Origin of the sequence: Neisseria wadsworthii 9715 (genome assembly GCF_000227765.1) — a bacterium.
GTDB classification, from domain to species: Bacteria; Pseudomonadota; Gammaproteobacteria; order Burkholderiales; family Neisseriaceae; genus Neisseria; species Neisseria wadsworthii.
On sequence record NZ_JH165159.1, the window covers coordinates 1,173,921 to 1,218,927 of the forward strand.

A 45,007-nucleotide genomic window follows, 5' to 3' on the forward strand; every position below is an offset into this window, starting at 1 on the left:
CGGGCTTTTGCTGTATGTGCGGGAAGGCTACAGGATTAAGCAGCGCTCCCGTCAGGTGGAAAGGCAGGCCTGTGAGTGGGGCAGGTAAGCCGTAACGGTGGTTTTGTCTTGGGTATAATAAGCACGCCAGATGGCTTGGCGGCTATGGGGGTTAGGCGGGTATTTTTGTGGATGTTCATACAGCATTGTCTTTCAAATATTGTAAACAACGCTAGGATTTTCTACATATTGTCTGTTGTGTTTAGGCGGGCATGAACACCTTGTTTAATTATTACACCTGAATATATTTACATACGGAAATAGGAATATCCATGTTGGGATTGGCTGTATTGTTTGGTTTGTCAGTCTGGATTGGTCTGACGGTTTTGGCCGCTTATTGGTGCGGAAAGCTTACTTCGAAGCTGGGCATAGGAAGACGGATAGGCCGGTTTGCAGGGTTTATGCTGCTGATGGGCGGCTGGATGGTTAGTTGGGCTACGGAATATTGGACGCTTCGGCAGACTGCGCAGGCGTGGTGTAAAAATGCAGGCCTTACCGTTTATGTTACGCCTGAAGAATGGTGGGCTAAAATCAGTGAACAAGAACGGCAGGATTTGGAAACTGTCCAGGAACGAGTAAAAGATGGGAGGGTATTGGTGTTTGAAGATAAAAAATATAAAGCATCATATAGATATAATAATAGAATTGTTAATTACAGACATAACGAATATAAGCCATATATAGTAGCGAATTACCAAATTTTTTATGATGAAAAAGACAGAGTGGTTTTATTGAAAAATATGGAAGCCAAAGTAAGAATGCCTGCAATCGCTAATACGTTAGAAGGTTTGAAATTTTGGATAGAGACGGTTCAAGATTGTAATTCAATTGATGAATGGAGCTTTCAACAAAAATATTTAAGATAACTTTGAAATAAATGATAACAGTACAAGTAATTTCCAATATATTCTTGAAAGGGGTTTTTAATGAATAAAGGGCTTAGGAAGCAAAATTCATTTTAAAGGGTTCTCCCGCAACATTTTCAACAGCACTTTGTACACATCATCATGCCTATGGTTGAAGCGCAATTCGGTTTCTTTTAGATGTAAGTAAAACGTATGCTTTGGCACACCGTTAAACTGCATCAAACGATGCTTGGCATAGCTCCAAAAGGATTCAATACCGTTGATATGCTGTGTACCGCGGGCAAACTCATTGTCACCATGACACACTCTGAAATGCTTCGCAAAGCCCATGTTAACCAATCCCTGATAACCGTGCCAACCGTCGGTATTGATTACGCTCTTGACACCGATATGCCCTCTGATAACCTTTTGCAGCGTGACTTTAGAGGCATCGGGGACGATTTCGGTATACACTTTGTCACCGCGTTTTAGAATGCCGAAAACGATTATTTTACCACCCGCACCGCGTCCACGTTTGCCGCAGATACGCTTGGCAACGAAATAGGATTCGTCTCATTCTACAATACCGCAGAAAGGCGTTTGTTGCTCGCATTCGTCAGCCAAGCGCCGCCGCAGTTTCAGGTAGAGGCTGTTGATGCTTCTGACACTGATTGCTGTCGGTTTGGCGGTGTCGGAAGCGGTCAGTTCTAAGGCGAAAAGCCGCAGGATTTGGCGGAATTTGGGCTCGGTAATTTTACTGAACTTTTGATACTTGTTTTTTAATTCCATTTCAGAAGCTTATCACTGTATTTGGTGATTTTGCTTTCTAAGCTCCTAAGCTTTTATAGGTCGAAATTATAGAATTCAGCTTTACACGGAATTTTAAACGTTCTCGTTCCGCTGTCATTAATCTCTCAAATACTTCCAAAGTATTATTTCCATTCACTCTTTCAGCTAGCCCTTTCACCTTATTTTGCCGCTGCTTCTTACGCTTTCTGCGCATATTTTTCTTGCGTGCAGTCATTTACACTTTTACCTGTCAAAAATCTTTTTAAAACAGACTTTACCGCTCCCAATCATTAACGGCTGTTTTTCAGACAGGCATCGTGCTTGTTTGAATGCCTGTCTGAAAACCAAACCAAAAGGAACACTACCATGAAAATCAGAGCACAAGTCGGCATGGTTCTGAACTTAGATAAATGTATCGGCTGCCACACCTGCTCCGTTACCTGTAAAAACGTCTGGACTTCCCGAGACGGCGTGGAATATGCGTGGTTTAACAACGTAGAAACCAAGCCAGGCATCGGTTTTCCGAAAAACTGGGAAGACCAAAACAAATGGAACGGCGGCTGGGTACGCAAACCAGACGGCAAGCTGGTACCGAAGCAAGGTGGCAAGCTGAAGATTTTGGCGAATATTTTTGCCAACCCGAATATGCCGAAGATCGACGATTATTACGAGCCGTTTACCTACGATTACGAGCATCTGCAAAACGCGCCGAAAATGAAAACGCCGCCAACCGCGCGTCCGGTTTCCGTGCTCACCGGCAAAAAAATGGACAAAGTGGAATGGGGCCCGAACTGGGAAGACGATTTGGCGGGCGAGTTTGAAAAACGGGCGAAAGACGTGCTGTTTGAAGGCATTCAGAAAGACATGCACGCTGCGTTTGAGCAAACCTTCATGATGTATCTGCCGCGCCTGTGTGAGCATTGTTTGAACCCGACCTGCGTAGCTTCCTGCCCGTCGGGCAGCATTTATAAACGCGAAGACGACGGTATCGTGTTGATCGACCAAGACAAATGCCGCGGCTGGCGCATGTGCGTATCCGGCTGCCCGTATAAAAAAATCTACTACAACTGGACTTCCGGTAAAGCGGAGAAATGCGTGTTCTGCTATCCGCGTATTGAAGCCGGCGAGCCGACCGTGTGTTCCGAAACCTGCGTAGGCCGCATCCGTTATTTGGGCGTGCTGCTGTACGACGCGGATAAAATCGAACAAGCCGCTTCGGTGGAAAACCCGCAGGATTTGTACGAACAGCAACTGGGTGTGTTCCTGAACCCGCATGATCCCGAAGTGCAGCGCGAAGCCTTGAAACAAGGCATCAGCCAAAGCTGGATTGACGCGGCGAAACAATCGCCTGTATACAAAATGACGATGGAATGGAAAGTGGCGTTCCCGCTGCACCCCGAATACCGCACCTTGCCGATGGTTTGGTATATCCCGCCGCTCTCGCCGATTCAGTCTGCCATCGAAAACGGTTTAGTGGGCGAAAACGGCATCATCCCGAGCGTGGACGAAATGCGCATCCCGCTGAAATATCTGGCCAACCTGCTTACCGCAGGTAAAGTCGAGCCGATCAAATTCGCGCTGGAACGCATGATTGCCATGCGCCGCTTCAAACGCGGGCAGGTGGTTCACGGCGAAACGCTGGCACAAACGCTGGAAGGCACCGGTCTCACGCCCGAAATGGTGGAAGACATGTATCAAATCATGGCGATTGCCAATTATGAAGACCGCTTCGTGATTCCGACCTCGCACAAAGAAATGGTGGAAAACAGCTTCGGCGACAAAGCCGGCTGCGGCTTTACCTTCGGCAACGGCTGCTCCGGCGGCAGCAGCGAAGAGAGCTTGTTCGGCAAACGCAAAGGCGCGCCGATTATCTTCCACGGCCTGCGCAAAGATGCCGAGAAAAACCGTGAAGAAGGAGTACGCTGATGAGCGCGAATCCTGTTTACAAATGGTTTTCCGCGCTGCTGTGCTACCCCGAAGCCGAGCTGAACGAAGCCCTGTCTGAATTTCAGACGGCCTTACAAGAATGGCCCGAGCTGCAAACACAAGCAGGCCGTCTGAACAGCTTTTTAGACTATTTAAACAGCCACAGCCTGCGCGAATTGCAGGAAAACTACGTCGCCACTTTCGACCGCAACCGCAATCACGCGCTCTACATTTTCGAGCATGTGTACGGCGAAGACCGCGACCGCGGCAGCGCCATGGTGGACTTGCTGCAAGAATACCGCAACCACGGTTTCGAGTTGGGCAACGACGAGCTGCCCGATTATCTGCCCGTATTGCTGGAATACCTGAGCCAAGTGCCGCCCGAACACGCGCAAAAACTGTTGGGCGATGCCGTGCATGTAATCGCCCACATCGGCGGCAAACTTGAGAAAAACGGTTCGCCCTATGCCGTGCTGCTGCAAGGCATCACCGCTCTCAGCCCGGTAGCGCCGCAGCCTCTCATCGAGCCGCCCGTGCGCGATATGGACGAAGCGATGGAAACGTTCGGCCCCGATATTTCCGGCACCGAGCCGCTCTTGAAACCGAGCGTCGAAACCGTACAGTTTTATCCTAAAGCCGCTTTTCAGACGGCCCAAACAGGAGCATAAACATGAATACCCTGCACCAATTCTTCTTCGGCATCTTCCCCTACATTGCCCTCGCGATTTTCTTCTTCGGCAGCCTCGTGCGCTTCGACCGCGAGCAATATTCGTGGAAAAGCGAATCCAGCCAAATCCTTTACGAAGGCCAATTGCGCTTAGGTAACATTCTGTTTCACGTCGGCATCTTGGCTGTGTTTTTCGGGCATTTGTTCGGCCTGCTCACGCCTTTATGGTTTTGGGACGCGCTGGGCATTTCCCATGGGACCAAGCAAATTTTCGCGATGGTAATGGGCGGCATCTTCGGCGTGATGGCGATGGCGGGCTTGATTATCCTGCTGCAACGCCGTCTGAAATGCGACCGCTTGGCCGCCAACACCACATGGCGCGACAAACTGGTATTGATTTGGCTCATCATCACCTTAGGCTTGGGTTTGCTGACCATCTTCGTGAGTATGGGCCATACCGACGGCCACGAAATGGTGAAACTGATGACTTGGGCGCAGCACATCGTTACCTTCCGCGGCGATGCGGCCAGCCATATCGAAGATGTAAACTTCCTGTTCAAATTGCACATGATGATGGGTATGGGCTTGTTTGTGATTTTCCCGTTCACCCGCTTGGTGCATGTGTGGAGCGGTTTTGCCAGTGTTGCCTATTTAGGCCGCGCGTGGCAGTTGGTACGCCGCCGTTGATATAGTCAATCTACTTAAGAAAAAGTACATACGTCATACTCGGGCTTGACCCGAATATCCCAAAATTTACTGAAACTCAAGATACTCGGGTCAAGCCCGAGTATGACGGAAATGTTACTAAAATTAAGTAGTTTAACTGATAGAATCATTTTGTTGGTTAAAGATATGCCTGTCTGAAAACATTTTCAGACAGGCATTGTTATTTATGCTTTTTCCTTTTTACTGATTGTCAGGCCGCTGAAGCCGAATAAGAGGGTTAACAAGAGGCAGAGGTAGCAGAAGAATGCATAAGGCAGATAGTCGATTACAGGCACGTCGAGGGCGTGGCTGATGAATACGCCGCACACGCTCCAGGGAACCAGCGGGTTAATAACCGTGCCGGCGTCTTCCAGCGTGCGCGAGAGGTTGCGCGGATGCAGTTGCAGCTTGTCGTAAACGGGTTTGAATGTTTCGCCGGCCAGCATCAGGCTGAGATATTGTTCGCCAATCAATACGTTCACACCCAAGGCGGTGGCGGCGACGGATAAAGTGGCGCGGCCGGTGGTGGTAAGCAGATGGCGGATGCCTTCGAGTAGGGCGGGTAGGATGCCGAGCGCATGCAGCAAGCCGCCCAGGCTTAAGGCGAGAATCACAATGGTTTGGGTAAAAAACATACTTTGGATACCGCCGCGAGAGAGCAGGCTGCCGGTTTGCCCCAAATCTGCAGCGGGTTTGTAACCGGCGAAAAACCAGCCGCCGATGTCGCTGATAGAAGGTGAACTGTGGATATAGGTAATGATAAGAGCGGTAGCGACGGTGGCGATAATCGTGTAAATCGCATTGATTTTACGCAGCGCCAGAATCACCAATACGGCAAACGGAATAAGTGTGTAGCCGTGCACCAAGCCGCTGGACAACAGTTGCGTTTTCATGGCAGTGATGCTGTTGAGGTTTGCAGCGGATGGGTCGGCGAACAATACGAATAACAGCGCGGTGAGAATAAATGCGGGCACGGTGGTGTACATCATATTGCGGATGTGTTCAAACAGATCAATGCACACGATGGAAGCTGCAATGCCGGTGGTATCGGAAAGCGGCGACATTTTATCGCCGAAAAATGCACCGGACACAATGGCGCCTGCAGTGATGGCAGGGTTGGCATGGAAAGCTTCGGTCATGCCGATAAAGGCTACGCCGATGGTGGCGCAAGTGGTCAGGCTACTGCCGATGGCAACGCCGGTAACGGCAGTGAGTAGGAATGCGGAAAGGTAGAAATAGTCAGCCGAAATCAATCCGAAGCCGTAATACATCAGCGTGGGAATCGCGCCGGACATCATCAGCGCCGATACCAAAAGACCGATAAAAAAGAACAGGTAAATCGCGCCTATGCCCGACATCACGCCTTCGGCCATCTGTTTTTGCATGGCTTTGAAACACACTCGGCGGGCGAAGCCGAACATCATCAGGCCGCATAAAACAAGAATAATGGCCAAATGCGGCACCCATTTAAAACCGATAATGGTCACGCCCATAGTTGCAACGATAAGGGCGGCAATCAATAAAGCTTCTTTCGGGCTGGTGTGGATTAATGTTTTTTTCATGATGATTTGATTAAATAATGATTAGAGGTATAACCGGCGCAATGCCTGTCTGAAACATTCAGACAGGCATTGCGTTTGTAGCTTCAGGAAAGCAGCCGCTCCAAGTCACGGCTGATTTCGGAAGGCTTCACGCTGGGCGCAAAGCGCTCGACCACTTCGCCGTTACGGTTGACGAGGAACTTGGTGAAATTCCATTTGATGTCGCTGCCTTCGCGCTTTTCGCCGATTGAAGCGAGCTTGAGCAGCAGCTCTTTAAAGCTGCTGCCGCCTTTATCGTTTGGCTGTTGCGCTTTCAGATAGGCATACAGCGGGCTTTCATTCGGGCCGTTTACATCGATTTTGTCAAAAATTTTAAATTGGGTGCCGAATTTGGTTTGGCAGATTTGCGCGATTTCGCTGCCCGATTCCGGCGCCTGAGCGCGAAACTGGTTGCATGGAAAATCAAGAATCTCTAATCCCTGAGTATGATATTGAGCATAAAGCTTTTGTAATTCTGCATATTGCGGCGTGAGGCCGCAGCGGGTGGCGGTGTTGACAATCAACAGCACCTTTCCGGCATATTCAGACAGGCTTACATCATGGCCTGCCGCATCGCGCATGGTGAAATCGTAAATTGTGGCCATCGTATTTCCTTGGTTTGGATGTTAAAGATCGCCGATGGTGGCGGGCTGCACTTCCAACGCGGCCGGATCGGTTTTGCGCACAAAGTCGAGCTGTTCGAATAGGGCGACTGCCTGTGCGGTGTCGCTGCGAGCGTGTCGGGTAAAAAGATCGGGGTAGCGCAGTTTCACGGTAAGCAAAACAATGCCGAGCATCACTTGAGGCCATTCCCGGCTTTGTGCATCGAGTTCGGGCGCTTGGGGCAGAGCGCGCCGAACGGCATCCAAGCAGCGTGTTACTAGAGGATGATCGGCGCTGTTTTCGGCTTTAAAACGCACGAGCTTGAGTGCCTGAATGCTTATTTCAAGCAGGCTGGTAGCATAAGCGGTGACGGCCAAATCTTGCGGCGAAAACGCATCATGGTGCAGGTATTGGCAGATTAGGTGTGTATTATAAATCGTTATGCCTGCGTCGGTTTCCAACACAGGAATTTGACCGAACGGGTTTTTCTCGGCCAAGTCGGCAGGATTGTCCCACGGGTTGGTGAAATGCAGGCGCAAATCGTTTTGCTGCAATAAGAGCGCGCGCACCAGGCAGAGCCGGGCAAACGGGGAAGTGTGGCTGAGATAAAGCTGCATAGCTAACTCCTTTCAGACAGGCATATTTTCAGACAGGCATCGTCAGGTTTTTATTTGCTGCTCCTCAGGCGGCGTGCGCAGAAGCGCAGCGCGGCTTCGTAGCCGTATGTGCCCAAGCCGACGATAACGCCCACGGCTTTATCGGAAAGATAAGAGTGATGGCGGAAGACTTCGCGGCTGTGTACGTTGGAGATATGGACTTCAACAAAGGGGATATCCACGCCGCAGAGTGCGTCGCGGATGGCGATGCTGGTGTGGGTGTAGGCGCCGGCGTTGATAATGATCATATCCGTGTTGCCGCGCGCTTCTTGGATGCGGCTGACGATGCCGCCTTCGCTGTTGCTTTGGAAATGGGCGATGCCGAGGCACAGTTCGGCGGCAACGCAATCGAGGTGTTTGCAGACATCAGCTAAAGTTTCCGCACCGTAAATATGCGGTTCGCGGGTGCCGAGCAGGTTGAGGTTGGGGCCGTTGATAACCAAAATGCGCGCCATGATGCTGCCTTTACGTGTGTAAAAAATACAGCGGCTATTGTAACTGATGGCTTTGGGCTTGGGAAAGGGATGAAGGTGTTTAAGGAGGGCAAGGCTGAAATAAAAATGCCGCTTGTGAAACAGGCGGCATTTTCATGAACAGATTCCGATTATTTACGCAGACCCAAACGGCCGATCAGCTCGCGGTAAGTATCGGGCTTGGTACGGCGCAGGTAAGACAACAGGCGGCGACGGGCGCTCACCATTTTCAGCAAGCCGCGGCGGCTGTGGTGGTCTTTAGGGTTGGCTTTGAAGTGTGGGGTCAGATCGTTGATGCGGAAGGTCAACAATGCAACTTGCACTTCAGAAGAACCGGTATCGCCTTCTTTGCGTTGGAAATCTTTGACGATTTGTGCTTTTTGTTCGATGGACAGTGCCATGATAAAACTCCAAAAAATAAATATGAACCTTGCGGTTCGGACAAGTTTGCCAAGCCGGAACCTGTGCAAACTCCTGAATCTGCCTGCACAAGGCAAGCAGGAAGATAATTATGTCATAAGTGACGGATTTTGCCAATATTTTGCATGAAATGCCTGTCTGAAATTAAAGCGGGGTTTCAGACAGGCATTCAATCAGGCGTTTAAAAACTCGAGTAAATGCCGGCCGCCGAGCTTCAGTGCTTCTAAAAATACGCCGACTTCCTGCTGCTGGCTTTCTGTGTGGCTTACGGTAAACAGCCAGCCGTCGGGGGTGATGGTGTAGTTGATACCCAAGCCGCCTTGTGAGGTGGGCGCAAAGGCAAAATTGACGACAATGCTGTCATCGCCCACGGTTGATGTGGATAGAAAATCGGTGGTGAAGGTTTGATAGCCTTCGTCTTTAAAAAATAAGGGGCTGCGGCCGCATACTTTGGGAACCATCAATTGCAGGCCGAGCAGGTGGCGGTTGGCACCGAGGCCGAGCTTGCTGGCTTTGATGCGTGCTTTATGTTCGATAAGGGCTGCGTTCAGCGCTTCTTGGCTAGGATTATCCTGCATTAAGGTGCTCACGAATGCGAGCGATTCTTCTGAAACGGGGCGCACGCATTCGGTGCGGCCGCTTTGGAAATGGCTCACGTCAACGGCTTCGTAAGTATTACGGATGCAGCCGTAGGTGGTGAGTTGGGCGTATTGCAGGAGAAACTGCATCAGTGCATCTTGGCTGATGCCTTTGGGAATGCTTAGGCCGTTGAACGGTACGACGGTGCTGGCGACGCGCATGTGGTTGGCTTGTTTGGCATAATTCTGCTGCCATTTCGGCCAGTTTTTTTGCAACGCGGCATCCAGTTGCCATTCGTAGCGGTGGACGGCCGGGTGGGTTTTTTTACCGCCGGGACTTGCCAGCTTTCCTGCGGCAAGGGTAACGATGCCTTTGAGCGCGCCTCCGTCTTCCCAAGTGTGTTCGCAGTGTAGAAACAAACGCTTGGTGGCGGTGTTGTAGCAATAGGTGGTGGGTTTGTAACACCAAACGTTTTGTTTGGGTTGAAAAGTGGTGTGGGCGAGGTCGCTGTCGGCATCGAGATCTTCGTTGCTGATGCTGATGTGGAACAGGTCTTCTTCAATGTGCTCGAGCAGGCGGGCGTTGTCTTCTTGCTGACGCAGGATTTGGTATACACGGGCGGTTTCGTTGCCGCCGAGGTAGCAGGGCACGGCAATCGGATAGCTGTTTTGAACGGTATCGGCAAGGATGTGTTCGAATGCCTGTCTGAATGTTTCGGGATGATAGGCTTCGAATTGTTCGTCGAGCGCGGCGATTCGATAATAGAAGCCGTTGTGTATCACACCGATGTGGCGGCTACCTTTGGGAGAAAAATGGTAGCCGTCGACATCTTTTTGCGGAATGCGGGATGCACCTTGCAGGATGGCCCATTGTGCCATACACACGGGTGTGCCTTGCGGGGTTTGCGGCACGGGTATGCGCCGATGATAATAATCGGCGCATACCGCGGCCAGAGCGGACGCCCATTCCGCCAAATCCTTTCCTTGCGTTTTAATGGCAAATCCTACGTTGCTTGCTAAAGGCAGCGGTGTGCGGATGCGCAGATAGCTTTCCAACCAGGCATCAATCAACCAGCTGGTTTCGGCATCGTCGGCAAACTGCTGTAATGCGGCTTGCAATTCTTTGCCTTTGCGTGATTTGAAATAGCGGGTAGTTGCTGCGGTTTTTTCATAGGCTTCGTTGCTCAGCAGCGGGCGTACCAGTTTCAAATAGCGTTCGCAGGTTTCTGCCAGATCAGGTACGGGCAGGCGGGGTGTTTGGGACATCGGGTTCTCCTTTTTATTTGGCGAAGGTGCTAAGGCCTGTCTGAAAAATGTTTAATCGTCTTTTTCAAAGAAAGCAAGTTTTATGACATAACATAAAAAGGCGATAACCAAAACCATCATCACGGTTTCGATGATGTTGTCATGAACGCTTTGGTTCCAATATAGCAATTTCTTTTCCATGGTTTACTCCTTGTCTTTCATCGGGGCAGGCGATACGCGGGGCGCATCGCGGTTGAGCTGGCGCCAAAGCGCGGCAAACCACAAATACATAATGAACACAAACGGAAAGCCGGAAAAAGAGCCTACTGCTTTAATGCCTTCCATTTTGCCGGTGAAAATAACCGCGTAGCTGATAAGCGTCATCAATACGGCCCACACCACAGCGCGGAATTTGTTTTCGCGGCGACCGTCGCTGCTGGTCATGATGCCCAGCGAAATGGCCGCGCTGGTTACGGTGGTTACCACGAAGCCGAGGAACAGCACCACAGTCAGCGGCTTGGTCGCAAAAGACAAAGGCAGCATGTTGAGCAGGTAATAAAACGTACCCTCATAGTCGCCCTTATTGGCAATTTCCGCCAAGCGCCCCGTGCCTTCCACCGTGTCGAGCAGGCTGAAACCGGAAAACACCGAAAACCAGATAACAATGAAGCCGGCCGGCACCATCACCGAGGCAAACACAAATTCGCGCAAAGTGCGGCCTTTGGAAATTTTGGCAAGGAACACGCCTACAAACGGCGCCCAAGTAACCCACCACACCCAATAAGCCATCGGATACCACACCACCCAATCGCGGTTGTGGAACACATAAAGCTCGAAAGAATGGTGGATGGTTTTGGTGAGGATGTTGCCGATGGCAACAATCAGAGTGCTGATAAAATAGTGCGTCGGGCCGGTGAGGAACACAAACAGCAGCAGCAATATCGATAACACAACCGTAATATCGCCCAACCATTTCATGCCCTTATCAATCGGCAGCACCGCGCCTGCGGTGTAGAGCGCGGCAATGGTAACAAGCACCACGGTTTTCCAGCCTATGGTGTCGAATGCCATGCCTGTGATGATTTTCAGGCCGGAAGAAATCTGCACCGAAGCCATGGCAATCGAAGAGGAAACCGACATGGCAATCGACAAAATCGCCAAGCCCGTTACGATAATGCCCAAAGGCTTTGCCCATTTTTTATGTTTGAACGCATATTGCAGCGGCGCAGCAGGAGTGCACTCGGTTTTATGCTGATACATAAAATAAGCCATCACCAGCCCGCCGATGGTATAAAGCGACCACGCCGGAATGCCCCATACATGAAGCGCAAGGCTCATCGCATTTTCCACTTTCTGGTATTCGGGCAAATTTCCTGCCTGCACACCGATGGGCGAATGATAATAGTGCCACAGCGCTTCAATCGGGCCGAAAAACACAATGCCCACGCCAATGCCCGCGGTAAACAGCATATTCATCCACGAAAAAAACGAATATTCCAGCTCGGCATCCTGCCCGCCCAGTCGGATTCTGCCGAAACGGGGTGACAAAGCGACTATCATACCCACGGTAAAAGCCAAGAGCGGCAGCCACATAATCAGCCAGTCGAATTTAAGATAGAAAAACTTGCTGATGTCGGCAATCGTATTGGTAAGCAAGGTTGGGTTGACAACGGCTATCACAGCCAGAACACCCACTAAGAGAGCAGTCCATAAAAAATAATTAGGACGTTTGGGTTGATTTTCTTCGTTCGCAGACATACGCTAACCTTTTTAGTTGATTGATGATTTTTAAATCAAACAAACAAGATAAGACGTTTAGCGTAAAATTAAGTATTTTTTTATTTAGATTCTATAATGCCTGTCTGAAAAAACAAAGGTTTTCAGACAGGCATTATTCGCTAGAATCTACTATATTTGATATATGTTAATCTTCAATCGGTTTTTCCGCAGCTACTTTATCAATTAGATGTGAAATACTCATGCCGCGCTCGATGGATTCATCGTATTCAAAATGCAGTTCGGGAATACGGAAGAGCTTGATGCGCTTGGAAAGCTCGCTGCGCAGAAAACCTTTTGCATACTCCAGCGCTTCGGCGGTGATTTCGCGGGTGGCATCGTCCAGTACGGTGTAATAAATGGTAGCGTGGCTGTAATCGCGGGTTACTTCAACTTCGTTGATGGTAATGAAACCCGCACGCGGATCTTTCAGGCCGGTGCGTACAAGCTCGGCCATCTCGCGCATGATTTGTTCTTTTACGCGGTCAACGCGTGCGTAACCTCTGTTTGATTTTTTCATGGTTGTTATTCCTGTGTTGATGCCTGCCTGAACATTTCAGACAGGCATTGAATTTGCTGCATATTATACTTCATTTTGAAGTGGATTTATCGGGAAACAAGCTATGGCTGTAGTGAATCCATTTCAAAACAGTCCACTCGTCATACTCGGGCTTGCCCCGAGTATCTCCGAACATCACCGGAATACAAGATACTCGGGGCAAGCCCGAGTATGACGGCATTGTCTTTCAAATACTGTAAACAACGCTAGAACTTTCTACATATAAGTGGTTTAACTATATACGAATGCCTGTCTGAAAAATACTTTCAGACAGGCATTGTTTACAGTAAATAAAGCCGTATGTTTTTAAGAATAATCAAACAAATCCGGCTGCTTATGTTCGCTGGTTACGCGCACGTCGGTTTCGCCGTCGGCAAACGTAATGTGCAGCTTCTGGCCTTGTTTCAATAAGTTGGCGCTTCGGATAACTTGTCCGCGGCTGTTTTTGACTACACTGAAGCCGCGTTCCAAAATGTGCTGCGGTGACACGGCTTCGAGTAGGGCGGTTTGTTTTTCTAAGCGTTGTTGCCGGTTGGCAAACAGGTTTTGCCAGTTTTGGCATAAGGCAGCTTGCAGCAGTAACAGATTGCGTTCGGCGCTGGAAACATTAGGGCGCAGGTGTGCGAGGTTTTGCTGCTGGCGGGCGAGTTTCTGTGCGTTAAAACGATGGTTGTTTTGCATGGAAAAGCGTAGCGACTGTTGCAAGGCGGCAAGTTGGTTGCGCTGCTCATTTAGCTTTTGCTGCGGATGGCGGATTTGGCGGGCGAACCAATCGACGCGCTGGCTTGCGTCGTAATATCGTTGCTCCAACACGGTTTTTAGACGGCATTGTGCCTGCGCGAGCTTGTGCAGCGATTCCAAGCGGTTGGGGCTGACCAGTTCCGCCGCGCCCGTGGGCGTGGGGGCGCGCACGTCGGCGACAAAATCCGCCAGCGTGAAATCGGTTTCATGCCCCACGCCGCTGACCACAGGAATTTCGCACGCCTCAATCGCCCGCACAACCGGCTCTTCGTTAAACGCCCACAAGTCTTCAATGCTGCCCCCGCCGCGGCACACGATTAACACGTCTGCTTCGGCACGCGCAGAGGCCGTCTGAATCGCTTGGGCGATCTGAAATTCGCTGCCCGCGCCTTGTACGGCGGTCGGGTAAACAATCACGGGAATTTCCGGCGCACGGCGTTTCAGCGTGCTGACCACGTCGCGCAAAGCTGCCGCGGCAAGGCTGGTTACGATGCCGATGGTGCGCGGATGGGCGGGTAGCGGTTTTTTGCGTTCCGCCGCAAACACACCCTCGGCCTGCAATTGGGCTTTCAGCTTTTCGTAGGCTTCGTAAAGCTGTCCCAAACCTTTCAGGCGCACTTCGTTCACGGTGATTTGAAACTCGCCGCGCGCTTCGTAAATGCTGATTTTGCCGGTCAGTTCGATGTGGTCGCCTTCTTTCAAAGGGGCGGCCAACTTCGCCGCCGTGCCTTTAAACATGGCGCAGCGCACTTGGGCGCGGCTGTCTTTGAGCGAAAAATAATAATGCCCGCTGGCGGCGCGGGTGAGGTTGGACACTTCGCCCGCTACCCACAGCCCGAACAGGTTGTCTTCCAGCAGGCTTCTGGCTAGGGCGTTCAATTCGGAAACGGAAATGGCGGCGGGGGCGAAGAGTTCGGACATGGTAGGAAAACCGGTTAAAAAAGCGGATTATAAAGGGATGTCGGCGAATACAGAACGAAAGTGTATTATGGCTGTGTCGTTTGAATGATTTTGAAACAGCCTTGAATGCCTGTCTGAATCCTTTTCAGACAGGCATTCAAGATTTCAGCATATCAACGGCGGCGCTTGCTGCCGGGCAGGCGCATATCCGCCCATTTCATGATATTGGCCACTTCAGCCGGGTTCAACTCATAAAATTGGCCGCGTTTCAAGCGGTTGGGCAAACCGATGGGGCCGAAGCCGACGCGCACCAACCGGCTCACGGTTAAGCCCTGGCTCTCGAAAATACGGCGCACTTCGCGGTTGCGGCCTTCTTTGATCACCACGTTATACCATTTGTTGGCACCCTCGCCGCCCTGCTCGTAGATGCGTTCCACTTTAGCCAAACCGTCTTCCAGCATCACGCCTTCTTCCGTGAGCATTTTCATCTGTTCGGTGGAAAGCTCGCCCAACACGCGCACGGCGTATTCGCGCTCGACTTCAAAGCTGGGGTGGGCGAAGCGGTTGACCAGTTCGCCCGATGTGGTGAGGATCAGCAGACCGCTGGTGTTGATGTCCAAACGGCCGATGGCCACCCAACGGCTGCTGGCGGCTTGCGGCAGGCGGTCGAAAATGCTCACGCGGCCTTGCGGGTCGTCGCGCGACACGATTTCGCCTTCTTGCTTGTAATAGAGGATGATGCGCGGCAGGCGGTCGGGCCATTTGAGCTTAATCACGTTGCCTTTAACGGTAACTTGGTCTTCCGGCGAAACTTTGTCGCCAAGTTGGGCGGTTTTGCCGTTGACGGTTACTAAGCCCTGCGTAATCCAGTCTTCCATTTCACGGCGCGAACCCACGCCCGATGCGGCAAGGGCTTTTTGCAGGCGCACCGGCTCGAAGCTGTCTAAATCGACACGTTTTTCTTTCAAATCGCGGGCGCGTTCCATGATTTTTTGATTGGGGTTGCGCACCACCAGCTTTTTGGCGCGGGAAGCCTGCGTTTTCGGCGCGGCGGGTTTGCCTGTGGCTTCTTTTACGCCCGTTTTATTCTTGAGGTCGTCTGAAAACTTGCCTGTGTTTTTGCGGGCAGCCGTTTTCTTGGCCGGTGCGCCGTCGCGCAATTCACGTTTGCTTGAGATTTTTTTTGTGTTCACTAGGGTCTCCTAACGCATTTTCCTGAAAGGAAAACGGTTCTTCTGCGGCTTTGGCGGCAGGAAGGGTTGTTAAAAATAGATAAGATGGGTTTTCAGACGGCCTTTGTATCTTTATCGATGAGGCCGTCTGAAAACAATTCAGCCGTAGGTCGGATACTTGTATCCGATAAACAATGGTATGCGGCGATTTTGTCGGATTCGAGAATCCGACCTACTGCTTACAGAGATGCGGGATACTCGGATCAAGCCCGAGTATGACAGGTTTCAAGTAAGGCCGTCTGAAATTAATTTAAACCTAATTCGGATACAAGAATCCGACCAGCCTGTTAATTCAGTCTGAAAACAATTCAACCGTAGGTCGGATACTTGTATCCGACAAACAATGGTATGCCGGAGATTATGTCGGATTCAAGAATCCGACCTACTGACGGAAATCAATTCAGTACAGGCGGTTCGGAAATCGTTTCGGCTGGCTCGGTTTGTTCTGTTTCTTCTTCACCGCTTTCGGCAGGCTCGATTAAATCGGGCAATACCAGCTCGCCCAATTCGGTGAGCGGCGGCAGTTCTTCCAAGCTTTCCAACTGCAAATCGCTTAAAAACACATTGGTTGTCGCCCATAAAGCGGGGCGGCCGATGGAGTCGCGGTGGCCGATCACCTCAATCCAGCCGCGGTCTTGCAGCGTTTGCATCACATTTTGCGACACCGCTACGCCGCGTATGCCTTCGATATCGCCGCGCGTAACCGGCTGCTGGTAGGCGATAATCGCCAGCGTTTCCATCACCGCACGCGAATAGCGCGGCGCACGCTGTTCCTGCAAACTGCCCAACCGCTCGAATGCGGCTTGGGCAATCTGAAAACGCCAGCCTTCATGCGTATGCACCAACTGCAAAGCGCGGTTTTGCCAACGGGTTTTCAAGTTCGCCAGCACATCAATCAGCTTGTCGGGCGACAACGGCGGCACACACAACTCGCGCATGGTTTTTTCGCTGAGCGGTTCGGTTTGGGTAAGCAGCGCGGCTTCAATCAGCGCGTCGGGGGGGAGTTTGTCGGTCATGGTTTTTAGCTACGCAGAAACTTTGTTACTTTTGTTTTCAAACGACCTTATTTTCAGACAGGCCGTCTTTACAGTATGCTCAATAATGATTACTCCTCGCGCAAATTTAATGAGCTGTTATCCACTTTTACTACTAACTGTTTACCGCCTTTAAATGTTTCTTCTTCCATAAATTGCCAATTCGGATATGCTTCCTTAACAATTTTAATCCATGCAATCTTTTTATCTGTAAATAAAGTTTCTTTTCTTAAATCCGTTAAAACATTCGGATGTTTTTTCTGCATTTCTTGAATGATATTTTGCCATAAAGCCCAACCGTCGGAACGCTTATGTTTTTGATAAATTTCATCAAAAAACTTACAAGCTTCTAGTCTGCCACAATTAAGAGCATATATCTGAAGATGTTTATTAAATTTATCTAACCCGATATTAATATTTTTAATTACTTCATTTAAACATGGAATCAAATGGTTTTGTTTAAATCGCTCTGCCCGTTCATATTCTTTTTTTAAACGATTTAAAGTTATATTGTAGTCATTTTCCATTGAGGGAGAATGAATAAAACGGTTTCTATCCTCTACGACCTCTTTAAAATCTAACTCAAACTTTTCTTTGTCAACAAATATAATGGCCGGAATGTGATATGAGAAAGATATTTGGATTAATTCTGGTTTATCTAAATGCTCTTGGTGTTTGGGTTCGTTTGATGTTCTTTCAAATTGTATTAACAAGTTTCCTAAAGTAGCTTTATTCAGGTCTGATCGATTAGACCATATATCAACTTGTGGTTTTACTTCTTGATTTGTCGGCTGTTGTAAATAAAGAGTTTTACTGGAAATATAAATAATATGTTTAAATATTTGTTCAATCTCTTGATATTTTTGTAGATTTAATCCCATTTGATAGATGATTTTATTTTGAAAAATGTCAGATTGATGATTTCCCATTTTATAAATTCCCCTGATATATCATTTTTTATCATCGGCAAATAGTTTTTATAAATTAAAACAGTAGATTCTATTTTTGAGACGGTCTTTGTCCTTTCCGCTCCGCTTTTCTGGCTTCGCGGGCGGCTTTCAATTCGGCTTCTTTCTGTTTGCCTTTTTTGAGCCATGTTTCCCATTGGTTCGGCGTTTCAAGCGTGATTCTGCCGATGTGGCCGTCGCGGAAATCGGTGAGGGTGTTTTCGGCGGCTTTTTGGTAGTTGATGCGGCCGCCGCTTAACACGGCGCCGCGTTTTTTGGCAATCCATTCGAGCCAGTCGGTGTCGTTCCAATGGCTACTGGGGTCTTTGTCGGCTTGGTAACGTGCCTGCAACAGGGGCAGGTAGTGGCGGCGCAGGTAGTCGAGCAGTTCGAGGGCGACTTCTTCTTCGTCTAGTGCGTTGCGGCCTACGGCGCCGCTGGCGGCGAGGTTGTAGCCGCTTTCTTCTACAATGATTTTCGGCCACAGCATGCCGGGGGTGTCGTAGAGCCAGAAGTCGTCGGCGAGAAACAGGCGTTGTTCGGCTTTGGTGATGCCGGGTTCGTTGCCGGTTTTGGCGGATTTTTTGCCAATCATGCCGTTGATTAGGGTGGATTTGCCGATGTTGGGTATGCCGCAAATGAGTACGCGCAGGGGTTTGTCGATACCGCCGCGGTTGGGCATCATGTTGCGGCAGGCGCGGGTGATTTTGGCGGTAGCGCCTTGCTCGGAAGAATTGAGGGCGATGGCTTGGGTGTCGGGCCGGCTGTTGTAGTAATCGAGCCAAACGGCGGTGCGTTCGGGGTCGGCAAGGTCTTGTTTGTTGAGGATTTTGAGCTTGGGTTTGCCGCGCGAAAGTTGCGCCAGCAGGGGGTTTTCGCTGGAGGCGGGCAGGCGGGCGTCGAGCATTTCAATCACTATATCGACGCTTTGGATGCGCTCGGCGATGGCTTTTTTCGCCTTGTTCATGTGCCCGGGGAACCATTGGATTGCCATGTCTGCTCTTTCTGGGTTGTGTTTCAGACAGGCCTAAATTTAAGTTAGGCCTGTCTGAAAAATAAGGGTGGGTTTTATGCATTTCAGGCAGCCGGTTTGATGGGCTGCCTGATTGTGGATGGCGATTATAGCATATTGTTTTATTGTGGTCTTTCAGGCAGGCATCCGGCGAAATTTAGGCCTGTCTGAAAAAGGATTGTTAGCGGTCGGCCAAGTTCTGGGCTTGGCGGTGGCGAACCAATACTTCGTATTGCTCTTGCAACAGCTTGGACAGTTGTTCTACAACATACACGGAGCGGTGCTGGCCGCCGGTGCAGCCGATGCCGATGGTAACGTAACTGCGGCTTTCTATTTGCATGCGTGGCAGCCAACGTTGGAGGAATTGGTTAATATCGTTGATCATTTCCTGGGCAAGCGGTTGGTTGCCAAGATAATCCTGAATGGGTTTGTCCATGCCGGTGAAAGGCCTGAGCTCAGGGTCGTAATGAGGATTGGGCAGGCTGCGCATATCGAATAGGAAATCCGCATTGTTGGGTACGCCGTATTTGAAGCCGAATGATTCGAGGATAACCAACAAACCTTCACGCTCGATTTTCAGCCATTGTTGTACGGAATAACGCAGCTGCTGGGCATTCATTTTGGATGTGTCGATGCAGTAAGCCATCTCACGCAAGGGATATAGGATTTCACGCTCTTGCTGAATGCTTTCCAATACGGTGAATTTCTGCCGAGCCAAAGGGTGGCTTCTGCGGGTTTCGGAAAATCGGCGGATGAGAATTTCATCCGATGCTTCAAGAAAGAGTATCTCTACCTGATGGCCTTCTTTGCGTAGCCGCTCGATTTGGCGCGAGGCTTCAGGGGTGTTTAGGTGGGAACGGATGTCTACGCTGATGCCGAGGTTTTCGGTGATGCCGCGTTTGAGGTGGTGGGCCATCAGTTGCGGCAGCATTTCCAAAGGCATGTTATCGACGCAGTTGTAACCGACATCTTCCAACACTTTGAGTGCAACGGATTTGCCGGAGCCGGACAGGCCGCTAATCAGAACTATCTTCATGATGGAGTGCATCTTCCTTCAGCATAGTTTGGTGCCGCTCTAAGAATTCTTTGGTGCTGTTTTTGCCGCGCAGGTTGAGGATATAGTTGCGCACGGCCGCTTCGACCAATACGGCCAAGTTGCGGCCGACTGCGACGGGCAAGGTTACGGAGCGGACGGTTACATTCAAAATGGATTCGGTTTCCGTGCGGATGCTCAGGCGGTCGAGTTGTTTCATATAGTCATCATCGGCGGCAACCAGGTTGATGATGAGCTTGAGGTTTTTATTCGGGCGGATGGATGTTTCACCAAAAATGTGACGGATATTAAGTACACCCAACCCGCGCACTTCCAAAAAGTCGCGCAACATCGGCGGGCAGCGGCCCTCCAGCGTTTCGGGGCCGGTGCGGTGCAGCTCGACCGCATCGTCGGCAATCAGGCTGTGGCCGCGGGAGATGAGTTCAAGCGCCAATTCGCTTTTACCCAAGCCGGAATGCCCTGTAATCAACACGCCGATTTCGAATACATCAAGAAATACGCCGTGCTTGATGGTGGATACGGCCAGCGCGCGTTGCAGGTAAATGCGCAATACGTCCATCAAATAAGGGCTTTCCAGCTTGGTGGTCAGCAGAGGGACGTTATTGGTATGGCAGTAGTCGCGCAGCATCGCCGGTACGCTTAAGCCGTTGGCAACGATAAAGAGTGAAACGTTTAAGTCGAAAATCTGCTGGAAGCCGGCAGGAGGAGGGGTGGTTTTGTCGTTGCCGAGTTTTTCAAGGTATTCGACTTCGGCCACACCCAATACTTGAACCTGATTGGGGTGGATAAAATTCAAATGGCCGACAAGGGCCAATACGGGCTTGTCGGCATCTATGCTGATACGGTTGTCGGCGCCGGCGGTGCCGGCCGACCAAACCAGTTGCAGTTTGTGTTGGTTGTCTTGATAAAGCCTGCGTACGGATATACTGGGCATAGGTGATTTTATTCTGCGGAAAAGATGGCCGAAACTTCTTCCGGGGTTTGTGCAGACATCAAGGCTTCGCGCACGGATTTAGAAGAAAATTTTCCGGCCAGTTTTGACAAGACTTCGAGATGTTCACCGGTAGCGTTTTCGGGTACCAGCAGAGCAAATACAAGGGAAACGGGTTTGCCGTCGGCCGCATCAAAGGCAACAGGCTCTTTGCAGCGTATGAATGCGCCGACTGCTTTTTTTACTGAGGCGTGGCGGCCATGCGGAATGGCTACGCCTTGACCCAAGCCGGTGCTGCCCAGTTTTTCACGTTGGAACAGGCATTCGAATACATGTGCGCCGGATAAACCTGATTCTTTTTCAAGCAAAGCTCCGATTTCTTCAAACAGACGCTTTTTACTGCTGATTTCTACGTCTAATTCGATATGCTGCACAGGCAGGATTTCAGCAATTAAGCTCATAAATTTCTCTTCGTTGGACAAAGCAAAACAGGGGCGATTGTACCGAGTGTTAATCGGAATCTCAATCTTTGAAGGTGATTTTACATTCAAATTTTGGCTAGGATTTGTAAAATTATTTTTTAAATCATTATGTTGACTTAGGTCGTTTACCCGAAAAAAAATCCGTTTGTCAAAGTGGCTGGTTGAAGGTGTTTTTCAGACAGGCATACTCAAATTTAATATGGGGAAGAGGCATTTTTTAAAGATTAAAAAACGAGATAAAACGATTTTTGAATTGTTTTAACAAAACTGATGAAAACTGGTGTCAACTTTGCTTTTCCGTTACAATCGATGGCTAATCAAAGTTCTGTTTGTAAAGTTTCAAAGAAATCATTGGGTTGAGGTTTGATCTGGATGGTTTGGCGAGGGTTTGCATATTTAGGGCTGTTGATATGGGCTTAAAAATCCGCTCGGGTTCGGCCAAATAATTTGTTGCCGGGCAATTTTAAAAATAAACCCAAGGAAGCACAATGAACCTTAAAAGAACTGCTTTTCTTCCTTTTTTGCTTTTGCCGATGATGGCTCAGGCGGCTGATTTGAACGGTGCCGATTTGAGCCTGATGTGGGGTATTCCGTTTGCTCTGATTTTATTATCTATTGCGACAGGCCCGCTGCTCGCTCCTAATTTCTGGCACCATCATTTCGGTAAAGTTACGGCGCTGTGGACGGTTGTGTTTTTGGTGCCTTTTATCGCCATTTTCGGATTCAGTGCAGGCCTGCACACGGTGGTGCACGCTTTGGTGGGGGAATATATCCCTTTTATTTTGCTGCTGTTGGCACTTTATACGATTTCCGGCGGGATTTTGGTGTGGGGTAATCTGCACGGCAGTCCGAAATTGAACACCACGATTTTGGCTATCGGCACGGTTTTAGCGTCGATTATGGGCACGACCGGCGCGGCCATGCTGCTTATCCGCCCGCTGTTGAAGGCCAACGATAACCGCAAGCACCGCGTGCATGTGGTGGTATTCTTTATTTTCCTGGTAGCCAATATCGGCGGCGGTTTAACACCTCTGGGTGATCCGCCACTCTTCTTGGGCTTCTTGAAAGGTGTGGACTTTATGTGGACGGTAAAACACATGGCCATGCCGGTAATCATCAGCTCGGTTGTTTTGCTGGTTTTATTCTATTTCTTAGACAGCTATTTCTTTTCTAAAGAAGATGAAACCGCTATGGCTGACCCTTCGCCCGACAGCCCTTTGCAGATTTACGGCAAGTTTAATTTCCTGCTGCTTGGCGGTGTGGTGGCTGCGGTATTGATGTCGGGCATTTGGAAGCCGGGTGTGGAAATTGATGTGTATGGTACGCCTTATGCGCTGCAAAACTTGGTGCGCGACATTATTCTGCTGGTTTTGGCCGGTGTGTCTTTGAAAATGACACCTAAGCAGGTTCGTGCCGGTAATGAGTTTAACTGGGATCCGATTTTGGAAGTGGGCAAACTCTTTTTGGGCATCTTTATCACCATTTCCCCTGTGATTGCGATTCTTCAAGCCGGTGAAGCGGGTGCTTTTGCCGGGCTGATTAAGATGGTGCACAACCAGGCGGGCGAGCCGATTAATACCATGTATTTCTGGATGACCGGTATTCTGTCTGCATTTTTGGATAATGCGCCGACTTATTTGGTGTTTTTCAATATGGCTGGCGGTGAAGCCCAGACTTTGATGAGCGGCCCGCTTTTCCATACTTTGCTGGCTATTTCTATGGGTTCGGTGTTTATGGGTGCGTTGAGCTATATCGGTAATGCGCCGAACTTTATGGTAAAAGCGATTGCCGAGCAGCGTAAAGTGAAGATGCCGAGCTTCTTTGGCTATATGGTGTGGTCATTCGGTATTTTGGTGCCGCTGTTTATCCTGCATACCTTTATTTTCTTCGTTTGGGAATTGTTTTAAGGTATCGGGCTTGATTTGAAGCAATGCCTGTCTGAAATCTTTTTCAGACAGGCATTTTGTTTGTGCTTATTCCGCAATGACGCACTTGCAACCAGCATCTGCCAGCTTTTCAGTAAGCTGCGGGCTGAGCGCTTTGTCGGTGAAAACGGTGTCGAATTCCGTGATGTCGGCCATGCGCACCAGAGCGCTTTTGCCGAACTTGCTGTGGTCTGCGGCGAGGTAACGGATGCGTGCGTTTTCCATCATGGCCTGCATCACGCTCACTTCTTTGTAATCCGAATCAAAAAGCGCGCCGTCTTCTTCAATGGCCGAGGCGCTTAAAACGGCGTAATCCACCTTAAACTGTTTGATAAAGTCCATAGTCGCTACGCCGGTAACGCCGCCGTCGAGCGGGCGTACAACGCCCGAAGTGATGAGCACGGAGTAGTCGCTGCGGCCGGATGCCGTTGCCGCAACGTGGATATTGTTGGTGATGATGCAGAGGTTTTTGCGCGTTTTAACCAGAGCATCGGTAACGGCTTCTATGGTGGTGCCTATGCTTAAAAACAGGGTGGCGCCGTCGGGAATGTGGGCGGCAAGGGTTTCGCTGATGCGCATTTTTTCGGCTTTCATCCTGTTTTTCTTGGAGAGAAAATCGGGATGCTCTTCTTCGCTGCCGACTGCTGCTCCACCGTGATAACGCCGCAAAACTTTTTCTTCGCTCAGGATATTGATGTCGCGGCGGATGGTTTGCGGGGTAACTTCCAGCTTTTTCGCCAATTCTTCAATCGGCATAAAGCCGTGTTCTTTCACGAGGCGGATGATTTTTTCGTGTCGTTGGTGCTTCGCCATATGAGGCATTCCATTATAAGTTTGAGAAAACCAGTATTAAAAAAGGAGCGGCAAGATTGGCGATGAAGCCGAAGCTCACAGCCAAAGGAATCACGGCCATGCCGCCGGAGCTTTGGATAACCGGCAGGGTAAAATCGAGGCTGGTTGCGCCGCCTATGCCAACGGCGGCGCCGGGGTGGCGGCGCATGATGACGGGGATAAACAAGAGCGCAAAAAATTCCCGGGTTAAATCGTTTAGCAGGGCAATGCTGCCCCAAATCGGGCCGTAGGCCTCTGTGATCACGATGCCTGAGAGCGAATACCAGCCGAAGCCCGAGGCGAGTGCCAAAGCCTGCGTGAAAGCGATTTCAGGGGCGAAAAGAAAGAATAGCGCCCCGCCGAGCAAAGAGGAAAGCATCATTAAAACACTGATTTCTACACCGCGCTTGTTGATGAACACTTGGCGCAACGTGATGCTGCTGCTGCCGAGCTGGATACCGACCAGCAAAATCAGGAGCATCAGTGCATAGGTTCCGGTTGTTTCGGGAGGCAGCCAAATGCTCTCCATTGTTTTGCCAAAAAACAGGCCGAGCAGCATGCAGATGATTTGTTTGACGCTGCCTGCGATGCTGATACGCGGTTTTTTTCCGCTTTCTTGGATGCAGTTTTGCCACGGATGTTTGCGGTCAAACCACATTAAAACAATAAGATTCATGCCCAGAGTGCATACTGCCAAAACTGCTGCCATGCCGGCAATAAAATCAAGCTGGCTGCCGAGATTGCTCACTTGCGAGAGCGAAATGCCGATCAGTGCCAATATAATGTATACCAAGATATTCAACAGTTTATCTACAATCACCATATAAGGTTTGGGCACGCGGATAAAATAGCCGATAAAAAGCGGCGCTAAAATCATCGCCAGAGTAATCAGGTTTTGCATGGGCTTTTTACTTTGCGGAACGAAAAACAGGCAGCGGGACGCCACCTGTTGGATACATGGTTTAACCGGGGTAATTCAACCGCTTATTGGTTTATTGGTCGACGAAAGCGCGTTCGATCAGATAGTCGCCGCGCTGCCCCATTTTGGGCGATACGGTCAGGCCGAATTCGTTTAAAACGGTGCTGGTGTCTTTCAGCATGGCGGGGCTGCCGCAAATCATGGCGCGGTCGTCTTGCGGGTTGATGGGCGGCAGGCCGATGTCTTCAAACATTTTGCCCGAACGCATCAGATCGGTAATGTGGCCGCGGTGCGGATATTCTTCGCGGGAAACCACCGGATAGTAAATCAGTTTTTCTTTTACCATTTCGCCCAGATATTCGTGCTCCGGCAGTTCTTTGGTAAAGCGGTCGTAATAGGCCAAGTCGTTTTTGTAGCGCACGCCGTGAACCAAAATCACTTTTTCAAATTGTTCGTACACGTCGGGGTCTTTGGTTACGCTCAAAAATGGTGCGATGCCGGTGCCGGTGGATAAGAGATAAAGGTGTTTGCCCGGATTTAAATCGCCCAGAATCAAAGTGCCGGTGGGTTTTTTGCTGATTAATACTTCATCGCCCACTTTCAAATGCTGCAAACGGCTGGTTAAGGGGCCGTCTTGCACTTTGATGCTGAAAAATTCCAAATGCTCTTCCCAGTTGGCACTTGCCACGCTGTATGCGCGCATCAGCGGTTTGCCGTCTACCATGAGGCCGACCATTACGAATTGGCCGTTTTCAAAGCGCAGGCTTTCGTCACGGGTGCAGGTGAAAGTGAAATAGGCATCGGTCCAGTGGTGGACGGATAAAACGGTTTGGGTATTGAATGCTGCCATTGTTTTTTATCCTGAATATTGGAAAGAATGTTGTAATTGGTTGTATAGTTAATCAACTTAAATTTTGCCATGGCGTTGCTACGCCTTGTCGTACTACTTATACTGTCTTCAGCTTGATGCCTTGTGTCAAAAATATGTTGATTGACTATATTAAATGCCTGTCTGAAAACCTGATTGGATATGGCCGTTTTTCAGACAGGCATTGTATTTTGCTTACTCATCATGAAACTGAAGGTTGTGCAAATCGGCATACCGCCCGTTGAGGGCAAGCAGTTGGGTGTGGGTGCCTTGCTCGACAATGCGCCCCTCGTGCATCACTACAATCATATCTGCGTTTTCAATTGTAGAAAGGCGGTGGGCAATTACAATGGTGGTGCGGTTTTGCATTAGCTTTTCCAGCGCAGCCTGAACCAGCCGTTCGGATTCATTATCCAGCGCGCTGGTGGCTTCATCCAGAATCAGAATAGGAGCATTTTTTAGCAAGGCGCGTGCAATCGCCAGGCGCTGACGCTGGCCGCCGGAAAGTTTCAGGCCGTTTTCGCCGATTTCGGTTTGCAGGCCTTGCGGCATGGCTTGAATAAATTCCCATGCGTTGGCGGCTTTAGCGGCGTTGATGATGGCGGCTTCACTGGCTTTGCCCAACTCGCCATAAGCGATATTGTTGGCTACTGTGTCGTTAAACAAAACCACATCTTGGGTAACCAGCGCCATTTGGCTGCGCAGGCTTTCTAGAGTGTAGTCGCGGATGTCGGTACCGCCGATGGTGATGTTACCCTCGGTCGGGTTAAAAAAGCGCGGCAGCAGGTTGGCCAAAGTGGTTTTGCCGCAGCCGGATGTACCAACCAAAGCGATAACTTTGCCTTGCGGTACGCTGAGCGTGACGCCGTTGAGGCTGTTGCGCTCGGAGCCGGGATAGCGGTGCACGATATGGTTGAATTCAATATCGCCTATCGCAACGGGTAGGGTGGCCGTGCCGCCGTCGGTTTCTTCAGTTTCGTCCAAAAACGAGAAGATGCTTTCTGCCGCGGCCAGCCCGCGTTGCAAAGACTGCACCACGCCGGTGATGCGTTTAATCGGGTCGAACATCATCATCATGGCTGACAGGAACGACATAAAATCACCCGCGCTGAAACCTTCGGTTCTGGCTTGGCGCGCGGCGAAATAAAGTATCAGTGCCAGTGCTGAAGCAATCATTAGTTGGGTAACAGCGCTATTTAAAGAGCTGGCCGCCGTTTGTTTCACATTGTTTCTGCGCACACTGGTGGCGGCATGGTCGAAACGGGCGGATTCGTGTTTCTGGCCGCCATACACTTTGATTACCCGTGTGCCGTCGACGCTTTCGCTCAAAACCTGTGTCATCATGCCCATATGCTGCTGGTTTTGGTTGGACAAATGGCGTAGTCGCTTGCTTACCAAGCGTACGCATAAGCCGACTACGGGAAGGGCGACAAACGTTATCAGAGTCAGACGCCAATCCAGATAAAGCAGTAAACCTAACAGGCCGACAACGCTGATGCCGTCTTTGGCGATTACGGTAATCACATTAAAGCCCGCATCGCTGATTTGGCTGGCATCGTTTAGGATGCGAGACATCACTCTGCCGCTGGGGTTTTCATTAAAGTAACCTACCGGCAGGCGCATCATTTTAGCGAACATTTGTTGGCGGATTTGCTGAACCAGATGGCTGGAAAGATAGCTGGTGGTGTATTCATTAATAAAGTTGAATACGCCGCGCAAAATAAACAGACCTACGATTGCCAGCGGCAACCAGGTCATTTTTTCCATGTTTTTTTCAACGAAACCTTCGTTGATTAAAGGCTTAATCAGATAAGCGAACAAGGGTGCGGTTGCTGCCACAACAATCATGGCGAATACGGCAACGGCAAAAATTTTCCAATAGCCTTTGAGATAAACGGCCAGCCGCTTGTATAAAGTCCACGATGGCTGTTCAGACTCGGGTCGCATAAAAATTATTCGCAATTGTGAAATAAAGCGGAATTGTAAGGGAAAACACGCCAAACAACAATGTTTCAAGCTGCCGGTGCGTTTTCAGACAGGCATCGCTGTTTCAAAGTGCTTTGGTCCAATCCAAACCCTTGAGCGAGGGAACTTGGGTGATGCTGCGGTCGGCAAGATTTACTGCGGTCAGATGGCCGCCCCACAAGGCGCCGGTATCGAGGGCGATCACGTTGTTTGTGTCCACATAACCGAGCGAAGACCAGTGGCCGAATAAAATGGTGTGGTCGGTATTCAGGCGGTTAGGTGCTTCAAACCAGGCACGCAAACCGTTGGGCATGTCTTCCGGCCCGGCTTTGAAGTCGTAATCCAGCTCATTATTGAAGGTAAGGGCGCGCATGCGTGTAAACACGTTGGTGATCAGCCTTAAACGTTCGTAGCCTTGCAGATTGGGCGACCAGGCTGTGGGGGTGTTGCCGTACATATTGGCAAAATAATCTTTGGTATGTTTGCCTTTTAATTCTTCCGACACTTCGTCCGCCAGCTGCTGCGCGAGTTTAACCGTCCATGGAGGCAGCAGGCCGGCATGCGCTAGAACATAGCGTTTGGATTGCCGCATTAAGGGCTGGGCACGCAACCAATCGCGCATTTTTTTGCTGTCCGGGTGATTCAGAATATCAGATAGAGTATCGCTGCGTTTGAGTTTGCCATAGCCGTACATAAGTGCCAGCAAGTGCAGGTCGTGGTTGCCGAGCACCATCTGGACGCTGCTTTCATGCCGCATACAGAATTGCAGCACTTTGAGCGATTGAGGGCCGCGGTTGACAATGTCGCCAACCAGCCAGAGCGTGTCGGAGCCGTGGTTGAAATCGAGTTTTTCGAGAAGCAGCTGGAATTCTTGGTAACAGCCTTGTATGTCGCCGATTGCGTAGTGTGCCATGGTATGAATTTAAGTGAGTCGGATGAATGTGATGCCTGTCTGAAAGATGGTTTCAGACAGGCGTTGATTATATAACGGATTGGTTGTTTTCTGACAAGACGGTATGTTTTCGGATGGGTAATGACTGTCTGAAACCTTTTTTCAGACAAGTATCGTTTTATACCGATTCGGCGGACAGGTTATTCTGCCGCCATCTCCAATAGTTCTGCTGCATGGCTGCGGGTGGTATCGGTGATGGTTTCGCCGCCGAGCATACGGGCGATTTCTTCAACGCGGTTTTTATAATCCAATACACTGATTTCACTTACGGTTTGCTCCTCGTCGCTATGTTTGGCCACTTTCCAGTGGTTTTCTCCGCAGGCGGCAACTTGGGGCAGGTGGGTTACGGCCAGAACTTGGTGTTTGCTTCCGAGTTTGCGCAAGGCGCGGCCCATGGTTTCGGCCACGCCGCCGCCTATGCCGGTATCAACTTCGTCGAAAATCAAAGTGGGCAACTGGGTGTATTGGCTGGTAACGACTTGCAGCGCAAGGCTGATGCGGGCAAGTTCGCCGCCGGATGCCACTTTGTTGAGCGGGCGCAGCGGGCTGCCTTTGTTGGTAGCGACTTGATATTGCACTTGTTCCAGACCGTGGGCGGATGGTGCGTTTTCCAGCAATTTGATATGGAAGTCGGCGCCCTTCATCGCTAAATGCTGCATATGTTGCGTGGTTTCGTTGCTGAGCCTGGCGGCGGCTTCGGCGCGTGCGGCAGATAGTTTTTCCGCCAGCGCCATATAGGCTGCTTGGTTGGCGGCCACGTTTTGCTCGAGGTTTTCCAAGTCGGCGGCGGCATTCAGGGCGGATAGGGCGGTTTCGATTTCCGCCTGTTTGGCGGGCAATTCTTCAGGCTCGACCCGGTATTTCCGCGCCATACTCATCAGTTCGCTCATGCGGGTTTCTTGTTCGGCCAATTCGTTGGGATTGATTTCGACTTTGGACGCTACGCTGCGCATATTGGCGGAAATTTCGCTTAATTCTGCTTCCACGCTGGCGAGCATATCGAGGCTTTCGGCAAATAAAGGTTCGATATTGCTCAGTTGCTCCAATGTTTTGCGGCATTGGTAGAGGCGGCGCAGGATGCCGTTGTCTCCGTCAACTGCGGCTTCGGTTTCTTCTGCCGCCTGTATCAGTTCGGCTGCGTGGGCGAGGCTGTCGTGGCTTTGGCTTAGGGTTTCCCATTCGCCGTTTTGCAGGTTGAGTTTGGCCAATTCGCCGGCCTGCCATTCAAGCCTTTCGCGTTCGATGGCGATGTTTTCGGCTTGGGTTTGCGCTTCGTGCAGGGCTTTTTGGGCGGACTGCCATTGGAGGTAGGCGGTTTTCACTTCTGCGGCCAAGCCGGTGCTGCCGGCAAATGCGTCGAGCAGGCTGCGTTGGGCAGATTCTTGGTTGAGGGAGTGATGGGCGTTTTGGCCGTGGATGTCGATCAGGCGGCTGCCTATGTGTTTGAGTTGGGCGAGTGTGGCGGCCTGGTTGTTGATGAAGCTGCGGCTTTTGCCTTTGGCGTCAATGATGCGGCGGATGGAAAGCTCGGCGGTGTCTTTGTCCGACAGTCCTTGTTCGCGCAATTCGGCTTGCAGGGTATCCAGCCCGGAAATGTCGAAGAGGGCGGAAAGGCGGGCTTCTTCGGTACCGGCGCGGACTTGGCCGTAGTCTGCTTTATCGCCGAGCAGCAGGCCGAGTGCGTCCAGCGTGATGGATTTGCCTGCACCGGTTTCGCCGGTGAGTACGGTAAAACCTGTCTGAAAATTAAGGTTGAGCTGTTCGACGGTTACGAAGTTGCTGAGGGAAAGCGCCAAAAGCATGTTGTGTCCTTGCTTGAATAGAGTGCTAAGTTTTTTCTTATTATAACTAATTTTTTTCATAGTTAAATAAGATTTTGTTGATTTTGTGTGGGTAAACGATGCCTGTCTGAAAACGGGGCTTTCAGACAGGCATCGTTTGTCGGGTGTTAGATCAACTGTTCGCCCCAGTGCAGTTTCTGGCGCAGCGTGCGGTAATACTGGTAATCATTCGGATGCAATACGCGCAGGCTGTGTTTGTAGCGGCGTATGAGGATTTGATCCATACTTTGGATGTCGACATAGGATTGGCCGTCGAAATGAACGCGGGCGTCACCAGCTTTGGTGATTAATATGTTGATTTCGCAAGTATCTGCGATGGCAATCGGGCGGTTGGTCATGGATTGGGGGCAGATGGGCACTAGGGTAAAGGCGCGCAGACTGGCTTGCAGGATAGGGCCGCCGGCGGCAAGTGCGTAGGCTGTGGAGCCGGTGGGCGTGGATACTATCAGGCCGTCGCTGCGTTGCGTGTAAACAAATTCTTTGTTGATAAATACTTCGAATTCAATCATTTGCCCTGCGCCGCCGCGTGAGAGTACCACATCATTCAGCGCCAGCGAGCGGTTGATGGTTTCGCTGTTGCGCAGTACGGTGCATTCAAGCAGGATGCGTTCTTCAGCATGGTATTTGCCGGTAAGCATGCTGCTTACTTCTTTAACCATATTTTCACGCGATACTTGGGTAAGGAAGCCTAAATGTCCTTGATTGACACCCAATAGTGGTATGCGGTGGGCCGCCACTTTGCGGGCAGCGGAAAGGAAAGTGCCGTCGCCGCCGAGCACGATAACCAAATCGCATTTTTTACCCATTTCTTCTTTGTTAATGAAATGACATGCGGGGAAATTGGCTTCGACGAGCAGATTTTTGTTGATGCTGTCTTTATCGAGATAGATATTCAGGTTTTGAGCGTACAGAAACTCAATGAGCTGGTTGAGGCACTCTTCTATTTTAGGCGTATTCGGGCGGGTTACGATGCCGATTTGCTTGAATTGGCTGCTCATGGGAATGTGTGTTTTTTGCGAGATGGTGAAATTATATAGCAATCCCGAACGTTAGGGCTACATGGGGTTACAAACGGTGGGCGGCAGCTCGGTTTTTTCAGACAGGCATGGTGTGTTAACTGCGTTTGTTTTGGAAGAAGCGTTGCAAAATGCTGCTGCATTCGGCTGACAGAATGCCCCCTTTGATAGCGGTGTGTTTGTTTAGAAGGGTGTTGGTAAAAAGATTCATTATGCTGCCGGCGGCACCGGTTTTGGGCTCGGCGGCACCGTAAATCACTCGGCGGACGCGTGCTTGGATGAGGGCACTGGCGCACATGCTGCATGGTTCGATTGTAACGTAAACGTCGCAGCCGTCGAGGCGGTAGTTTTGCAGAGCAGCGCCTGCTGCGGCTAAGGCGCGGATTTCGGCATGTTGGCTGATATTGCAGCTGTTGATGCAGGTGTTGTGTGCGGCGGTAATCAGTGTTCCGTTATGCACAACAACGGCGCCGACAGGGATTTCACCAAGCGCGGCGGATTGTTCGGCCTGTTGCAGCGCCAAGCGCATAAATGCTTCCATTTCGGTTTGCGGGGGAAACATATCAACGGGCGGATGGTTGCGTATGGCTTCGAGCAGACTGTTTTTTTCAGACAGGCATAATGTTTGCGGTGTGGTGTTTTGCAACAATGCGGCAAGTTGCCATAAGGTGCTGCGGGTTACGGTAAGCCCTGCGGCTTTTAATAGTAAAAAGGCTGTGGGTGCGCCGGTTTGGCGCAAGTCTTCCAGAGTATGGATGCCGATTGAGTTGAGGGTATGCAGAGTTTTGGGGGCAAGCGGCGGGGTGGTGAGCTGCATAATGATGCCTGTCTGAAAAGTATTGGAGAATGATAGCAAAAATACGGCAAAGCGCCGAGGCGTCTGTTTTCAGACAGGCATTGCTTGGCTATAGTGAATCAACTTGAAAACAGAATGTTTATCATATTCGAGCTTGCATCGAATAGGGCGGCAAGTGACGGAAGTTGTGCAAATGCCTGTCTGAAAAACTCTTCAGACAGGCATTTCAAGATTCAGCTTAAACCGAACTTACGACAATTTGCCGTGGCATTGCTTGTATTTCAGGCCGCTGCCGCAGGGACAGGGCTCGTTGCGGTGGACAATCACGCCGCGCGCTGCCAATGCTTCGGGGCTGTAATCGGTTGTATCGTTCGGATTGAAGGCATCGTTAATTAAATCGGATTTGGATTCGCTTAAAATGCTCTGCATTTCCGGCGCATCGGCGTGAATTTGGTGGATATCCGATATTTCCGGTGCGTGTGGTTCGGTTTCAGCCACAATATCTTCGTTTTGCTCGACTTGTACGGAAATCAGCAACGCAGCAACGCTGTGTTTGATTGTGTTCCACAAGTTTTGGAACATATTAAATGCTTCGCGCTTGTATTCCTGCTTGGGGTTTTTCTGCGCATAGCCGCGCAAATGTATACCTTGGCGGAGGTAATCCATGGCTGCGAGATGGTCGCGCCATTGGTTGTCGATGACTTGCAGCAATACGTTGCGTTCGAAGCCTTGCATGTTTTGTTCGCCTACCATTTCGGTTTTTTCGGCGTATTCTTTTTCTATCTGCTTAATCAGACGCTCTTTAACGTCTTCATTTTCCAGTGTGTTATCGGCTTTCAGCCAGCCTTTGATATCGGCATGTACGCGAAATTCGGTGGCAAGCTGGTTTTCCAGCGCGGGAATGTCCCACTGCTCTTCCATGCTGTTGGGCGGCATGTGCATGTCCACCAAGCTTTCGATAACCTCTTCGCGGATCTCCTTAACCATTTGGCTCAGCTCGTTGCTGGTTAGGATTTCATTGCGCTGGTTATAAATCACTTTACGTTGCTCGTTGGCTACGTCGTCGTATTCGAGGATTTGTTTGCGCATGTCGAAGTTGCGGCCTTCCACTTTGCGCTGCGCACCTTCAATCTGGCGTGTGAGCAGACCGTGTTCGATGGCCACGCCGCGTTCGGGAGCGAGCCGGTTCAAGATGGCAGCGGCGCGGTCTAGAGCAAACAAACGGAGCAACGGATCTTCAAACGATAGGTAGAAACGGCTGGAACCGGGGTCGCCCTGACGGCCGGCACGCCCGCGCAATTGGTTGTCGATACGGCGGCTTTCGTGGCGTTCCGTACCGATGATGTGCAGGCCGCCGGCATCCAATACCCGTTGGTTGTCGGCTTCCCAGCCTTCTTCAAGCGCGCGGATTTGTGCATCTTTTTCTTCTTCGGAAAGCGTTTCGTCGGCACGGATTGCATCGCTCTGATGCTTGACGTTGCCGCCCAATACGATATCCGTACCCCGACCGGCCATATTTGTGGCTACGGTAATCATGCCCGGTTTGCCGGCTTGAGCAACAATCAGGGCTTCGCGCTGGTGTTCTTTGGCATTCAATACATTATGCGGTAAACCGATTTGGTTGAGCAGGTGTGACACCAGCTCGGAGTTTTCGATGGTGGTTGTACCTACCAATACGGGTTGGCCTTTTTCATGGCAGGCTTGGATGTCTTTGATAACGGCTTCGTATTTTTCTTCTGCGCTGCGGAAAATCTGATCGTTATAATCTTTGCGCTGGATAGGGCGGTTGGTCGGAATGATGACGGTTTCCAAGCCGTAAATGCTTTGGAATTCGTAGGCTTCGGTATCGGCCGTGCCGGTCATGCCGGAGAGCTTTTCGTAAAGACGGAAGTAATTTTGGAAGGTAATTGAGGCGAGGGTTTGGTTTTCGCGTTTGATTTCCACGCCTTCTTTAGCTTCAACGGCTTGGTGCAAACCGTCAGACCAGCGGCGGCCATCCATCAGGCGGCCGGTGTGTTCGTCTACGATAACGATTTCACCGTCTTTAATCACATAATGTTGGTCGAGATGAAACAGGCTGTGGGCGCGTAGAGCCGCCATCAAATGGTGCATCAGCACAATGCTGGAAGGCGAGTAGAGCGACGCGCCTTCTTTCAATAAGCCCATTTCGCTAAGAATGCGTTCGGCTTTTTCATGGCCGCTTTCGCTCAGTAAAACGGTATGCGCTTTTTCATCAACCCAGTAATCGCCGGGGCCTTCTTCGGTTTCCTGGCGATCAAGCAGAGGCGGAACTTGGTTCATGATTTGGTAAAGCTGAACATTGTCATCGGCTTGACCGGAGATAATCAAAGGTGTACGCGCTTCGTCGATCAGAATGGAATCCACTTCGTCGACAACGGCGAAATTTAATTCGCGCTGCACTTTATCATATTGATCGACAACCATATTGTCGCGCAGATAGTCGAAGCCGAACTCGTTATTGGTGCCGTAGGTGATGTCGGCACCATAAGCGCTTTGGCGGTAAAATTGCTCCAGATTGCTCACAATTACGCCGACTTTCAGGCCGAGGAAGTTATACAGGGGCTCCATGGTGGCTGCGTCGCGGCTGGCCAAATAGTCGTTCACAGTAACTACATGCACTCCTTTTCCGGAGAGTGCATTCAAATACACAGGCAGAGTTCCGACCAAGGTTTTGCCTTCACCGGTACGCATTTCGGCGATTTTGCCATGATGCAACACCATACCGCCGATAAGCTGCACATCAAAATGGCGCATACCCAAAACGCGGCGGCTGGCTTCACGACAAACGGCAAACGCTTCTATCAAAATGTCGTCAAGCGTGGCGCCTTCAGACAGGCGTTTTTTGAATTCCGGGGTTTTGGCTTGTAGCTGGGCATCGGAAAGAGCTTGCATTTCCGGCTCGAGCGCATTGATTTTGGCAACGGTTTTACGGTATTGTTTTAACAGGCGGTCGTTGCGGCTGCCAAATACTTTTTTTGCTAAATTAGTGAGCATAATGGTTAATTCCTGAGCCTTTCAAAAAGAAGAAGGCCGTTACCGGCGGCTGCGTCTGCATTTTCTATTTATCTATAAAATTTATCTATAAACAAGAGCAGGCACCGTTTGCGGCTTCTTGGCAATAACGGAGTATTTTAACACACGCTATATCATTAAAGTTACAATGCTTGGCGAAATGGCGTTAGATTTAGACAATTTCAAGTATTTTAACCAACATGGATCTTGATCAACTCGGCAAACGTGATAACCGGCTGGCCAGTTTGCTCGCACAGGCGCAGCAATGGCATCGGCTTGACCGTGCAATAAAAAAGCTTTTGCCGCCTAATCTACACGGCTATACGCAAGTGGCATGTATTGATGCGGAAGGCTGCCTGATTATTCTGGCTGCAAACAATATGGCTTTGAGCCGCTTGCGGATGATTGCGCCGGGTTTGTTGACACAGATGCAGCATGTAGACCAGCGTATTGAAAGTGTTAGGATTAAAGCTGCACCGAAGCCTGACAAACCAGCCAAACAAAATATGCTGACTTTGAGCGAAAATGCGCTTGATGCGTTTGATGATTCCGCGGAACGTGTGGCGCATCATCCTGATTTGGCGGCAGCTTTGCGTAAATTGGTCAATAAACGCCGATGACTGTATTTGTTGCTTCTGATAAAGTTTGATTTAAAGCAAAGTAAAAAGCAGGTGAAGTCTGCATACTTGATTTTTGTTAAACATTCATTTTTTATTCTACTAATAATTGAGTGAGGAAAGTTATATGAAAGCTTATTTAGCATTGATTTCCGCCGCAGCTTTGGCATTGAGCGCATGTTCTCAAGAGGCTGCCAAACCTGTCGAGCAAGCATCCGCACCTGCTGCTTCGGTTCCGGCCGCCGAAGGTGCTTCCGGGATGGTTGCCGCAGAAAAAGTCGATCCGGCCAGCGTACCTGCCGAGTGTAGCTTTGTGGTAGAAACCGGTGATCAGATGAAATACAACACCAACCAGATTCCCGTGAAAAAATCATGCGAAACATTCAAAGTAACTTTGAAGCATACTGGTTCTATGCCGGTAACCAGCATGGGTCACAACATTGTGATTACCAAAGCGGATGATGCTTCTGCCGTGGCTAACGAAGGTAGCGGAGCCGGCCCTGATTCCGGTTATCTGAAAGCCGATAATCCTGCTATTATTGCCCACACCGATATGATTGGCGGAGGTCAGGAAGCCAGCTTGGCGTTTAAAACCAGTCAGCTTGATCCGAACGGCAGCTATAAATTTTTCTGTACCTTCCCGGCGCATTTCTCTGTGATGCAGGGTGATGTAAAACTGGTTGATTAAGTTTTATAGTTAAGAGCCTTAATATCCAATAAAGTCGGCATGTACTTTGTGTCGGTGTGTCAAATTTCTTGGTGATAGTGCTCATAAAAAAACCTGCCTGAATAATGTTTAGGCAGGCTTTTTACAATCTCATGCTATGATTTAGTTTTTACATTAATGCCTGTCTGAAAAAATGAAACTGATCCAACTGAACCGTTATCCGGTTAAATCTATGGGTGCAAATGCATTAAGTGAATCCAAGGTAATGACAAAAGGTTTGCTGCACGATAGGGAATGGCTGATTGCTTCGCCGCAAGGAAACATGATTACGGCAAGAAAATTTCCGCAGATGCTGCTTTGGCGTGTTTGTGTGGAGCACGATTCAATTATATTGACCGCACCTGACAGCAGCAGCCGAACCGTACACATTGATGAGATGAACCGGCAGGCAGATGCCACCGTGTGGCGTGATTCTTTTGGTGCATACTGCGGCAGCGATGCCACCGATGCATGGTTGAGTGAAAAATTGGGTGTAGACGCTTGCATTTATTGGCTGGGTAAGGAAAGCCGCCGCATATTGACGCATACGCAAACGCCGTTATCATTTGCCGACGGTGCCCCTTTTTTGCTGGCGAATACGGCATCTTTGCAAAGCCTGAACGGCGATTTGGAAGAATCGGTAGAAATTGAGCGTTTCCGCGCCAATTTTGTGGTTGACGGGTCAGAGGCTTATGAAGAAGAGCATTGGCAACGCATACGCATCGGTGAAGTAGAGTTCGAGCATTTCAAGCCGTGTGTGCGCTGTGTGATGGTAACGGTGGATTTGCAGACCGGAAAGAAAGATCCGTTTCAAGAGCCGCTTTCTACTTTAGCCGTTGGTCGCAAAGCCATCTTTGGTGTGAATCTGGTTGCTTTGAATGAAGGAACCGTTAGAGTTGGTGACAAGGTTGAGGTGTTGTCTTGGTTGTGAGCCGGCTATGAATGCCTGTCTGAAAATAAAAACAGCTGATATCGATTGCTTTTTTGTTTTCAGACAGGCATAAATTTTAATTGCTGCGTTTGAAAGCGGGTTTACATTTTGAATGATTCAGATCTGTCATGATAACGCTGTTTGTGTCCTTTGGTATGAACTGCCAGTACGTTGCCATTATCTGCGTCAACAATCACATCGTGCTTCAGGCCGTTGGCGAGCACTTCAACTTCGTAATGGCCGCCGGTGTGGTAGTTGTATTCAAACTCTACTTCTTTGGCGTAACCGCCGGTTTGTGTCACGGCAGCGGCAGCGGCTTGTTTGCCGGAAACGGAGGCAAACGTGCCTAATGAAAACAAACCGGTAAAGACGCCGGCAATGAAGCCAAGAGCCGTGATAAAGGCCAGGCCGTTAAAAATTTTGCGTGTGATCAACATAATATAGGGACTCCTCATCGTGGGGTTTAACTTTTGGATGAAGTGTATATTAAAAGCAGAGAGTTAGTGGAAAATTAGGAAGAGAAAGAAGAGGCCGTCTGAAAATATTTTTTCAGACGGCCTCTTCAGTAGCTCCGGCAAACAGGCAAAGTTTTCAAGCTGGGTTTCAGCCCGCCGCATCATAAAGGCTGCGCAAGGTTTCTCTGATGGCGGTGATGCCTTTGCGCAAGGTTTCTTCGTCTTGCGCGATGCTCATGCGGATACATTCGTGGGCATGGCGGTAGTTGGCGGTGTCGAGGCCGACGAAGAAGTGTTCGCTCGGAATAATCAGCGTGCCGGCGGCTTTCAGGCGTTCGTAGAGGGTTTGCGAGGAAACCGGCAGCCCTTCAAACCACAGCCACAGGAAAATCGCGCCTTCGGGTTTGTGGATTTTCATCGGATAGCCGGCCAGCTCTTTTTTCAGCAGCGACACGGCAAGGGCGGCCTGCTTGCGGTAAAACGGCTGCACCACGGTATCGGAGAGGGTTTTCAGACGGCCGTCGCGCAGCAGCGGCACAGCAACGGCAGCACCGAAACGCGTGGGCGCGAGGTTCACAATCGCGTTCAGAGCGGTAACGGCTTTCACTACTTCGGGGCTGGCAACGATGATGCCGGTGCGCACGCCGGGCAGGCCGATTTTGGACAGGCTGAAGCAGAGAATGATGTTGTCGTGCCAAGTCAGCGTGGCTTTGCTGTAAATGATGTTGGGAAAAGGCATGCCGTAGGCGTTGTCGATAATCAGCGGAATACCGTGCGCTTGGGCCAGCTTGTCGAGGCGCGCCATTTCGTCGTCGGTGAGGACGTTGCCGGTGGGGTTGGTGGGGCGCGAGCAGCAGATGGCGCCGATTTTGCCGGCTTTCAGTTCGGGCAGGTTTTCCAGTGCGTCAAAATCGACGCGGTATTTGTAGAAGCCGCTTTCGCCTTCGTGCTCGACTTCTTCGATATGCGGTGCGACGGATATGAAATGTTTGCCTTCCACATGCGCATCGGCATAGCCGACGTATTCGGGCGCGAGCGGCAGCAGGATGGATTTGTCGGCACTGCCGCCGTTTTCGTCGAAACGCCCGCCGAACAGGTTGAAGAGATAGAAAAAGGCGTTTTGCGAGCCGTTGGTTAAGACGATGTTGTCGGCGGTGATGCCCCAGCCGTATTCGCGGTTGAAAAATTCAACCAGCGTATCGATAAACACCGCATCGCCTTGCGGGGTGGAGTAGTTGCCTATGCTTTCTACGGCGGCTTCGTTATCGACCAATTCTTGCAGCACTTGCCTGTAAACGCGGTTGATTTCGCCGATACGCGCAGGATTGCCGCCGCCGAGCATGTTGACGGGCTTGTCGCTGTTGAGTGCTTTGCCCAAATCGTCCATCAATTGCAGAATGCCGCTGTTGCGGGTGAATTTTTGGCCGAAAGCGGAGAATTGCATGGCGGGTTCCTTTTTTATATCGAGATGAAAAGGATTATAACCCTGCCTGCTGTTTTTCTGTATGGGGAATAACGATTTAGCAGTTTGCTTGTGCGGCTTGCAGCCGAATGGTTTGACGGCTGTTGTTGAACGGTTATCCGTAGATTTTATACAATTATTGAAAATAGTTCTCATTATTGATAGTATAAGCCAACCGGCCGATACATATTATCCATCTGCCGCTTCATTATTCTATTTATAGCTATCATCAGGAGAATTATCATGCGCCGTTTAGCTACCGCAACATGTTTGTTGTTAACCGTTTTGGCAGCATCACCCGCCTATGCCAAATTTAAAGTGGTTACCACGTTTACCGTGATTCAGGACATCGCGCAAAACGTGGCGGGCGATGCGGCCACGGTGGAATCGATTACCAAGCCGGGGGCGGAAATCCATGATTACCAGCCTACGCCGCAAGATATCGCCAAAGCGCAGTCGGCCGATTTGGTATTGTGGAACGGCATGAATCTGGAGCGTTGGTTTGAACGCTTTTTCCAAAATGTGAAAAACAAACCGGCGGTGGTGGTCACCAAAGGCATCACGCCGATGTCGATTCATGAAGGCCCTTACAAAGGCATGCCCAATCCCCACGCGTGGATGTCAACCAGCAATGCCTTGATCTATATTGAAAACATTAAAAATGCTTTGGCAAAACACGACCCGAAAAATGCGGCGGTGTACGCCAAAAATGCGGCGGCATACAGCAGCAAAATCAAACAGCTCGACAAACCTTTGCGCGCCAAATTGATGCAGGTGCCGCAAAACCAGCGGTTCTTGGTGAGCAGCGAAGGTGCGTTCAGCTATCTGGCGAAAGACTACGGCTTCAAAGAAGTGTATTTGTGGCCGATTAATGCCGAGCAGCAAGGCACGCCGCAGCAGGTGCGCAAAGTGATTGATGTGGTGCGCAAAAACAAAATTCCGGTGGTATTCAGCGAAAGCACCATTTCGCCCAAGCCGATGAAGCAGGTGGCGAAAGAAACCGGTGCAAAATACGGCGGCGTATTGTATGTGGATTCGCTTTCCGCCAAAAACGGCCCTGTGCCGACTTACACCGACTTGCTTAACACCACTGTTTCTACGATTGTTAAAGGATTCGGAAAATAATGATGCTTGCCAACGCTGCTTCGATTCACGTTAACGACGTTACCGTGCGCTACAACAACGGCCACACGGCCATTTATGACTTTTCGCTGGATTTGGAAGGCGGCATGACTTGCGCGCTGGTGGGCGTGAACGGCAGCGGCAAATCCACTTTGTTTAAAAGCCTGATGGGTTTGCTCAAGCCGCGCAAGGGCGATATCCGCCTGTGCGGGCTGCCCATCGCGCAGGCTTTGAAAAGCAATCTGGTTTCTTATGTGCCGCAAAGCGAAGAAGTGGACTGGCAGTTTCCCGTTTCGGTTTACGATGTGGTGATGCAGGGGCGTTACGGCTATATGAATTTTTTGCGTATTCCGGGTAAAACCGACAAACAGAAAGTTCAGACGGCCATGGAACGCGTCGACATCGCCCATCTTGCCGAACGGCAAATCGGCGAACTTTCCGGCGGCCAGAAAAAACGCGTTTTCCTTGCCCGCGCGTTGGCGCAAGACAGCAAGGTGATTCTGCTCGACGAACCGTTTACGGGCGTAGATGTAAAAACCGAAAACATGATTATGGATCTTCTCGGCCAGTTGCGTGCGGAAGGCCGTCTGATTTTGGTATCGACACACAATCTGGGCGTTGTGCCCGACTTTTGCGACCGCGTGGTGATGATCAACCGCACGGTGCTGGCGGCGGGTACGACCGAATCGACGTTCAACCAACATAATCTCGAACATGCTTTCGGCGGTGTGTTGCGCCACTTCCAACTTGCCGGCAGCGATCTGCACGAAGATGAAGACAAACGCGCCGTAACGGTATTGACCGACGACGAACGTCCGGCCGTGTTTTACGGCAAAACCAAAATCGACCCGCCCGCGTCGGCGGCGAAATATGCCGGCAGCCGCGGCGAAGAAGCTGAGCAAACGCCGACGGAAAACGGCAAAGAGGGCTGAACCATGCTGGACGTGTTACTGGAACCGCTCGCTTACGAGTATATGGTCAAAGCCGTGGTCATCAGTGCCGCCGTGGGCGGGATATGTGCGTTTTTGTCGGCTTATCTGATGCTCAAAGGCTGGTCGTTAATCGGCGATGCCTTGTCGCATTCGGTGGTGCCCGGCGTGGCCATCACCTATTCGCTCTCCCTGCCTTATTCGGTGGGTGCTTTCATTTCGGGCATCTTGGCGGCCTTGGCGATTTTGTGGATCAAAGCGGTGAGCAAATTGAAGGAAGATGCCATCATCGGCTTTATTTTCACCACGTTTTTCGCGCTCGGCCTGTTTATCGTTTCCATCAACCCCACCGCCGTCAATGTGCAGGAAATCGTGTTGGGCAATATTTTGGGGATTGCCGACGAAGATGTTTTTCAGGTAGGCATCATCATGGCGGTGTGTTTGGCTTTTTTATTGCTGTTTTGGAAAAACCTGCTGCTGGTGTTTTTCGACGAAACACAGGCCGTTGCTGTGGGTTTGTCGCCGCTGCGCTATAAAATCCTGTTTTTCACTCTGCTCAGTGCCTGCGTGGTGGCGGCGCTGCAAACCGTGGGCGCGGTGCTGGTGATTGCCATGGTGATTACCCCGGGTGCCACCGCTTATCTGCTCACCGACAAATTCAGCAAGCTGGTGGGCATCGCCGTAGCGTTGGGCTTTTTTACCGGCGGCATCGGCGCGTATGCCAGCTATTTTCTCGACGGCGCCACCGGCGGCATCATCGTTTGCCTGCAAACGGCACTCTTTCTGCTGGCCTTTATCTTCGCGCCCAAATACGGATTGTTGAAACAGAAACAAGCCGTGGCGGCACAAGGAGAAGCGGAACATGTCTGACATCATCAATTGGTTTGTCGAGCCGCTGTCTCTGCCTTTTATGCAATATGCCCTGTTTACCGCGCTGATCGTATCGGTGGTGTGCGGCATTTTGTCCTGCTATCTGGTGCTGAAAGGCTGGTCGCTGATGGGCGATGCCATTTCCCATGCCGTGCTGCCCGGTATCATTGTTGCCTTCGTTACCGGCATTCCGCTGGTGGTGGGCGCATTCGTTTCCGGGCTGGCCTGCGCCGTGGGTGTGGGCTATCTGAAAAACAACAGCCGTCTGAAAGAAGACACGGTGATGGGCATCGTGTTTTCGGGCATGTTTGCTTTCGGTTTGGTTTTGTTTACCAAAGTGGAAACCGATCAGCACCTTACGCATATTTTGTTCGGCAACATCCTCGGCGTGAGCTATGAAGAGCTGATCCGCACGCTGATTATCTGCACCATCGTCTTCGTGGTGGTGATGCTGAAAAAAAGGGATTTGATGCTGTATTGCTTCGACCCCGTACAAGCACGCATCGTCGGTTTGCCGCCCCGAATTCTCCACTACGGGCTGCTGATTCTGCTGGCACTGACCATCATCAGCGCGATACAGGTGGCGGGCGTGGTGTTGGTGATTGCCATGCTGATTTCGCCCGGCATCACCGCTTCCCTGCTGACCCACCGTTTCGACCGCATGATGGTTATCGTGGTGGCGTGCTCCGTTATCACCGGTTTGGCCGGCACGATACTGAGCTACCATCTCGATGCCGCCACAGGGCCGGTGATTATTTTGTTGCAGGCGGCGCTGTTTTTGTGTGCGTTGGGGTATTCCAAATTGAGGGAGAGTTTATAGCTGTTTGGCAGAATGAAGTGAATGGGAAGAGGCCGTCTGAAAAATGCTTTTCAGACGGCCTCTTCGCAAGTAGGGCGGGCATCCCTTCCCGCTTTTAGTGTGACTGTTCCAAGCAAATTGTTTCTGAAACTGGATTTATGCTTGCCGTCCTTAAAAGTTTTAGTCTTTCAACACCAAAACTGCTTCTGCTTCTACTTGAACACCTTTAGGCAAGGCAGCCACGCCGATTGCTGCACGCGCAGGAAAAGGCTGACTGAAATATTGGGACATGATTTCATTGAATGTAGCAAAATTCCCAAGGTCGGTAAGGTAGGCATTCAGCTTAACAATATCATCAAGCGAACCGCCGGCTGCTTCGGCAACCGCCTTCAGATTTTTGAATACTTGATGGGTTTCGGCAGCAAAATCCCCATTGCCTATAATGGTCATGGTAGCGGGGTCAAGTGGGATTTGACCGCTCATGTATACGGTATTACCGGCGCGAACGGCTTGGCTGTATGCACCAATAGCGGCAGGTGCAAGGTCAGTATGAATAACATTTTTTGTCATGACATCTCCTTTGCGGCAGATTGTTTAAATCAGGAATGTTAACAGAGTCGGCTTTTTTCGCAAACCGTTCAGCGATTGTGCAGGGTATTCGGATTGCCAGAATGTAATTGGAGTAAAAGTAGAAGGTGATTTGCTATTACTTAATGCCTGTCTGAAAACGTATTTCAGACAGGCATTCCTATTATTGCCGATTATCCGCCATCATGTTTGGGCTTAATTCAGGATTATTGGGTATGGTATTGCACTTTTTGTGATAGTTCTTTTCGACATGTTGTTTTTCTGTAAAACAATGTAAAAAAATATTTGCGTATCAAACTTTGTTAATGTATATTATTTTCTTAATTTTAATAAATAATAATTATTTTTATTAATTAAAATATTTGATTAATTATTTAATTTCGAAGTGTAAATATCTGGATTATTTGAAATGATAAAAACTCACTTATTACCTATAGCCGCTATGGTAGGGATTGCGTTCAATATGCCTGCCTATGCCGATACGGTTGAAGCTACGGATAATCAAGCTGAAGCCACGGAAGTAGAAACAGTAACTGTAAAAGGAAAGCGTCAAGGGCAGGTAACGACCGAGCGTAAAACCCGCGAAGATATCGATAACGAGATGATTCGGGATACCCGCGATTTGGTGCGTTACTCCACAGATGTCGGCATTTCTGATAATGGCCGACATTTAAAAGGCTTTGCAATGCGCGGTGTGGAAGGCAACCGTGTGGGCGTGAGCGTGGATGGCGTGAGCTTGCCTGATTCGGAAGAAAATACCTTATATGCGCGCTACGGTAATTTTAATTCATCACGCTTATCAATTGATCCTGAGCTTGTGCGCACTATTGATATTGTAAAAGGTGCTGATTCATTTGAAGCAGGTAGCGGAGCATTGGGCGGTAATGTCAATTACCGAACATTGGAAGTGCGGGATATTGTTGATCCTGAGCAGAAGTTCGGTGCATTGTTGCGTACCGGTTATGCAACCAAAAACCGAGAATGGACACACACGGCAGGGGCGGGTTTTGTTGGGGATTCAATAGATGCTATCGTCTTATACTCCCACCGCTATGGTCACCAGCTTAAGAGCAGAGGTGAAGGTAATATCTATAGAGGAAGTGAAAGTCAGCATCCGGATCCTGCCGAGCACAAAAATCACAGTTTTTTGACAAAATTTGCTTATCAAATTACCCCCGAACACAGGCT

At 50.1% G+C, this 45,007-nt stretch carries 43 protein-coding genes and 1 pseudogene; 13 read left to right on the forward strand and 31 right to left on the reverse strand.

Features of this window, described 5'->3' with window-relative positions; all coding sequences use genetic code 11:
• Positions 1-311: 311 nt before the first annotated feature.
• Complete coding sequence (locus HMPREF9370_RS05335; protein ID WP_009116348.1) at positions 312-905, forward strand: hypothetical protein; 594 nt, start codon at positions 312-314, stop codon at positions 903-905.
• Between the two features lie 87 nt (positions 906-992).
• Here the strand turns inward: HMPREF9370_RS05335 and HMPREF9370_RS05340 are convergent.
• Positions 993-1,673 (reverse strand): annotated as a pseudogene (locus HMPREF9370_RS05340) (IS1595 family transposase).
• Positions 1,674-1,710: 37 nt separating this feature from the next.
• The gene (locus HMPREF9370_RS05345) at positions 1,711-1,908 is read right to left on the reverse strand and encodes a hypothetical protein (protein ID WP_009116351.1); all 198 of its coding nucleotides are present in this window, start codon (positions 1,906-1,908) and stop codon (positions 1,711-1,713) included.
• Between the two features lie 131 nt (positions 1,909-2,039).
• Here HMPREF9370_RS05345 and narH point away from each other — a divergent pair, with 131 nt between their 5' ends.
• From narH to narI, 3 genes are read left to right on the forward strand one after another with little or no spacing between them, the layout of a single operon-like run.
• Positions 2,040-3,599: a nitrate reductase subunit beta gene (narH, locus tag HMPREF9370_RS05350; protein ID WP_009116352.1), complete on the forward strand. Its 1,560-nt coding sequence runs from the start codon at positions 2,040-2,042 to the stop codon at positions 3,597-3,599.
• Positions 3,599-4,267: a nitrate reductase molybdenum cofactor assembly chaperone gene (gene narJ, locus HMPREF9370_RS05355; protein ID WP_009116353.1), complete on the forward strand. Its 669-nt coding sequence runs from the start codon at positions 3,599-3,601 to the stop codon at positions 4,265-4,267. The genes narH and narJ overlap by 1 nt, the downstream gene beginning before the upstream one ends.
• 2 nt (positions 4,268-4,269) lie before the next feature.
• Positions 4,270-4,953: a respiratory nitrate reductase subunit gamma gene (gene narI, locus HMPREF9370_RS05360; protein ID WP_009116354.1), complete on the forward strand. Its 684-nt coding sequence runs from the start codon at positions 4,270-4,272 to the stop codon at positions 4,951-4,953.
• A gap of 203 nt (positions 4,954-5,156) precedes the next feature.
• Here narI and nhaC read toward each other — a convergent pair whose 3' ends face one another.
• The 17 genes from nhaC to ptsN all read right to left on the reverse strand — a co-directional run bounded on the left by nhaC (position 5,157) and on the right by ptsN (position 21,173).
• Positions 5,157-6,533, reverse strand: a complete 1,377-nt coding sequence (gene nhaC / locus HMPREF9370_RS05365; RefSeq protein WP_009116355.1) for a Na+/H+ antiporter NhaC — start codon at positions 6,531-6,533, stop codon at positions 5,157-5,159.
• A gap of 83 nt (positions 6,534-6,616) precedes the next feature.
• Positions 6,617-7,156 (reverse strand): glutathione peroxidase, encoded by a 540-nt coding sequence (locus HMPREF9370_RS05370; RefSeq protein WP_009116356.1) that lies wholly within the window; start codon positions 7,154-7,156, stop codon positions 6,617-6,619.
• Between the two features lie 21 nt (positions 7,157-7,177).
• Complete coding sequence (locus HMPREF9370_RS05375) at positions 7,178-7,771, reverse strand: glutathione S-transferase N-terminal domain-containing protein (protein WP_009116357.1); 594 nt, start codon at positions 7,769-7,771, stop codon at positions 7,178-7,180.
• A gap of 50 nt (positions 7,772-7,821) precedes the next feature.
• A complete protein-coding gene (gene aroQ, locus HMPREF9370_RS05380) occupies positions 7,822-8,265 on the reverse strand; it encodes a type II 3-dehydroquinate dehydratase (RefSeq protein WP_009116358.1) in 444 nt (147 codons plus the stop codon).
• Between the two features lie 149 nt (positions 8,266-8,414).
• A complete protein-coding gene (gene rpsO / locus HMPREF9370_RS05385) occupies positions 8,415-8,684 on the reverse strand; it encodes a 30S ribosomal protein S15 (RefSeq protein ID WP_040666955.1) in 270 nt (89 codons plus the stop codon).
• Between the two features lie 192 nt (positions 8,685-8,876).
• Positions 8,877-10,547 carry a choline/carnitine O-acyltransferase gene (locus HMPREF9370_RS05390; protein WP_009116359.1) on the reverse strand — a complete coding sequence of 557 codons (1,671 nt, stop codon included), beginning with the start codon at positions 10,545-10,547 and terminating at the stop codon, positions 8,877-8,879.
• A gap of 51 nt (positions 10,548-10,598) precedes the next feature.
• The gene (locus tag HMPREF9370_RS12470) at positions 10,599-10,727 is read right to left on the reverse strand and encodes a hypothetical protein (protein ID WP_009116360.1); all 129 of its coding nucleotides are present in this window, start codon (positions 10,725-10,727) and stop codon (positions 10,599-10,601) included.
• A 3-nt stretch (positions 10,728-10,730) separates the two neighbouring features.
• The gene (locus HMPREF9370_RS05395) at positions 10,731-12,284 is read right to left on the reverse strand and encodes a BCCT family transporter (protein WP_009116361.1); all 1,554 of its coding nucleotides are present in this window, start codon (positions 12,282-12,284) and stop codon (positions 10,731-10,733) included.
• A 166-nt stretch (positions 12,285-12,450) separates the two neighbouring features.
• Positions 12,451-12,822 (reverse strand): 30S ribosome-binding factor RbfA, encoded by a 372-nt coding sequence (rbfA, locus tag HMPREF9370_RS05400; protein ID WP_009116363.1) that lies wholly within the window; start codon positions 12,820-12,822, stop codon positions 12,451-12,453.
• Positions 12,823-13,167: 345 nt separating this feature from the next.
• Entirely contained in the window at positions 13,168-14,523 is a 1,356-nt protein-coding gene (xseA, locus tag HMPREF9370_RS05405) for an exodeoxyribonuclease VII large subunit (RefSeq protein WP_009116364.1), read from the reverse strand.
• Positions 14,524-14,675: 152 nt separating this feature from the next.
• Complete coding sequence (locus tag HMPREF9370_RS05410; RefSeq protein WP_009116365.1) at positions 14,676-15,695, reverse strand: pseudouridine synthase; 1,020 nt, start codon at positions 15,693-15,695, stop codon at positions 14,676-14,678.
• A 434-nt stretch (positions 15,696-16,129) separates the two neighbouring features.
• Positions 16,130-16,750 (reverse strand): SMC-Scp complex subunit ScpB, encoded by a 621-nt coding sequence (gene scpB / locus HMPREF9370_RS05415; RefSeq protein ID WP_009116367.1) that lies wholly within the window; start codon positions 16,748-16,750, stop codon positions 16,130-16,132.
• An 89-nt stretch (positions 16,751-16,839) separates the two neighbouring features.
• On the reverse strand, positions 16,840-17,697 hold the full coding sequence (locus HMPREF9370_RS05420; protein ID WP_009116368.1) for a hypothetical protein: 858 nt from the start codon (positions 17,695-17,697) through the stop codon (positions 16,840-16,842).
• Between the two features lie 70 nt (positions 17,698-17,767).
• Positions 17,768-18,709 carry a ribosome biogenesis GTPase YlqF gene (gene ylqF / locus HMPREF9370_RS05425; protein WP_009116369.1) on the reverse strand — a complete coding sequence of 314 codons (942 nt, stop codon included), beginning with the start codon at positions 18,707-18,709 and terminating at the stop codon, positions 17,768-17,770.
• Between the two features lie 199 nt (positions 18,710-18,908).
• Entirely contained in the window at positions 18,909-19,763 is an 855-nt protein-coding gene (gene rapZ, locus HMPREF9370_RS05430) for an RNase adapter RapZ (protein ID WP_009116370.1), read from the reverse strand.
• Positions 19,744-20,715 (reverse strand): HPr(Ser) kinase/phosphatase, encoded by a 972-nt coding sequence (gene hprK / locus HMPREF9370_RS05435; RefSeq protein WP_009116371.1) that lies wholly within the window; start codon positions 20,713-20,715, stop codon positions 19,744-19,746. The genes rapZ and hprK overlap by 20 nt, the downstream gene beginning before the upstream one ends.
• Before the next feature lie 8 nt (positions 20,716-20,723).
• Positions 20,724-21,173, reverse strand: coding sequence for a PTS IIA-like nitrogen regulatory protein PtsN (ptsN, locus tag HMPREF9370_RS05440; RefSeq protein ID WP_009116372.1), 450 nt, complete (start codon positions 21,171-21,173; stop codon positions 20,724-20,726).
• Positions 21,174-21,682: 509 nt separating this feature from the next.
• On the opposite strand from ptsN, the gene HMPREF9370_RS05445 reads away from it, so the two are divergent.
• Positions 21,683-23,101 (forward strand): sodium:proton antiporter, encoded by a 1,419-nt coding sequence (locus HMPREF9370_RS05445; RefSeq protein ID WP_009116374.1) that lies wholly within the window; start codon positions 21,683-21,685, stop codon positions 23,099-23,101.
• Positions 23,102-23,167: 66 nt separating this feature from the next.
• Here the strand turns inward: HMPREF9370_RS05445 and HMPREF9370_RS05450 are convergent, their stop codons facing one another.
• From HMPREF9370_RS05450 to secA, 9 genes are all read right to left on the reverse strand, one after another.
• Positions 23,168-23,932 (reverse strand): DeoR/GlpR family DNA-binding transcription regulator, encoded by a 765-nt coding sequence (locus tag HMPREF9370_RS05450; protein ID WP_009116375.1) that lies wholly within the window; start codon positions 23,930-23,932, stop codon positions 23,168-23,170.
• 13 nt (positions 23,933-23,945) lie between these two features.
• Positions 23,946-24,851 (reverse strand): LysO family transporter, encoded by a 906-nt coding sequence (locus tag HMPREF9370_RS05455; RefSeq protein ID WP_009116376.1) that lies wholly within the window; start codon positions 24,849-24,851, stop codon positions 23,946-23,948.
• A gap of 91 nt (positions 24,852-24,942) precedes the next feature.
• Positions 24,943-25,719, reverse strand: a complete 777-nt coding sequence (locus tag HMPREF9370_RS05460) for a ferredoxin--NADP reductase (protein WP_009116377.1) — start codon at positions 25,717-25,719, stop codon at positions 24,943-24,945.
• 213 nt (positions 25,720-25,932) lie between these two features.
• A complete protein-coding gene (gene msbA / locus HMPREF9370_RS05465; RefSeq protein ID WP_009116378.1) occupies positions 25,933-27,684 on the reverse strand; it encodes a lipid A export permease/ATP-binding protein MsbA in 1,752 nt (583 codons plus the stop codon).
• Positions 27,685-27,787: 103 nt separating this feature from the next.
• Positions 27,788-28,615, reverse strand: coding sequence for a symmetrical bis(5'-nucleosyl)-tetraphosphatase (locus HMPREF9370_RS05470; RefSeq protein WP_009116379.1), 828 nt, complete (start codon positions 28,613-28,615; stop codon positions 27,788-27,790).
• Between the two features lie 179 nt (positions 28,616-28,794).
• A complete protein-coding gene (recN, locus tag HMPREF9370_RS05475; RefSeq protein ID WP_040666956.1) occupies positions 28,795-30,456 on the reverse strand; it encodes a DNA repair protein RecN in 1,662 nt (553 codons plus the stop codon).
• Between the two features lie 146 nt (positions 30,457-30,602).
• Complete coding sequence (locus HMPREF9370_RS05480; protein WP_009116381.1) at positions 30,603-31,493, reverse strand: NAD(+) kinase; 891 nt, start codon at positions 31,491-31,493, stop codon at positions 30,603-30,605.
• Positions 31,494-31,608: 115 nt separating this feature from the next.
• Positions 31,609-32,328 (reverse strand): tRNA adenosine(34) deaminase TadA, encoded by a 720-nt coding sequence (gene tadA / locus HMPREF9370_RS05485; protein ID WP_009116382.1) that lies wholly within the window; start codon positions 32,326-32,328, stop codon positions 31,609-31,611.
• 228 nt (positions 32,329-32,556) lie between these two features.
• On the reverse strand, positions 32,557-35,322 hold the full coding sequence (gene secA, locus HMPREF9370_RS05490; RefSeq protein ID WP_009116383.1) for a preprotein translocase subunit SecA: 2,766 nt from the start codon (positions 35,320-35,322) through the stop codon (positions 32,557-32,559).
• Between the two features lie 218 nt (positions 35,323-35,540).
• Between secA and HMPREF9370_RS05495 the strand changes: the two genes are divergently transcribed.
• The 3 genes from HMPREF9370_RS05495 to HMPREF9370_RS05505 all read left to right on the forward strand — a co-directional run bounded on the left by HMPREF9370_RS05495 (position 35,541) and on the right by HMPREF9370_RS05505 (position 37,594).
• Positions 35,541-35,960, forward strand: a complete 420-nt coding sequence (locus tag HMPREF9370_RS05495) for a DciA family protein (protein WP_009116384.1) — start codon at positions 35,541-35,543, stop codon at positions 35,958-35,960.
• 124 nt (positions 35,961-36,084) lie between these two features.
• Positions 36,085-36,645, forward strand: a complete 561-nt coding sequence (gene azu, locus HMPREF9370_RS05500) for an azurin (RefSeq protein WP_009116385.1) — start codon at positions 36,085-36,087, stop codon at positions 36,643-36,645.
• Between the two features lie 172 nt (positions 36,646-36,817).
• A complete protein-coding gene (locus HMPREF9370_RS05505; RefSeq protein WP_009116386.1) occupies positions 36,818-37,594 on the forward strand; it encodes an MOSC domain-containing protein in 777 nt (258 codons plus the stop codon).
• A 101-nt stretch (positions 37,595-37,695) separates the two neighbouring features.
• On the opposite strand, the gene HMPREF9370_RS05510 is transcribed toward HMPREF9370_RS05505, so the two are convergent.
• Both HMPREF9370_RS05510 and HMPREF9370_RS05515 read right to left on the reverse strand, forming a co-directional pair.
• Positions 37,696-38,031 (reverse strand): PepSY domain-containing protein, encoded by a 336-nt coding sequence (locus tag HMPREF9370_RS05510; protein ID WP_050795380.1) that lies wholly within the window; start codon positions 38,029-38,031, stop codon positions 37,696-37,698.
• 166 nt (positions 38,032-38,197) lie between these two features.
• Positions 38,198-39,493, reverse strand: a complete 1,296-nt coding sequence (locus tag HMPREF9370_RS05515) for a valine--pyruvate transaminase (RefSeq protein ID WP_040666959.1) — start codon at positions 39,491-39,493, stop codon at positions 38,198-38,200.
• A gap of 261 nt (positions 39,494-39,754) precedes the next feature.
• Between HMPREF9370_RS05515 and HMPREF9370_RS05520 the strand changes: the two genes are divergently transcribed.
• Genes HMPREF9370_RS05520 through HMPREF9370_RS05535 form a run of 4 tightly spaced genes read left to right on the forward strand, consistent with a single transcriptional unit; the run spans position 39,755 to position 43,252 of the window.
• Entirely contained in the window at positions 39,755-40,636 is an 882-nt protein-coding gene (locus tag HMPREF9370_RS05520; protein WP_009116389.1) for a metal ABC transporter substrate-binding protein, read from the forward strand.
• Positions 40,636-41,565, forward strand: a complete 930-nt coding sequence (locus HMPREF9370_RS05525) for an ATP-binding cassette domain-containing protein (protein ID WP_009116390.1) — start codon at positions 40,636-40,638, stop codon at positions 41,563-41,565. Before HMPREF9370_RS05520 ends, HMPREF9370_RS05525 begins: the two co-directional genes overlap by 1 nt.
• Before the next feature lie 3 nt (positions 41,566-41,568).
• A complete protein-coding gene (locus tag HMPREF9370_RS05530; protein WP_009116391.1) occupies positions 41,569-42,432 on the forward strand; it encodes a metal ABC transporter permease in 864 nt (287 codons plus the stop codon).
• Positions 42,425-43,252 (forward strand): metal ABC transporter permease, encoded by an 828-nt coding sequence (locus HMPREF9370_RS05535; protein ID WP_009116392.1) that lies wholly within the window; start codon positions 42,425-42,427, stop codon positions 43,250-43,252. The genes HMPREF9370_RS05530 and HMPREF9370_RS05535 overlap by 8 nt, the downstream gene beginning before the upstream one ends.
• A gap of 159 nt (positions 43,253-43,411) precedes the next feature.
• On the opposite strand, the gene ridA is transcribed toward HMPREF9370_RS05535, so the two are convergent.
• Positions 43,412-43,801 carry a deaminase RidA gene (gene ridA, locus HMPREF9370_RS05540; RefSeq protein ID WP_009116393.1) on the reverse strand — a complete coding sequence of 130 codons (390 nt, stop codon included), beginning with the start codon at positions 43,799-43,801 and terminating at the stop codon, positions 43,412-43,414.
• 427 nt (positions 43,802-44,228) lie between these two features.
• Between ridA and HMPREF9370_RS05545 the strand changes: the two genes are divergently transcribed.
• The coding region (locus HMPREF9370_RS05545) for a TonB-dependent receptor plug domain-containing protein (protein WP_009116394.1) at positions 44,229-45,007 on the forward strand (779 nt) is incomplete at its 3' end.

Excerpts from the sequence above, each read along its gene's own strand:
- HMPREF9370_RS05335 (WP_009116348.1), top strand. The coding sequence starts at position 312 with ATGTTGGGATTGGCTGTATTGTTTGGTTTGTCAGTCTGGATTGGTCTG.
- HMPREF9370_RS05345 (WP_009116351.1), bottom strand. The coding sequence starts at position 1,908 with ATGACTGCACGCAAGAAAAATATGCGCAGAAAGCGTAAGAAGCAGCGG.
- narH (WP_009116352.1), top strand. The coding sequence starts at position 2,040 with ATGAAAATCAGAGCACAAGTCGGCATGGTTCTGAACTTAGATAAATGT.
- narJ (WP_009116353.1), top strand. The coding sequence starts at position 3,599 with ATGAGCGCGAATCCTGTTTACAAATGGTTTTCCGCGCTGCTGTGCTAC.
- narI (WP_009116354.1), top strand. The coding sequence starts at position 4,270 with ATGAATACCCTGCACCAATTCTTCTTCGGCATCTTCCCCTACATTGCC.
- nhaC (WP_009116355.1), bottom strand. The coding sequence starts at position 6,533 with ATGAAAAAAACATTAATCCACACCAGCCCGAAAGAAGCTTTATTGATT.
- HMPREF9370_RS05370 (WP_009116356.1), bottom strand. The coding sequence starts at position 7,156 with ATGGCCACAATTTACGATTTCACCATGCGCGATGCGGCAGGCCATGAT.
- HMPREF9370_RS05375 (WP_009116357.1), bottom strand. The coding sequence starts at position 7,771 with ATGCAGCTTTATCTCAGCCACACTTCCCCGTTTGCCCGGCTCTGCCTG.
- aroQ (WP_009116358.1), bottom strand. The coding sequence starts at position 8,265 with ATGGCGCGCATTTTGGTTATCAACGGCCCCAACCTCAACCTGCTCGGC.
- rpsO (WP_040666955.1), bottom strand. The coding sequence starts at position 8,684 with ATGGCACTGTCCATCGAACAAAAAGCACAAATCGTCAAAGATTTCCAA.
- HMPREF9370_RS05390 (WP_009116359.1), bottom strand. The coding sequence starts at position 10,547 with ATGTCCCAAACACCCCGCCTGCCCGTACCTGATCTGGCAGAAACCTGC.
- HMPREF9370_RS12470 (WP_009116360.1), bottom strand. The coding sequence starts at position 10,727 with ATGGAAAAGAAATTGCTATATTGGAACCAAAGCGTTCATGACAACATC.
- HMPREF9370_RS05395 (WP_009116361.1), bottom strand. The coding sequence starts at position 12,284 with ATGTCTGCGAACGAAGAAAATCAACCCAAACGTCCTAATTATTTTTTA.
- rbfA (WP_009116363.1), bottom strand. The coding sequence starts at position 12,822 with ATGAAAAAATCAAACAGAGGTTACGCACGCGTTGACCGCGTAAAAGAA.
- xseA (WP_009116364.1), bottom strand. The coding sequence starts at position 14,523 with ATGTCCGAACTCTTCGCCCCCGCCGCCATTTCCGTTTCCGAATTGAAC.
- scpB (WP_009116367.1), bottom strand. The coding sequence starts at position 16,750 with ATGACCGACAAACTCCCCCCCGACGCGCTGATTGAAGCCGCGCTGCTT.
- HMPREF9370_RS05420 (WP_009116368.1), bottom strand. The coding sequence starts at position 17,697 with ATGGGAAATCATCAATCTGACATTTTTCAAAATAAAATCATCTATCAA.
- ylqF (WP_009116369.1), bottom strand. The coding sequence starts at position 18,709 with ATGGCAATCCAATGGTTCCCCGGGCACATGAACAAGGCGAAAAAAGCC.
- rapZ (WP_009116370.1), bottom strand. The coding sequence starts at position 19,763 with ATGAAGATAGTTCTGATTAGCGGCCTGTCCGGCTCCGGCAAATCCGTT.
- hprK (WP_009116371.1), bottom strand. The coding sequence starts at position 20,715 with ATGCCCAGTATATCCGTACGCAGGCTTTATCAAGACAACCAACACAAA.
- ptsN (WP_009116372.1), bottom strand. The coding sequence starts at position 21,173 with ATGAGCTTAATTGCTGAAATCCTGCCTGTGCAGCATATCGAATTAGAC.
- HMPREF9370_RS05445 (WP_009116374.1), top strand. The coding sequence starts at position 21,683 with ATGAACCTTAAAAGAACTGCTTTTCTTCCTTTTTTGCTTTTGCCGATG.
- HMPREF9370_RS05450 (WP_009116375.1), bottom strand. The coding sequence starts at position 23,932 with ATGGCGAAGCACCAACGACACGAAAAAATCATCCGCCTCGTGAAAGAA.
- HMPREF9370_RS05455 (WP_009116376.1), bottom strand. The coding sequence starts at position 24,851 with ATGCAAAACCTGATTACTCTGGCGATGATTTTAGCGCCGCTTTTTATC.
- HMPREF9370_RS05460 (WP_009116377.1), bottom strand. The coding sequence starts at position 25,719 with ATGGCAGCATTCAATACCCAAACCGTTTTATCCGTCCACCACTGGACC.
- msbA (WP_009116378.1), bottom strand. The coding sequence starts at position 27,684 with ATGCGACCCGAGTCTGAACAGCCATCGTGGACTTTATACAAGCGGCTG.
- HMPREF9370_RS05470 (WP_009116379.1), bottom strand. The coding sequence starts at position 28,615 with ATGGCACACTACGCAATCGGCGACATACAAGGCTGTTACCAAGAATTC.
- recN (WP_040666956.1), bottom strand. The coding sequence starts at position 30,456 with ATGCTTTTGGCGCTTTCCCTCAGCAACTTCGTAACCGTCGAACAGCTC.
- HMPREF9370_RS05480 (WP_009116381.1), bottom strand. The coding sequence starts at position 31,493 with ATGAGCAGCCAATTCAAGCAAATCGGCATCGTAACCCGCCCGAATACG.
- tadA (WP_009116382.1), bottom strand. The coding sequence starts at position 32,328 with ATGCAGCTCACCACCCCGCCGCTTGCCCCCAAAACTCTGCATACCCTC.
- secA (WP_009116383.1), bottom strand. The coding sequence starts at position 35,322 with ATGCTCACTAATTTAGCAAAAAAAGTATTTGGCAGCCGCAACGACCGC.
- HMPREF9370_RS05495 (WP_009116384.1), top strand. The coding sequence starts at position 35,541 with ATGGATCTTGATCAACTCGGCAAACGTGATAACCGGCTGGCCAGTTTG.
- azu (WP_009116385.1), top strand. The coding sequence starts at position 36,085 with ATGAAAGCTTATTTAGCATTGATTTCCGCCGCAGCTTTGGCATTGAGC.
- HMPREF9370_RS05505 (WP_009116386.1), top strand. The coding sequence starts at position 36,818 with ATGAAACTGATCCAACTGAACCGTTATCCGGTTAAATCTATGGGTGCA.
- HMPREF9370_RS05510 (WP_050795380.1), bottom strand. The coding sequence starts at position 38,031 with ATGTTGATCACACGCAAAATTTTTAACGGCCTGGCCTTTATCACGGCT.
- HMPREF9370_RS05515 (WP_040666959.1), bottom strand. The coding sequence starts at position 39,493 with ATGCAATTCTCCGCTTTCGGCCAAAAATTCACCCGCAACAGCGGCATT.
- HMPREF9370_RS05520 (WP_009116389.1), top strand. The coding sequence starts at position 39,755 with ATGCGCCGTTTAGCTACCGCAACATGTTTGTTGTTAACCGTTTTGGCA.
- HMPREF9370_RS05525 (WP_009116390.1), top strand. The coding sequence starts at position 40,636 with ATGATGCTTGCCAACGCTGCTTCGATTCACGTTAACGACGTTACCGTG.
- HMPREF9370_RS05530 (WP_009116391.1), top strand. The coding sequence starts at position 41,569 with ATGCTGGACGTGTTACTGGAACCGCTCGCTTACGAGTATATGGTCAAA.
- HMPREF9370_RS05535 (WP_009116392.1), top strand. The coding sequence starts at position 42,425 with ATGTCTGACATCATCAATTGGTTTGTCGAGCCGCTGTCTCTGCCTTTT.
- ridA (WP_009116393.1), bottom strand. The coding sequence starts at position 43,801 with ATGACAAAAAATGTTATTCATACTGACCTTGCACCTGCCGCTATTGGT.